At 34.0% G+C, this 57,671-nt stretch carries 52 protein-coding genes (2 of these 52 cut by a window edge); 26 read left to right on the top strand and 26 right to left on the bottom strand.

The window, feature by feature from the left end; all coding sequences use genetic code 11:
* Nucleotides 1-1,512 carry the final stretch of a M14 family zinc carboxypeptidase gene (locus tag U6A24_RS13570; RefSeq protein WP_324180529.1) on the top strand. 1,737 nt of this gene lie to the left of the window's left edge, so the window shows 1,512 of its 3,249 coding nt (coding positions 1,738-3,249); its start codon lies off the left edge, out of view; the stop codon is at nucleotides 1,510-1,512.
* Between the two features lie 52 nt (nucleotides 1,513-1,564).
* Here U6A24_RS13570 and U6A24_RS13565 read toward each other — a convergent pair whose 3' ends face one another.
* Together U6A24_RS13565 and U6A24_RS13560 are read right to left on the bottom strand one after the other, a co-directional pair.
* On the bottom strand, nucleotides 1,565-2,545 hold the full coding sequence (locus U6A24_RS13565; RefSeq protein ID WP_324180528.1) for an Ig-like domain-containing protein: 981 nt from the start codon (nucleotides 2,543-2,545) through the stop codon (nucleotides 1,565-1,567).
* Nucleotides 2,546-2,650: 105 nt separating this feature from the next.
* Entirely contained in the window at nucleotides 2,651-3,757 is a 1,107-nt protein-coding gene (locus U6A24_RS13560; RefSeq protein WP_324180527.1) for a hypothetical protein, read from the bottom strand.
* A 182-nt stretch (nucleotides 3,758-3,939) separates the two neighbouring features.
* Here U6A24_RS13560 and U6A24_RS13555 point away from each other — a divergent pair, with 182 nt between their 5' ends.
* Entirely contained in the window at nucleotides 3,940-4,728 is a 789-nt protein-coding gene (locus U6A24_RS13555) for a helix-turn-helix transcriptional regulator (protein WP_324180526.1), read from the top strand.
* A 102-nt stretch (nucleotides 4,729-4,830) separates the two neighbouring features.
* The gene (locus U6A24_RS13550) at nucleotides 4,831-6,153 is read left to right on the top strand and encodes a S41 family peptidase (RefSeq protein WP_324180525.1); all 1,323 of its coding nucleotides are present in this window, start codon (nucleotides 4,831-4,833) and stop codon (nucleotides 6,151-6,153) included.
* A 118-nt stretch (nucleotides 6,154-6,271) separates the two neighbouring features.
* Here the strand turns inward: U6A24_RS13550 and U6A24_RS13545 are convergent, their stop codons facing one another.
* Nucleotides 6,272-6,484 (bottom strand): helix-turn-helix domain-containing protein, encoded by a 213-nt coding sequence (locus U6A24_RS13545; protein ID WP_324180524.1) that lies wholly within the window; start codon nucleotides 6,482-6,484, stop codon nucleotides 6,272-6,274.
* A gap of 113 nt (nucleotides 6,485-6,597) precedes the next feature.
* Here U6A24_RS13545 and U6A24_RS13540 point away from each other — a divergent pair, with 113 nt between their 5' ends.
* Nucleotides 6,598-6,948, top strand: coding sequence for a hypothetical protein (locus U6A24_RS13540; protein ID WP_324180523.1), 351 nt, complete (start codon nucleotides 6,598-6,600; stop codon nucleotides 6,946-6,948).
* A gap of 159 nt (nucleotides 6,949-7,107) precedes the next feature.
* Here U6A24_RS13540 and U6A24_RS13535 read toward each other — a convergent pair whose 3' ends face one another.
* A complete protein-coding gene (locus tag U6A24_RS13535; protein WP_324180522.1) occupies nucleotides 7,108-8,667 on the bottom strand; it encodes a leucine-rich repeat domain-containing protein in 1,560 nt (519 codons plus the stop codon).
* Nucleotides 8,668-9,264: 597 nt separating this feature from the next.
* Between U6A24_RS13535 and U6A24_RS13530 the strand changes: the two genes are divergently transcribed.
* Together U6A24_RS13530 and U6A24_RS13525 are read left to right on the top strand one after the other, a co-directional pair.
* Complete coding sequence (locus U6A24_RS13530; protein WP_324180521.1) at nucleotides 9,265-9,648, top strand: hypothetical protein; 384 nt, start codon at nucleotides 9,265-9,267, stop codon at nucleotides 9,646-9,648.
* A 6-nt stretch (nucleotides 9,649-9,654) separates the two neighbouring features.
* Nucleotides 9,655-11,259 (top strand): FAD-binding protein, encoded by a 1,605-nt coding sequence (locus U6A24_RS13525; protein ID WP_324180520.1) that lies wholly within the window; start codon nucleotides 9,655-9,657, stop codon nucleotides 11,257-11,259.
* A 68-nt stretch (nucleotides 11,260-11,327) separates the two neighbouring features.
* Here the strand turns inward: U6A24_RS13525 and U6A24_RS13520 are convergent, their stop codons facing one another.
* Together U6A24_RS13520 and U6A24_RS13515 are read right to left on the bottom strand one after the other, a co-directional pair.
* Nucleotides 11,328-12,107, bottom strand: a complete 780-nt coding sequence (locus U6A24_RS13520) for an N-acetylmuramoyl-L-alanine amidase (protein ID WP_324180519.1) — start codon at nucleotides 12,105-12,107, stop codon at nucleotides 11,328-11,330.
* A 193-nt stretch (nucleotides 12,108-12,300) separates the two neighbouring features.
* The gene (locus U6A24_RS13515) at nucleotides 12,301-12,726 is read right to left on the bottom strand and encodes a DUF4231 domain-containing protein (RefSeq protein ID WP_324180518.1); all 426 of its coding nucleotides are present in this window, start codon (nucleotides 12,724-12,726) and stop codon (nucleotides 12,301-12,303) included.
* Nucleotides 12,727-12,947: 221 nt separating this feature from the next.
* On the opposite strand from U6A24_RS13515, the gene U6A24_RS13510 reads away from it, so the two are divergent.
* Entirely contained in the window at nucleotides 12,948-13,682 is a 735-nt protein-coding gene (locus U6A24_RS13510) for a toll/interleukin-1 receptor domain-containing protein (RefSeq protein WP_324180517.1), read from the top strand.
* A gap of 29 nt (nucleotides 13,683-13,711) precedes the next feature.
* Here the strand turns inward: U6A24_RS13510 and U6A24_RS13505 are convergent, their stop codons facing one another.
* Nucleotides 13,712-13,957, bottom strand: coding sequence for a hypothetical protein (locus tag U6A24_RS13505; RefSeq protein ID WP_324180516.1), 246 nt, complete (start codon nucleotides 13,955-13,957; stop codon nucleotides 13,712-13,714).
* A gap of 423 nt (nucleotides 13,958-14,380) precedes the next feature.
* Nucleotides 14,381-15,655, bottom strand: coding sequence for a hypothetical protein (locus U6A24_RS13500; RefSeq protein WP_324180515.1), 1,275 nt, complete (start codon nucleotides 15,653-15,655; stop codon nucleotides 14,381-14,383).
* Nucleotides 15,656-15,776: 121 nt separating this feature from the next.
* Here U6A24_RS13500 and U6A24_RS13495 point away from each other — a divergent pair, with 121 nt between their 5' ends.
* The 4 genes from U6A24_RS13495 to U6A24_RS13480 all read left to right on the top strand — a co-directional run bounded on the left by U6A24_RS13495 (nucleotide 15,777) and on the right by U6A24_RS13480 (nucleotide 21,107).
* Nucleotides 15,777-16,892, top strand: coding sequence for a hypothetical protein (locus U6A24_RS13495; protein WP_324180514.1), 1,116 nt, complete (start codon nucleotides 15,777-15,779; stop codon nucleotides 16,890-16,892).
* A gap of 235 nt (nucleotides 16,893-17,127) precedes the next feature.
* The gene (locus tag U6A24_RS13490; RefSeq protein ID WP_324180513.1) at nucleotides 17,128-19,311 is read left to right on the top strand and encodes a chymotrypsin family serine protease; all 2,184 of its coding nucleotides are present in this window, start codon (nucleotides 17,128-17,130) and stop codon (nucleotides 19,309-19,311) included.
* 106 nt (nucleotides 19,312-19,417) lie between these two features.
* Nucleotides 19,418-20,140 carry a hypothetical protein gene (locus U6A24_RS13485; RefSeq protein WP_324180512.1) on the top strand — a complete coding sequence of 241 codons (723 nt, stop codon included), beginning with the start codon at nucleotides 19,418-19,420 and terminating at the stop codon, nucleotides 20,138-20,140.
* Between the two features lie 52 nt (nucleotides 20,141-20,192).
* On the top strand, nucleotides 20,193-21,107 hold the full coding sequence (locus U6A24_RS13480; RefSeq protein ID WP_324180511.1) for an ATP-grasp domain-containing protein: 915 nt from the start codon (nucleotides 20,193-20,195) through the stop codon (nucleotides 21,105-21,107).
* A gap of 111 nt (nucleotides 21,108-21,218) precedes the next feature.
* On the opposite strand, the gene U6A24_RS13475 is transcribed toward U6A24_RS13480, so the two are convergent.
* From U6A24_RS13475 to U6A24_RS13445, 7 genes are all read right to left on the bottom strand, one after another.
* Nucleotides 21,219-21,635, bottom strand: a complete 417-nt coding sequence (locus U6A24_RS13475; protein WP_324180510.1) for a hypothetical protein — start codon at nucleotides 21,633-21,635, stop codon at nucleotides 21,219-21,221.
* 35 nt (nucleotides 21,636-21,670) lie between these two features.
* Nucleotides 21,671-22,591 (bottom strand): DUF5777 family beta-barrel protein, encoded by a 921-nt coding sequence (locus U6A24_RS13470; RefSeq protein ID WP_324180509.1) that lies wholly within the window; start codon nucleotides 22,589-22,591, stop codon nucleotides 21,671-21,673.
* Between the two features lies 1 nt (nucleotide 22,592).
* Nucleotides 22,593-23,138, bottom strand: coding sequence for a YceI family protein (locus U6A24_RS13465; RefSeq protein ID WP_324180508.1), 546 nt, complete (start codon nucleotides 23,136-23,138; stop codon nucleotides 22,593-22,595).
* 40 nt (nucleotides 23,139-23,178) lie between these two features.
* A complete protein-coding gene (locus U6A24_RS13460; RefSeq protein ID WP_324180507.1) occupies nucleotides 23,179-23,604 on the bottom strand; it encodes an OB-fold protein in 426 nt (141 codons plus the stop codon).
* A 9-nt stretch (nucleotides 23,605-23,613) separates the two neighbouring features.
* Entirely contained in the window at nucleotides 23,614-23,979 is a 366-nt protein-coding gene (locus U6A24_RS13455; RefSeq protein ID WP_324180506.1) for a cytochrome c family protein, read from the bottom strand.
* A gap of 83 nt (nucleotides 23,980-24,062) precedes the next feature.
* On the bottom strand, nucleotides 24,063-24,920 hold the full coding sequence (locus U6A24_RS13450; RefSeq protein ID WP_324180505.1) for a hypothetical protein: 858 nt from the start codon (nucleotides 24,918-24,920) through the stop codon (nucleotides 24,063-24,065).
* 270 nt (nucleotides 24,921-25,190) lie between these two features.
* The gene (locus tag U6A24_RS13445) at nucleotides 25,191-26,303 is read right to left on the bottom strand and encodes a LytR/AlgR family response regulator transcription factor (protein ID WP_324180504.1); all 1,113 of its coding nucleotides are present in this window, start codon (nucleotides 26,301-26,303) and stop codon (nucleotides 25,191-25,193) included.
* Nucleotides 26,304-26,758: 455 nt separating this feature from the next.
* Between U6A24_RS13445 and U6A24_RS13440 the strand changes: the two genes are divergently transcribed.
* The 9 genes from U6A24_RS13440 (at nucleotide 26,759) to U6A24_RS13400 (ending at nucleotide 33,754) form a co-directional block, all read left to right on the top strand.
* Nucleotides 26,759-27,196, top strand: a complete 438-nt coding sequence (locus tag U6A24_RS13440; protein WP_324180503.1) for an OB-fold protein — start codon at nucleotides 26,759-26,761, stop codon at nucleotides 27,194-27,196.
* Nucleotides 27,189-27,734, top strand: coding sequence for a YceI family protein (locus U6A24_RS13435; protein WP_324180502.1), 546 nt, complete (start codon nucleotides 27,189-27,191; stop codon nucleotides 27,732-27,734). The genes U6A24_RS13440 and U6A24_RS13435 overlap by 8 nt, the downstream gene beginning before the upstream one ends.
* Entirely contained in the window at nucleotides 27,724-28,632 is a 909-nt protein-coding gene (locus tag U6A24_RS13430; protein ID WP_324180501.1) for a DUF5777 family beta-barrel protein, read from the top strand. The genes U6A24_RS13435 and U6A24_RS13430 overlap by 11 nt, the downstream gene beginning before the upstream one ends.
* 15 nt (nucleotides 28,633-28,647) lie before the next feature.
* Nucleotides 28,648-29,274 (top strand): hypothetical protein, encoded by a 627-nt coding sequence (locus tag U6A24_RS13425; protein ID WP_324180500.1) that lies wholly within the window; start codon nucleotides 28,648-28,650, stop codon nucleotides 29,272-29,274.
* Nucleotides 29,275-29,356: 82 nt separating this feature from the next.
* Nucleotides 29,357-29,854 (top strand): GTP-binding protein, encoded by a 498-nt coding sequence (locus tag U6A24_RS13420; protein ID WP_324180499.1) that lies wholly within the window; start codon nucleotides 29,357-29,359, stop codon nucleotides 29,852-29,854.
* A 138-nt stretch (nucleotides 29,855-29,992) separates the two neighbouring features.
* Complete coding sequence (locus U6A24_RS13415) at nucleotides 29,993-31,006, top strand: hypothetical protein (protein ID WP_324180498.1); 1,014 nt, start codon at nucleotides 29,993-29,995, stop codon at nucleotides 31,004-31,006.
* 91 nt (nucleotides 31,007-31,097) lie between these two features.
* Complete coding sequence (locus tag U6A24_RS13410) at nucleotides 31,098-31,793, top strand: protein-L-isoaspartate(D-aspartate) O-methyltransferase (protein ID WP_324180497.1); 696 nt, start codon at nucleotides 31,098-31,100, stop codon at nucleotides 31,791-31,793.
* Between the two features lie 308 nt (nucleotides 31,794-32,101).
* Nucleotides 32,102-32,680, top strand: coding sequence for a TetR/AcrR family transcriptional regulator (locus U6A24_RS13405; RefSeq protein ID WP_324180496.1), 579 nt, complete (start codon nucleotides 32,102-32,104; stop codon nucleotides 32,678-32,680).
* A 24-nt stretch (nucleotides 32,681-32,704) separates the two neighbouring features.
* Nucleotides 32,705-33,754 (top strand): alkane 1-monooxygenase, encoded by a 1,050-nt coding sequence (locus U6A24_RS13400; RefSeq protein WP_324180495.1) that lies wholly within the window; start codon nucleotides 32,705-32,707, stop codon nucleotides 33,752-33,754.
* 42 nt (nucleotides 33,755-33,796) lie between these two features.
* On the opposite strand, the gene U6A24_RS13395 is transcribed toward U6A24_RS13400, so the two are convergent.
* From U6A24_RS13395 to U6A24_RS13345, 11 genes are all read right to left on the bottom strand, one after another.
* Nucleotides 33,797-35,098: an APC family permease gene (locus U6A24_RS13395; RefSeq protein WP_324180494.1), complete on the bottom strand. Its 1,302-nt coding sequence runs from the start codon at nucleotides 35,096-35,098 to the stop codon at nucleotides 33,797-33,799.
* Between the two features lie 141 nt (nucleotides 35,099-35,239).
* Complete coding sequence (locus U6A24_RS13390; RefSeq protein WP_324180493.1) at nucleotides 35,240-36,922, bottom strand: ABC transporter ATP-binding protein; 1,683 nt, start codon at nucleotides 36,920-36,922, stop codon at nucleotides 35,240-35,242.
* Between the two features lie 114 nt (nucleotides 36,923-37,036).
* Nucleotides 37,037-38,368 (bottom strand): DCC1-like thiol-disulfide oxidoreductase family protein, encoded by a 1,332-nt coding sequence (locus tag U6A24_RS13385; RefSeq protein WP_324180492.1) that lies wholly within the window; start codon nucleotides 38,366-38,368, stop codon nucleotides 37,037-37,039.
* Complete coding sequence (locus U6A24_RS13380; RefSeq protein WP_324180491.1) at nucleotides 38,365-38,826, bottom strand: hypothetical protein; 462 nt, start codon at nucleotides 38,824-38,826, stop codon at nucleotides 38,365-38,367. The genes U6A24_RS13385 and U6A24_RS13380 overlap by 4 nt, the downstream gene beginning before the upstream one ends.
* 12 nt (nucleotides 38,827-38,838) lie before the next feature.
* Nucleotides 38,839-39,882, bottom strand: a complete 1,044-nt coding sequence (locus tag U6A24_RS13375) for a P-loop NTPase family protein (RefSeq protein WP_324180490.1) — start codon at nucleotides 39,880-39,882, stop codon at nucleotides 38,839-38,841.
* Nucleotides 39,883-39,957: 75 nt separating this feature from the next.
* Entirely contained in the window at nucleotides 39,958-40,749 is a 792-nt protein-coding gene (locus U6A24_RS13370) for a DUF2490 domain-containing protein (protein WP_324180489.1), read from the bottom strand.
* 177 nt (nucleotides 40,750-40,926) lie between these two features.
* Nucleotides 40,927-43,776, bottom strand: coding sequence for a CHAT domain-containing protein (locus tag U6A24_RS13365; RefSeq protein WP_324180488.1), 2,850 nt, complete (start codon nucleotides 43,774-43,776; stop codon nucleotides 40,927-40,929).
* Nucleotides 43,777-45,135: 1,359 nt separating this feature from the next.
* Nucleotides 45,136-46,776 (bottom strand): S8 family peptidase, encoded by a 1,641-nt coding sequence (locus tag U6A24_RS13360; protein WP_324180487.1) that lies wholly within the window; start codon nucleotides 46,774-46,776, stop codon nucleotides 45,136-45,138.
* Between the two features lie 71 nt (nucleotides 46,777-46,847).
* A complete protein-coding gene (locus U6A24_RS13355) occupies nucleotides 46,848-47,522 on the bottom strand; it encodes a tetratricopeptide repeat protein (RefSeq protein ID WP_324180486.1) in 675 nt (224 codons plus the stop codon).
* Nucleotides 47,519-48,082: an RNA polymerase sigma factor gene (locus U6A24_RS13350; RefSeq protein ID WP_324180485.1), complete on the bottom strand. Its 564-nt coding sequence runs from the start codon at nucleotides 48,080-48,082 to the stop codon at nucleotides 47,519-47,521. The genes U6A24_RS13355 and U6A24_RS13350 overlap by 4 nt, the downstream gene beginning before the upstream one ends.
* 639 nt (nucleotides 48,083-48,721) lie before the next feature.
* Nucleotides 48,722-49,156 carry a hypothetical protein gene (locus tag U6A24_RS13345; protein WP_324180484.1) on the bottom strand — a complete coding sequence of 145 codons (435 nt, stop codon included), beginning with the start codon at nucleotides 49,154-49,156 and terminating at the stop codon, nucleotides 48,722-48,724.
* A gap of 264 nt (nucleotides 49,157-49,420) precedes the next feature.
* On the opposite strand from U6A24_RS13345, the gene U6A24_RS13340 reads away from it, so the two are divergent.
* From U6A24_RS13340 to U6A24_RS13315, 6 genes are all read left to right on the top strand, one after another.
* Entirely contained in the window at nucleotides 49,421-51,598 is a 2,178-nt protein-coding gene (locus U6A24_RS13340; protein ID WP_324180483.1) for a S9 family peptidase, read from the top strand.
* A gap of 244 nt (nucleotides 51,599-51,842) precedes the next feature.
* Complete coding sequence (locus U6A24_RS13335) at nucleotides 51,843-53,540, top strand: hypothetical protein (protein WP_324180482.1); 1,698 nt, start codon at nucleotides 51,843-51,845, stop codon at nucleotides 53,538-53,540.
* A gap of 58 nt (nucleotides 53,541-53,598) precedes the next feature.
* The gene (locus tag U6A24_RS13330) at nucleotides 53,599-54,372 is read left to right on the top strand and encodes a hypothetical protein (protein ID WP_324180481.1); all 774 of its coding nucleotides are present in this window, start codon (nucleotides 53,599-53,601) and stop codon (nucleotides 54,370-54,372) included.
* 512 nt (nucleotides 54,373-54,884) lie between these two features.
* Entirely contained in the window at nucleotides 54,885-56,798 is a 1,914-nt protein-coding gene (locus U6A24_RS13325) for a hypothetical protein (protein WP_324180480.1), read from the top strand.
* A gap of 3 nt (nucleotides 56,799-56,801) precedes the next feature.
* Nucleotides 56,802-57,620: a DUF2490 domain-containing protein gene (locus U6A24_RS13320; protein ID WP_324180479.1), complete on the top strand. Its 819-nt coding sequence runs from the start codon at nucleotides 56,802-56,804 to the stop codon at nucleotides 57,618-57,620.
* Between the two features lie 33 nt (nucleotides 57,621-57,653).
* Nucleotides 57,654-57,671, top strand: the beginning of a protein-coding gene (locus U6A24_RS13315; protein WP_324180478.1) for an MORN repeat-containing protein. The gene runs 849 nt beyond the window's last position; 18 of the gene's 867 nt are visible here — the first part of the coding sequence; it begins with the start codon at nucleotides 57,654-57,656; its stop codon lies off the right edge, out of view.

Genomic DNA, 57,671 nt, shown 5'->3' with positions numbered 1-57,671 from the left:
GAAGTTCCTGCGTGTGCAGGAGTTAATAGCTTTCCTTATTCTGAAAGCTTCGAATCTGGTTTGGGCGTATGGATCAATGGCTCTGGAGATGATATCGATTGGACACGAGACTCTGGCGGAACACCATCAAATTCTACAGGCCCATCTACAGGTCTGGACGGATCATTTTATTTGTATACTGAGGCTTCAAGAAATCCGGCGCCACCCGGAAGCCCTAATAAAGTAGCGCTTCTTAATAGTCCATGTATAGATTTGTCTTCACTTTCTGGTGCTTCATTAGAATTTGGCTATCATATGTATGGAGCAACAATGGGAACCATGGAATTATTGATAAGCACCGATGACGGGGTAACCTATTCTTCAATTTGGACAGAAAGTGGAGATCTTGGAAATACCTGGAATCAAGCTTCTTTGGATATTTCAGGTTATGTAGGATCGGTGGTTAGATTACAATTCAAAGGTGCCACAGGTAGCAACTGGCGCAGCGATATGGCAATCGACAACATTAAAATATTCTCTTCTATGCCAGACAATGAGGCGCCTACGGCACCCGCAAACTTGGTTACATCCAACGTATCTGCTACCAGTATTACACTTTCCTGGGAATCATCAACAGATGATGTAGGAGTAACTGGATATGAAGTATACCAGGGATCGACACTCATAGATACAACGGTCGATGGCTTGATTAGTGTAGTTTCGGGTTTAACTCCAAATACTTCATATACATTTACAGTTGTTGCAAAAGATGCAGCAGGAAATAGTTCTTTGCCAAGTAACGTGGCTAGTGTAACAACTTTAGAAGGAGATATCAGCTATTGTACTTCTCAGGGTAATAATATAAACTTTGAATATATCGATTTGGTAAGTTTAAATGATTTAAATAACCCCAGCACGGCATCATCGGGATATACAGATTATACGGGCTTGCCAGCCGCAATCGTTCCTTATGGATCAAATTCGATAACGTTAAGTGTAGGTTTTACAAACTCTTCATATACCGAATACTGGGGCGTTTGGATTGATTATGACAAAAATGGAACTTTTGAAGCCTCAGAGCAAATAGTATCGGCTTCTACCACGAGTAGTGCAAATCAATCATATAATTTTACTGTACCTGGCACGGCTCTAGATGGAGAAACTAGAATGCGAGTATCTATGAAATATAATGCAGCTCCAGATCCTTGTGAAACTTTTACTTATGGCGAGGTCGAAGACTACACAGTAAATATTGGAGGTGTGGTCTTTAAACAAAATGCTCAAACATCCAGTTTGATTAGTGAATTAAAACTTTATCCGAACCCTGTTGAACAAGGAGTACTGTTTTTGAGAGGGTTAAATAACCAAAATGCTCATTTCAGAATAATGAACTATTTGGGACAATCTATTCTTAGGGATGAGTTGAAAGAAAATAAAATTGATGTATCTATTTTAAATAGAGGAATGTATATTCTCGAAGTCAATACAGACGATCAGGTTGTTATCAAGAGATTTGTAATAGATACTAAGTAAACTATGTAAGTCAAGCATATAAAACCCCTTGAAGTAAAAAACAAGGGGTTTATTATTTTATTGAAAAAAATAAAGAATAAAAAGCCTTATCGATATCTTTAGATGTTTCGTCTACTATTTTCGTGTCAAATAATCGATTAAGATTGTTACCGGCTAAATCTTCAATACGTGAATCTATTACTATTTCATATTCTCCTTTGATCCATGGTTTATGTGGTTTTAAAACTAAAGTTGATTCGTTTTTAATTAGCTTTAAATCACCAGTAACTTTCTTTTTATCAGGATTTAGTAGTGTAATTCTATTTAACATACTACCATAATCCATTTGTTCTTTAAAGTCAATTTTTAATTCTGAAATGGTACCTACTTCAGGAGAGCGAATTTTCCAGGAGTTAACATTTGGTTGTTTTCTATCCGATGTTGTAATAATAAACTGATGAATTTGGTTTTGTTTCAACGGGATTCCTTCTTTATCCTTAAACTCTTGTGTAATTACCAAAGAATATTCTTTTCCTTCTTCAAAAACAGCTCCTAATTGTTGGTTCGGGATTAACCCTCGTTTTTGTCGTCCAGGATCAATCCAAACGGTTAGGAGTTTACGATCTTCAGAAATAAGTGCATTTTCCAGGTTTAATATAGCCTTTCTTATGGTATCACCAGAAGCCGTTAAAAAATGTATATGATCGTACGGATTTGTTTGGTCAATAGATTTAGAAAATCGAATGTACCATTTCAATACATTGGATGGTAGTTTTCTTGAAGAAGGGTAGATAGCTTCTATAGAAAGTCTTTCGTAATCCTTGGGTGGATTGATCTCAAAATAATCGACAACACCATTATAAACGACGGTGTATTTTTGATTGAAAGTAAAGGGAATCAACGGAGTAAATCTCGAGGATTCCTTTTTGGATATAATGCTCCCTAAAATAGGAGTGGCAGTATGTACATTCTTTTCTGATAACTCACCCTTGTAAACTTTAAAACTCGCAGAAGAATCTACTGTTTCCGTAAGGGCAATATAATCTTTTGTCACTTCAAATGTTGATAAATCTTGTGACCAGCAACATAGAGTGAAAAGAATAAATGCTAAAGAACTTAAATTGTTTTTCACTAGAAATAGAACTTATGAAAACGCCTATTATTTAAACCACCAGCTGCTTCCCGTTCTTAATAATAAGTTCCCCGTGGATTCTCTTTTAATCATTAGAAATCCATCTCCCAATTTATCCAACTGCAATACATTTACATACGGAAGGTTTACATATTCAACCCCCGCTGCGGCCCCTTTTTTGGTTACTGGTGTAGTCAAAGCATTTTGATAAGCTTCAAGATCAGCAAAATCCATTTTCATTAATGGTCTATTGGTATTAGAGATCACCAGATATCGTTTATCACCATTTTTCATTTCTATCATATCCAACGGGCTATTTCCGCTACCGAGTTCTGCCACAGTTCTACCTTTGTGATGTTCTCCTGCTTTTATTTTGTCCATAGGTAGAACTACTAGCGGAGTACATGTGTAACCAGCTACAATATGAGGGTTACCTTTTATACTGGTAGCTAAAAATGTTTTGATAGGCGCATGTGTTTCATATTCACCATGAGCAGCATGAAAGATTTCAAGAGAACCATAAATTTGCTGATCTGTAAAAGGAAAATCAACAGATCTAAAAGTTGAGGCAAATTCTTTGTTGCTTAATCCAGATAACAGCACTTTACCCTCATGATATTTTATGTCTGCCACAGCCCATTTTCGCAATTCACGCCCTCTTTTATCTTTAGCATCCTTTGCTACCGGATCGGTTATTGTAGTTTTGCTATGGGAGACATCTTTTAACGGAACTTGTTTCAGTTTATCATCTTCAACACGAAATAATACCGGTATACCCGAACTATGGTGTACAGCAATATAGATATTGCTATTCTCTGGATTAACTGCCATATCTGTAATTTGAATTTGGTCTACTGCAGTACCCAACATATCAGCAATTACTTTATCAAGAAAATCAATTTTTACCTTGCTATTGTCCACTTTTGGATGAGAACTTAGGTCGACTGCTACAATTTGAGCCGAATTACTATCGCCAATAAATAGAATATTTTCTGGTCCAAATGTCATAGAGTTTATAGAAGTAATCCCTGGATCACCAGTTTTAAAATCTACTTTTAACAACGAGTCTGCATGAATGGTGCCTGAAGTAATAGATAGGATCAACAAAATAATGAGTGACGTCAATGTTTTCATGATTGTTTGTTTTATAGAATGATCGATACCTTTAAAAGTAGGGAAAAAGCAAGATGACTTCAGTTAAAAAAATGCCAATAAGATTTACGTTTTCTTAAAGTGCTCTTTTATGGTATCATATTTGTTGCTTTTTATTACTACTTTTAGAAAGTAACATGCTTGTTATACTATAGACTTGAAGTATGATTCAATTAAAGACTAAGGAATTTTTGGGAAAGACAACGAAACAATTCTCTTTTGGGGATTATGATATTTCTATGGTTAATTATCATAAGCCTGTTTCTGAAGATTGGCACTCTCATGAAAAATATCACCTTTCTTTAGTTTTACAAGGAGGAAATTTAGAATCTAGAAAAAAGGAAGATCTCCAAATACTCCCGGGTAGTATTGTTTTGTATGATAAAGAAGAAGTACATCGTAACAGATATACAGCGTTCCCTTCAAAAAATCTGAATATAGAAATTGATGATCCTTTTTTTACTAATAACAGTTTATCTACCACCGATTTTAGAACTTCGGTCCTTAAAAATACTGAAGTACAATTTCAGTTGTTGAAAATTTATAAAGAGTTGCTATTGAATGATGTTTCCTCATCGAGCTCTATTCATACTTCGCTACTTACTTTGTTTTCTGTTTACGATAAAATATCTGATTATACTCCGCAATGGGTTTCAAAAATTAGAGAGGTATTATTAGATCGTTGGGATGAATTCATAACATTAGAAGAGTTATCTCTCGAGTTAAACATACATCCCGTAACTATATCAAGATATTTTTCGAGACACTTTAATTGTACACTTGGGGAATATATGCGAAGAATAAAAGTTGAAAAGGCAGTATTATTTCTTAAGCAAACTAATAAACCTTTGACAGAAATTGCCTTTTTATGTGGCTTTTCTGATCAAAGTCATTTCACCAAAGTATTTAAGCGTAATACAGGATTTAAGCCGAAGGAATTTAAGAGCATCTAAATACTTGTTGGATCTAGGCTAATTTCGTTCTATTTTCTATATTTTTTTCTTCTTTACTTTACTTGATATACATTCTATAAATAATTTATATCATCATCAATCATGAAACAAACAGTATTTAAAAAAGGGCTGGGATTCATAGTATTTTTTCTTGTATTTACTTCGGGTTTTGGGCAATCTACAAATAATGATATTGTAAAACAGGCTCAGCAATTACTGGAAGAAAATTATATTTTCCTTGACAAAGCCAAAGAAACCAACGCACATTTGGATGCCCTTATGAAAAAAGGGTATTTTGATAAAATGCAACCCAGTGCTTTTGCGAAAGCAATGACAGAGGAGATGCAAAAAATCACTAAGGATAAACATTTGCATTTTCGTGCACCTCGTACACAACCGTCATCAAAAGATGTTCGTCCAATTACTAGCCTTATCTCGCGTTATCGAGGAGCTCCAATGCTTAGAGGGTTTCAATTGTTCGATTCCAACATCGGTTATGTAGATTTGGCGTTTTTTGGCGGCTCTGAAGAACACTTGGCAAAAATCGATCAAGTAATGCAGAATATGCTTGTAGCCGATGTGATCATTTTTGACATGAGGCGAAATGGAGGAGGCGACCCAAATACCGTAAATTACTTGAGTAGTTACTTTTTTGATGAAAAATTGCTTTTAAATTCAATTTATTCGCGTGCGCAAAATCACACAGAAGAATTATGGGTAGTCGATGTGAAAGGTGAAAAAAGACCAAAAGTTCCTGTTTATATACTCACTAGTAAGAGAACATTTTCTGGAGCAGAAGATTTTTCGTATACCATGCAAAGCCGAGGAAGAGCAGTAGTTGTTGGTGAGGTAACCGGAGGAGGAGCTCATCCAACCAGGGGGTTTCCTCTAGACAATGGGTTTGGCATTGGGATACCATTTGCCAGAACAATAAATACCGTAACCAAGACAAATTGGGAGGGAACAGGAGTACAACCAGATATTGAAATGCCAGCAGATGATGCTCTCGAAAAGGTAAAAAGTTTGGCAGTCAACAAGGCCAAAGATTATAAAAACCTGTTATTTCAACCTTTGGAAGAAAGTTTTAAATCTGTAGCAGGTAAGATGGCTTCAGATACCGATAAAAAAAAGATTCTAGAATCCTTTAAAGAATTAGTAGCGTCAAATATTTTGGGTGAAGGGAGTATCAATAATATAGGGTATTCTTATCTGCAAATTGAAAAACCCGAAGTTGCTATGGTTATATTCGAATGCAATACACGTTTGTTTCCGGATTCGGCGAATACATGGGATAGCTTGGCAGAAAGTTATCTTGATCTGGGTAATAAAAAGAAAGCAAAAGAGTATTATGAGAAGGCGATTAAAATGGATCCAGACGGTGGGGTTGGTGAAAATGCCCGTGCTATGCTAAAAAAGATCGAGTAATTAAATAGTACTTTAAGTATATATACTCTTTGAGTAGAGGAGGTTGGATTAATTCTTTCGGAATAGTCCAACCTTTTTTATTGCGTTAAATTGGACGTACACCATAAATGAATAAAGGTTAGGACTTCTCTTTATAATCAAGTATATCCTTTATTTCTACCCCCATATAATCCGCTATTTTTTTAAGCCTCTCAAAATCTTTTACAAGATCTTTTCTCTTCACAATATAATCTCCAGCCTGCGGACTAACCCCAAGTGCTTTTGAAATTCCATACACCGTTTTTGACCCTTTACTTCTTTTTAAGAGTCGTTTTAGTTTTTTGTTAACCATAATAAAATAAGCTAAAAGGAATCAAATATACAAATAAATTTTTATTAAAAAAATATTTGATTATTAAAAAAATGTTTGTATATTCGTTTCAAACAAATTCAAATCATTCAACTATGAAACTCTTATTAGCAACTGCAGTATTTTGCGTCTCTTTTGGACATGCTAACTCTTTGGATTTTTCAAATGCATCAAAAGAGAAAAATGATAAAACAGAGAATAAAAAAGAAGAGGAGGGAGTCGCTAAAAACAAAAATGTTCACTCTCTAAAAAAGTGGAAAATATCTATAAAATATACTAATGGTAGTGTAATATCAAAGACTATTGTTGTAGATGAAAACTCAGAATTGAGTGCGTTGGATACGGCTTTTTCAGAAGCAGAAAAACATCTTAGAAATTTCAAAAATGTAAAAGATTATAGTATTACACCTGTTACAGAGTCTTATGTTTTGTTAGCAGGAGATTAAGATTTTATTTCAATCCCTTGAACTTACCTATGTTTAAAGAAAGGCCTATTTTGGGCCTTTCTTTTTTGTATATATGTAGTTTACATTATTGAAGAAACAGAAACAGCCTAGTTGATATCAACTAGGCTGTTTTTTTGTTATGAATAATCTTAACTACTGTTAGTTACATGTAGTTGTAGCGTCTTTTTGCACGTTGGTTCCAGTGTTTGCCATATCACATACTGCTTGTGGTATAGATGTTAAAGTTGGGTTGGCAGTTATGTTTAAATCCTCTAGGTTTGTTAACTCCGATATTTCTTCTGGAAGAGATGTCAAAGAGTTGCTGTCCAAAAATAGGTCTTTAAGATTCGAAAGACTGTTTATTTGTGTCGGGACAGTGGTAATTTGATTTCCAGATAAAAACAAGCCTTCTAATACCGTCAAACTTAAAACTTGATTAGGAAAGGTGCTTAAATCACATTCATTAAGGTTTAATGTGACTAAGTTTGTTAAGTTTCCAAGTTGTGTAGGTATTGTATAGTTGGCACCAGCAAGACTTAACCATGTAAGATTTGTTAGGTTACCTATTTGAGTAGGAATAGAAGACAAATCAAAATTACGACCTAAGTTTAAACTTACAAGACTATTTAGATTTCCGATTTCGGTAGGCAAAGAGTTTAGCCCGGTATTAAATAAATCAAGAAACTCTAAGTTAACTAGACTTCCTATTTCAGTTGGGAGGGTGCCCAAGTCATTATTGGATAATAATAACTGTGTCAGCGTGCCTTGTAAATTCGAAATTTCTGAGGGTATTTCGTTTATATCATTGTCCTGGAGGTATAATTGACTTAACATTGGTAAGTTTCCTATCTCTGCAGGTAATACCGTTAATCCCTTATTTGAAAGGCTTAGTGTAACAACTCTGTCGTTTTCGGCGGTTACGCCTTCCCATGTATTGATATCAAGATTTGAAAAATCCCAATTTAATGTATTACTGGAATTAGCATTAAATAAAATCTGTAAAGTAGCGTAATCTGATTCGTTTTTGGTGACAGTAACAGTATAGTTGGAAGTACTCCCATCCTCGGCTGTTATTGTAAAATCAACAGCAGAAGAAAAATCAACTGTTGCACCAACAGAAGGGTTGGAAGTTGCTCTGTCTGATAAAACAAGAGTGGGTACTAGTGCATCTATTGCTGTACTAAAAGGAACAGTAACAGCTATAGTGTTATCGTTGGTATTGATAACGCCTGTAATATTTTCTGAAATTGACGAATTATTATCTGCATTAAAAGCAAATGATATAATGTCACTTTCTGTATTGTTAGAATTTGTAATAGTTATTGTATACTCTACGTCTGTTTCATCTTCGGCAGTTACCGTATACACTACCGGACTAGAGAAATCTACAGCGGCCTGATTTTGTGGGTTGACTGTAGCTTTATCTGATATTGTTACCGTTGGAGTCAACGAAGTAAGATCAATACCAAATGGAACAGCTACATTAACGGTTTTTGAAGTTTCATCAATAGATCCAGTTATGTCTGCATCTAGACTGGTGTTGTTAGAGGCTCTTAAAGAAAAACTAGTGATCTGTTTTTCACTACTTTTAACTTCTCCTGGGTCTACAGGACCATCGTCTCCGCCACTGCTACATGAAAATAACAGCAAAGAAATGCATAGTAGGTAATAAATGGTCCTAGGAAACAAATTCCTAAATTCGGGCTTGGGACTATTCATAATAAAAATTCTGTTAAAAAAAACCAAAAATAGTTATTTTTTATTAAATATCCCTTTTTTATTGAGTTTTTGATAAAAATAAATTTGAAAACCCCTATAATTTCAAATAATTCTTACATTTTGATTAAGTTAATTCTTACATTCTTATTTCAACTAATTAACATGTTGTTAATAAAAAAATGTTACGAAAAGTAAAAATTACCATCAGATTTTTGACTAGTTTTTACCTACACATTTCCTTTTCTGTATTACCAAACATTGATACATTGATATCGATTAAAAATCAAGGGCGATACACCCCGGAATACCTAAGGGGTAAACCCCTATTTTTAAGATTGTTTTTTTTGGTCAATAAGATCAGAGTTTAATTTTTGAATATATAATTTCTCTTCTGGAGCCTTAATTATCCTGATGTTCAGTAAATTATTATGACTATAAGGATATTGATGAAAGAATTATTGGGGAATTTTTAGTCTTCTTAAAGAAAAATATTACTAAATTTAAGTACCTCAATTGTCATAGCAAATACCCCCACATTTTTTAAAGACAACATAGAATTTATGTGTTAATATTTAATCAATTATATGATATAGTATTATGACAATTTTTAATAGAAATTGGTTTCGAATAGCCTTTTTGTTTGTAGGGCTAACAACATTATTTACTTCCTGTTATTCTGTGCGCCTTGTAAGTACACATGGTGCTTATATGCCATGCCAAACAGGTATCGAACCTGAGTGTATAGAGGACCATGGCAATTTTTATCGAGATAAAAGGGTAGTGGTAATAGATACAGTCGTTAAATCCAGTGCGTTTATAGATAAAATTGGTCTTAAAGTGCAGCAGTCGGGTTGCGAAACGGGGAAATTATTCTCTGTAGAATATAAAAATACATTTGGAGGCTCGCTTTTATACCTTGTTAGTTTTGGAAGTAAACGTAAGGTGCGGATAAAATATGTCTGTATGAAACCAGAAAACTAATCTACTATGGCAAATACAATTTCACATCAAACATCACAATGGGATACTTTGCATAATAATGGCCCATTCAAGTTAAAACTATTACAAAAAACAAGACTAGAAGGTAAAACTAATATGCCTTCAGATGTAGATAGGTATAATGACGCTGCTAATGAAATTCGTAGGTTGTTACAAGAAGCATTAGATACCAATGAAGGTTTCAGGGCCTATGGTGCTCGTTGGTCAATGTCGAGCATAGCACATCAAAAAGACAGGATGCACTATAATGTTTTTATGAATTTGGACCTTCAAATATCTTCTGGTGATGTCCATACCTCTTCTCTATATAAAGGGGAAAACCTTTTCTTTTTTCAATGTGGAAATACAATCAAAGAAATATCTCAATCCCTTGCTACGCATGGTAAATCATTAAAAACAAGTGGAGCTAGTAACGGGCAAACCATTGCGGGCTGTATCTCTACGGGAGTCCATGGATCTGCCCTTGATGTTGGATCTATACAAGATTATGTTGTTGGACTTAATCTTATTACTGGTCCCAATCCTGAAGATGTCGTTTACCTTGAACGACTGTCAAAACCAGCACTCAATGATTCGTTTGGATTAAAAATTAAATCAAAAGTAATTCGGGATGATGATTTGTTTAATGCGGCATTAGTGAGTTTAGGGTCTTTTGGTTTTATACATGGAGTGGTGATTGAAGCGGAAGATCAGTTTTTGTTGAAACGCTATGTGAAAAAAATTGATAAACGTATCGCTCTGGAATTATCTAAAACTATGGATTTTGAAAATTCTTCGTTTACCATCCCTGGTGAAACTGACGCAAACGGAAAAGGGTTAAGACCATATCATTATAAAGTATTCATAAATCCGTATACTGATGATAATCAATATGTAGTCGAGGTGATGTACAAAAAACCTTTTACAAACAATTATCCAGATCCATTTACAACTATTGAAAATTCAATCTATCGAGATTTAATTCATGTATTGATAAAGATTAGTGAAAAGTTTCCGAAGAAAATACCATTTTTTATTAAGCGATTAGAAAAACAAATACTTCCAGATGTAAATGAAGAAACCATAGGTACTTTGTATGAAACTTTTTGGGATGCTCCATACCAGGGTCCGGCATTTGCCTGTTCTTTTGGGGTCGATAGTAAAGATTCTGAAAGTGCATTAAATGCCTTGATTGATCTTACCAAAAAAGAGGGCCCTATACCCGGTATCTATGCTATGCGATTTGTTAAAAAATCTGATGCAACATTGGCATTTACTAAGTTCCCGGTTACCTGTATGATTGAGATTGATGGAGTTTTATGGAAGAAATCAAGAAAATTGATAGGGTTAAAGGAATTCTCGAGAAGGATGATCGAGGTTTTACAACAAAACAATATTCCATTTACAATTCACTGGGGTAAAAATGCAGATTGGGCATTTCCAGATTTGGTAAAGCATATGTTCGGAAACAATGCAGAAGTGTGGAAAAAACAACGTAATAGATTGCTTTCTACAGAAATGGCAAAAGTGTTTTCGAATAAATTCTTGGATACTATTGGTTTGTCCAATATAGAGGATACAAAAGATATAGAAGATTTAATTGCTTCAATATGAGAAAGTAAAAAGGTAGGGGAGTTGTGATGAATTTTACTTTTTCACAACGCTTACTTAAAAAACGGTATTTAAGTAATAGAACCGTTTACGCTTTGTATAACTTGATCCCATTCAAAAGCTTCTCCGATATCCCATTTGCCAGATGTTCTGAAGTTGACATGTGATAATATCCCATTAAAACTTTGCACTTCACCAGAACTTAAGGTGGTATATCTTTTATTTGTAGGCAAAAAGTTTCTGGGGATATTATAAGCGTTGGTTAAATACTTTAGTAAAAGTATAAGGCTAGAATATTGTTTTTGAGTATGTGTGGCAAAGTAAGTTTCTCCTCTAAATGGGGAGTTAAGTTTTGTATAAAAACTAGTCTCATCCATTCCGCAGTAAACATCAGAATTTGAATAGGCCGATACCAGATTGGACCCAATTTTTCTTAAATATCCAATATTGGAAAGCTCGATACCAATCGTTTTTCTGCTCATTGTAGTATTTCCACCTACCGCACCTCTTCCAAGATGGAAAGACCAATATTTTGAAGACCATAATTTAAGTATTGTTCCATCTCGGGCAATTACAAATGGTACAGAGACATGATTTGAGGGTTGTGTAAGCTGCGCTATATCACCTTTTAAATACCCTGCTGTAAAATGTACTACAATATTTGTCTTTCGTTCTTCTTCTTTGTAGTAGAAAGAATCATCATTGTTTTCGCGTACACAGTCAATATAATGCATCGTTTCCCCATCACCAGTAGCTATAGAATTGGGTGAAATAATAAATTTTTTTCCATGTGAATCCAAACCTGTTCTATAAAAAGATCTTTCATGAGAAGGTATTCCTGATGCTTTCATAAGTTTTATTTTTTAATTGTTAGGGTCATACCCAAAATAAAATTCATCTTATTCCTGTCTTTTAAAATAAAATGTACTCGATTGCAAAAAATATTCAGTGGGATATGTGTTTTTTTGTATAAAACACCTGGATAAGTTGATTGTTTAAATATAATAAAAAACACGATAATTAGATGCACTCAAAAAAGGTAAATTATTCTTCTTGACTAATGATTTTACTCCATTCAGAATTCTCTGTACTTATGTACGTTTCAATTCTACTAACAAATTGATTGAACTGTGCTTTTTCGGCATGATAATGTCCAGATTTGGTCATATACAAAAACTTTTCATGTTTCAAAGTTTCAGCAGTTGTTCTATATTTTGCCCATTTTTCCTGAAATTTCATTAATTCTGAAATACCAGTTAGAATGGCAACCACCATACCCAAAGCCCCAACAACATAGTTCAAGTATTCTGGCCCCGATTTTAAGAAACCTGAGATAAGTGGTATGAATGCAGAAAAACTTATAATAAGCCCTTTGGTCCATAAATGCATTCTTTTGTTGGCAGCACTTTTTGTACCATACCATTTTATTTGATCTTCAACCCTGTCTTTTATGTATTGTTCTTCATTCATTGGTTTACTGTTTTTTTAGTTAGATGGTCAAAAAACCTAAGTGCATTTTAGGAACATTATTTTATTTCTGTATTACAGAAATTCAAGTTAAATTTAACAATCTTAATCGTCAAATTGTAAATCCCCGATATTTTTTTTAGAAAAGTAAAAATATGCCTATGCTTTTTTTATTTATCTTATAAATTTAGACCTTGAAAAAGGTTTTGATGCTAAAAACTAACATGAAAAGACACGGAGTTTTTATAAGTTATAGTAAAAAAGATACCAAATGGTTAGACTATTTAAGAGTTCACCTAAGTTTTTTAGAGCGTGAATATAAATTTACGATCTGGGAAGACTCAAAAATAGAAGTCGGTGCCGATTGGCGAACCGAAATAAATAACGCGATTAACTCTACCAAGGTTGCTATTCTAATGGTAAGCGCTAATTTTCTGTCTTCAGAATTTATTAATAATGAAGAGCTACCAGCACTACTTACTGCAGCAAAAGAAGAAGGCGCACATATTTTTCCTATAATTATTAGTCATTGCATGTTTTCTGATGTAGACGCAATTTCAAGATTTCAAACTATTAATCCTCCTTCAGAACCATTAATTATAATGAATGAAGGACAGCGAGACGCACTTTTTTTAAAAGTGACTCGTGAAATAAAACGTGTTTTATCTACAGGTATTGCTATACCCAATAGTACTACAAATCTATCCTCAATAGAAGATTTGAAATATTCTTTTAATCGTGTGAACATCATGAGTATCTTTTTTGAAAACCATAATACTACTGGGCTTTCAATCAAAGAAATCTATAAATTATCAAAATTAAGAAAACGAAAAGAGGTAATACGTGTAATCCATGAGCTCGAAGCTCTTGCGTTATTGAATAAAACCAAGGTAGAAAATTTATCGTACTACAAATTAACTGATATCGGTTATGATTTTGTAGACGAACATATCGTATAAGTAAAAGATACTTGGTTGGTTTATCCTTATTACTCCAGTTTTACGTCCTGAGCGAGACGGCATAAAGCAAACCAACGCAAATACGAACTCATTTGGCTACCAATACTTTTCAAACTTTCTCTTTTAACAATTAATGATGTTGTTTCTCCGTCATACAACATGGTATCCCCATGGGTACAATAGACGGTTTTTAGAAAAAGTCCAATCAAAGATGGATTTACCGCCAATTGACCTATCGAGGTACTAAGTCGTAAATGTAAATTTGGCTTGAACATGATTTAAATAATTAATACATTCATTTATAAAATAAAACTTAAAATTTTACATCAAAACTTATGCCACAAACCTTGATTTGGTAAAGTAATGTTAAAATTCAGTAAATAAATCTTAATATCAACATTAGATTATCCAACCAAACGAAAATCATTTCATAATCAACATTAAAAACATTACAAGAAATTGTAACATAAATTAAGGTCCAAAAACATCTTTTTGATCGTACCCTATTCGGGCACCAATTTCATGCCCTGGAGTAAGAGTAGAACAAAATAGAATGTAGAAATGAAAGTGTCATAATTCTATATTTTATTTCCATGCAAATATACGGTTAATATTTCATTGTCGCAATGTGGTAAAACCGTAATATTTAAGGGAAATTTCCCTAGTGTTTAGTTTAATCGGAACTAAATAAATAGATGTTAAAAGGAATCGATATCGAAATCTTCATATAGAATGGTTTGACCTTTAGGTTCTTGATTAATTTTTAAAAAATCAACTTCTCCGGCACCTAAAAACTTATAACGTATACCAACAAAATTGCCAATAGGTTCATTATATTCTTGGGTATAAATCTCTAAATTATCGATATAGACCGATACTTTTTTTTCTTTGATCATAATATCAATAATTCTGAATGTAGAAAAATCTGCTCCAAAGGCCGAAAGATCATGTTCTTTCCCTTTAAGGTAAATATCGTTTAACATTAAATTAATATTGGATACACAACCTGGTATCGAAAATGGAATCACCATAGCTCCCGAGGTTCCTAAAACAACGATTCGGAAAGATTGGCAAACAGCCCATTTATCTCTGTACAAATTACGTACAGAAGTACGTATAGAAATATTGTCACCCGAAATGTTCTTAAAATCATCAACCAAATGAAAACTTGAGATGATTGGGTTTTCATTTGACTTTATCTCTTCGATTATAGAAGACGGCATCGATAAATGCTTACCAAATAAATCCTTTTGATTAATGTATTTTGGGATAGGTTTATATTCAACAGTACCCACCCAACCGTTAGATCTAATAAATAGATCATGTTCCCTAATGATTTCTCCATCAACTAAAAGTTTGGCTCCAAAATATCCTGGAAAATAATAGATTCCCGTCGCTTGATTTTGTGACGGTTTGATTTTAATCGTTTTGGTTTTATCCCAATATTGTTGGATATATATACTATTCGATTTTAGATCGTTTAGATCGAAATCGAAAACTACAGAATTTGGAAGTCCTTGTGTAATAGGTTTACTGCTAAAAACGATTTTAGATAAATTAGCGGGACTAATAGTATCCTTTTTTGAACCTATCATAGAATAAAAGGAAATGAAAACTATTGTCATAATAGAAGCTGTAATAACAATAATACCCATATTTTGAGCAATTTTTTTTGCTATCCAAGAAGGTTTTTTGATATCGTTTTTATTCTTGAAATCTCTCCAGTTTTCGTATTCGGCAAATTGAGCAAGTGTATTTAGGGTACTAATACTTGGGGCGCTTTTGTAGGTAATTCTACCCCAAACACGTTTTAGAGTAGTAGGACTCAGAAGAATTTGAGTGTTTTCTCGAATAACATCACTTAACTCAATAAATACATCATTATGCCATTGGTTTGAGTTGCCCCAACCTAATTTATCTTCGATTTCTTGCAAACATTTTTGCACCAATGTATGTTCTTGATATGATTTCATGATATAAAACAAAAGTCACTAAAAATTGTGACTTGAACAACATTGAATCGTTTTGCACGAATTTGTTTTCGAGGTATTAGTAGCACTTCAGAACTTTGATTAAATCAAAAACAAATCGCTAATGACAAGGTTTCTTTTATTTATAATATTTAGTATTGCTTTACAACAAAAAGCGTATCTGCAAAATTACGTTCCTTTGGACACATTACATTGGGAAATAAATGCTCAATCTTACATTTTGGAGAATTATAAAGGCAAAGATGCTATTTATATTCAACGTGGGTTGGCATTTTTGAAGGATGAGAAATTTTTAAATGGCACCATAGAGTTTGATGTATATCTTACCAAGAGACAGGGTTTTCCTGGAGTTCGATTTAGAACTTCTTCAGATAGGCTTAATATGGAGTCTTTTTATTTAAGAGCTCATCTTCCTAACAAACCTGATAGTAATCAGGCGATCCCAGTAATTAATGGCATGAGTCCGTGGCAATTGTATTTTGGTCCCAGTTACTCTGTACCTTTTGATTATGATTATAATGATTGGACCCATGTTAAATTGGTAATTAATGGTAAAAAAGCACAGGCATATTTGGATTATTCAGAAAAACCAAATTTGTCCTGGAATTTGGTACACGAACCAAAAGAAGGTGGAATAGCTATTGGCGGAGGCGGTGCTGGACCTATGCATTATGCCAATTTTAAACTGAATAAAGAAGAATACGAGATTGTTGATTTTAACCCGGCCAAAAGAAAACCAATCCAAGGTTTGATTCAAGCATGGGAAGTTTCTGATAAATTTGAAGAAAAACAACTTGACAATCTAAATACCTTGAAACCTCTTATTGCCAAAAGGAAATGGGGTAAAAAAATTAGAGTAGAAGAGGGTACCGCAGCCAATATTGCCCGACAAGTGGTGCTAAATGATGGCACATCTAACAATACAGTATTTGCTAAAATCAGGATCATATCTGATAAGGACCAGACCAAACTATTCGAGTTTGGTTATAGTGACAGGGTCGTTGCGATTTTAAATGATACTCCTTTATATAAAGGTAGTAATCAATATCGATCAAGAGATTATAGGTATTTGGGAACTATAGGATTATTTGATGCAATCTATTTAGATCTGAAAAAAGGGGAGAACATTTTGTTAATGGCAGTTTCAGAAACCTTTGGAGGCTGGTTAATTACTGGAAAATTTAAGGATTTACAAGGAATTACAATTAAATATGATTAAAGATTACGGCTAGAAGTAGCTAAGAAGTTATTTTCCCCTATGAAATAAGGGGGAATGATGGTTTTATCATGAATTTTTTAACCCTGAAATATCAGTTATTTAACTGTTTTTCAGGGTTTTGTATTTAGATACATTTGCTTTGGTAATGATGCGGAAGATTGAAGTGGATTCCATGAAATTAAAAGCTCATACTCAAGTAATATTTAAAGTAAAATCTTAAAACCATGCAAATCAAATGAAAAATTTAGAGAAGATTAGAGCTGCAAAGCAAGAGGTAGAGAAATCTCTATTAGAAATTCCAGGGGTAACAGGAGTCGATATTGGTAAGAAAATCACCAAGGGTAAAACTACCGAAGAGATTTCAATTAGAGTGTATGTTGCAGAGAAGAAAGATTTGAAAGACATTCCTCAAAAGGAAAGAATTCCTAAAAAAATAAAGGAATTCAAAACAGATGTTATTCAATTAAAGTTCAAGCTTAACCAAAGAAAAATAAAAGAGCCAAAAATAGGACTTTCAGCCGATCGTAATACCTACAATCCATTGGTTGGGGGAATAAGTATTGGCCCTTGTAGATCTATTGGAGGTTATATTTTTACCGGAACTCTGGGGATGATAGTAAAGGACAACGCGACCAACAAGAAAATGATGTTGAGTAACTACCATGTAATGAGTGTAGATACAAGTTGGTCTGTTGGCGACGATATGACGCAACCAAGTAGAGTAGATGGAGGTAGTTGTCCATCTGGTACAGTTGGAGAACTAAAACGCGTATCTATTGGAGGTACCGTAGATTGTGCTGTAGCCGATATCAATTCCAGTAGATCTGTTGATTGTTCCATACACGAGATTGGTGATGTAAAAGGAATTAATACGGCTTCTGTAAATCAAAAAGTTCGTAAAAGAGGAAGAACTACAGGATTAACACACGGTACAGTAGATAGTACAGATTTAACTGTAAAAATTGCCTATGATGGCTTAGGAGAAGTAACATTAACCAACCAAATTGGTATTAATGTAGATGCTTCATTAAGTAATGAATTTGGATTAGGTGGAGATTCCGGATCTGTGGTTGTAAATCCTGATAACGAAGTGGTTGGACTTTATTTTGCAGGAAACGAAGAAGTCCTTGATTCTAATGGTAACGTGATTCTTGAAGAAGGTGTTTTTGGAGTAGCAAACCCAATTCAAGATGTGCTAACAGCCTTGGATGTTAGCGTTTGTTTAGGAAAACCATTAATAGAGAAGAAAATAGAGATCAAAGAATTTAAGGAGATCAAAGAGTTCAAGGAAAAAGATTTCAAGGAGTTTAAAGAATTCAAGGAATTCAAAGAGTTTAAAGAAAAAGAGAAGGAATTCAAAGAGTTCAAAGAATTTAAAGAAAAGGATATTATTGAAAACCCAGGAGACATCTTTGATAATCCAATTAGACAAAGATCTGAAGCTTCCAAAGCTGGATCTGGACAGTTTAAACCTATTAAGGAGAAGGAAATTAAGGAGTTCAAGGAGTTTAAAGAATTCAAGGAATTCAAAGAGTTTAAAGAGAAAGATAAGGATATCAAAGAGTTTAAAGAAATCAAAGAAAAAGATAAAGACATTAAAGAGTTCAAGGAAAAAGACAAGGATATTATTGAAAATCCTATCGGCGGTAACCCAGGTCGCCCTTTAACTTCGCATGCCGCTGGAATTCAGGGTCCTGGAGAACGATTTAAGCCTATTAAAGAAAAAGAAATCAAAGAAATCAAAGAATTCAAAGAGTTTAAAGAGATCAAAGAAAAAGATAAAGAAAAGGAACTTAAAGAGTTTAAGGAGAAAGATAAAGACTTTAAAGAATTCAAAGAACTCAAGGAAAAGGACAAGGACATCAAAGAGTTCAAAGAAATCAAGGAAAAAGAAAAAGATATTATCGAAAATCCTATTGGTGGTAATCCAGGTCGTCTATTTACTGCAAATGCTGCTGGAGTTCAAGGCCCTGGAGATCGATTTAAACCTATAAAAGAAAAAGAAGTCAAAGAATTCAAAGAGTTTAAGGAGATCAAAGAAAAAGATAAAGAAAAGGAGCTTAAAGAGTTTAAGGAGAAAGATAAAGACTTTAAAGAAATCAAGGAAAAGGATAAAGATATCAAGGAGTTCAAAGAAATCAAGGAAAAAGATAAAGATATCATTGAAAATCCTATCGATTTTCCTGGGAATCCTTTGGGAAGAACTCCTGGAGGAGTATCAAATGGCCCTATGCAAAGTCGCATTAATTCATTAGAAAATACTGTAAATCAATTATCACATTTCATAAACACGAACTTAAGACCGGATTTACAAAAAAGTTCGCTGAAAAATGAAAGTGACTATTCTAACAAACTGCAAAATGATTCTATGCAGGCCAAGCAGTATAAAGATGTTAAAGACTCTGAAATTTCTGGTTGAGACTATGATATAAGGTTATAGAAACCTTATGTATTTAGTATAGTGCTACAAATTTGTAGCACTATACTAAAAATTAAATCCTTATTCATTTAAACTTAAAACAATTATGAACTATATATTTTGTTCAAAACATGATCAATCTGCTATCTGGTTGTATCAAGTTTTGAAAGATCAATTTGATGCTCTGGAAATAGTTACCGAAGATATGCTTTGGTATAATAAATCACTAAGGCTAAAAATATCATCAAACGCATCTCATTTTGATATACGCTTACATAATGGAATTCAGATTAATAGTGACACTACTAATATGGTAATTAATCGTTTTACGCGATTACCAGCAGATCATTTCATGTATGTCGAAAATAACGATAAAGAGTATGCACAATCAGAGTCCAATGCGGTTTTAGTTTCACTGCTTAATACAATAAAAGGTGAAGTTTACAATCCAGCTACAGCAAATTGCCTCTATGGAACATTAAAACATCCGCAACAATGGTTAAAAATGGTTGCGCAGCAGGGAGGTAACACCATCACATATCCATTTGAAAAAGCACTGTCTTATCAATATGTATCGGAAATCAAAGTGTTGGTTATGTTTGGTCAAATGGTGTTTTGTAATGTAAACATACCTGAAGATGTTAAGTCATTGTGCCTAAAGCTTTCTCAAAAGAGTAACAATCCTATTATTGAGTTTACTTTTTTACAAGATAAAATTGGAGCTATGCATTTTTCTACAGCAAATCTTTTACCAAATTTTAAAGAATACATTTCTAGAGAAAATGCTACAAATATTGCAACTTTTATTCATCAGCTAGTGGCTGCTTAATACCAAAGAGTTTTATCCATTTTTAAACATTTTAATAATAAATACTACAATTATGATACTAATTTGCGGTATACCAACAGAGACACCAGTGGCACTACTTATACAACAACTCGAAAATAACAAGTTGCCCTACCTATTGTTTAACCAAAGAGACTTTATTTCTACAAATATGGTTTATAAAATAGTTAATGGAAAAATCCAGGGCACTATAAGATTAAATGATAGTACCGTAGATCTTAATAAAATTACTGGAGTGTACAATCGTTTGATCAATTTTATGAGTATTCCAGAATATGAAGATACTAAGGATGAAGCCGTAAGACATCATTGCGCAAAACTTCATGATACCATAAATCAATGGCTCGAAGTCACTGATGCAAAGGTAGTCAATAAAAACTCTTCTATGATTTCTAATATGTCAAAACCGTTTCAAACTCAATTAATTTCTGATTTTGATCTTGATATCCCAGAGACTATTATCACCAATCAACCTGAAGAGGTAGTTTCATTCTTGAAAGAAAAGGAACGGGTAATATATAAATCGGCAAGTGGTGTAAGATCTATTGTGCAAGAACTTACCGAAGAGGACATCCCAAAACTCAAGAAAATTTGTTGGTGTCCAACTCAATTTCAGGAGTATGTCGAGGGTAACAATATAAGAGTTCATGTCCTGGGTGATCAAGTATTTTCTACTTTGATCAAATCAAGTGCCACAGATTACAGGTATGATTCGGATACTGAATATATACCTGTAAACTTACCTGATACGATTAACAGAGCTTGTATAGCATTAACCAAAAGTTTGGATATGTGCTTTTCTGGAGTTGATTTGAAATATGACGAGTCAAAGGACCGATATACTTGTTTTGAAGTGAATCCTAGTCCGGCATATAGTCATTATGAAAAACATTCTGGACAAAAGATATCCCATGCTTTGGCCAATTATCTATTAGGAAATGTGGCATAACCTTTATTAACATGATGCTATTAATCATAAAAAAGCCCCGTAATGGGGCTTTTTCTTGGTGTATTACCATCAAAAATAATGACGTACTTAATCGATGTATACACCGTCGAGTTATGGGGCAACATAGCCGTATCCCAAAAAATTCTGTGCTACTGTTCTGGGGGTAGAAATTATCATTTCATGAGAATTGTTATACCAATACAGTTGCAATGTTGCCATAGCACATAATTCATTTTCAACATTAAAAAAACGGCTTCTGAAACTCATTTTTTGTTTTTCGATGTCTGTGTTTACTAATTCGAGATTCAAAAAAAAGTGTTGTGTAAACATTAAATTTTTCAGTTGAACAGATTTTTCAAACTGTTTTTTCAACCCTATTTTTTGAGTATTTAGCTTATATTTTGAATACCCTTTTTGAAACAAAAAGGCATCCACCATAGAAGAAGTATATGATTGGTATGCATAATCTTGCATAACCATAAAGTCATCAACATCTTCTCCTTTCACTTTGTAAGTTTTTCTTAGCATTTTTTCCCATTTTTTGTAAAAAGAAAATCAAAGTATTATTGATTTGATTCTTTGACTTCTTTAAGTTTTTTCTTTTTGTTTTTTCCAAACTGAAAGGCTCTCGAAATATTAAACCCAAGGTGCACGTCGCCCTCAAAAAAATCATCTGTAGATTCGGTAATAAAACTTTTTTCTATCATGGTAATAGAATTCGATAAAATGATCTGAAAAACGTGACCACCCGTTTCAATGTCTATTCCAAAGGCTAGTGAGTTTGTTGCGTCAATAGATTCCAAGGGGTTTACGGTATAATGATATTCTCCATTTATCGAAACTCTTTTCGTGAGCTTTACTCTGCTGCCTATTCCTACGGCGAAAATATTATGAGGATCGTCTTCAATTTTCACAGAATTTCGATGAATCAAACTGGGAGTTACTTGCAAAGAAAACCCCGGACTAAATTTCCTGGCGATTAATAACTGTGTAGTATAGGACATACGCTCGCTAGAACTTGGTTCATTACCAGGCTCAAAATCATCAATAGATCTATAAACCGCACTTCCGAAAAGGGATATCGCAAAAGGAAAAGAACCTTTTTCGGCACCTTGTTTTAGTAGTTTTAGCTTAAAGAAACCGTCGTACTCTTTGTCAAAACTGCTTCTACCAATACCCAACATTAAATTATCGGTAAGTCCATATTCGAAAGCAAAACGAATATTGGATTGGTCCAGCCCATAAAGCTCTTCTGCACCAAGATTAACTCTTCCAAAACGGTGAGAGATTACAAACTCCAAAGTTCCTTTGTTCCGATTTTCGATAGAATGACCATTAAGAATTCTTGTTCCTTTAAAGGTAGAAGTAACAAAATTCTTTGTTTGCGGAGATTCTTCTTCCAAGATATCAAACAGATCTTCCTGAGCCAAGACATTGGGTCTACTAATTATAAATATTACTATGACTATAAAAAGATTTTTCATGTTATTTGATGTATGGTTTATGATCAAGTTCAAAAGTCACTTCTACAACTTCGGCAATGTTGTTAACAACAACAGCTGGAATTTTGATTCCAAAATCTGCTACTTTAACAGGAAAACTTCCGTTAACAGAAATGGCTTCATCAGTTTTGTTTACTGTGGCTTTGGTTTCGATGGTTTGGGTTACTCCGTGAATTGTTATATTCCCTTTTATGGTGACTTCTTGTTGCCCCGTGTTAAGATCCTGAAGCCCTTGAATTTCACCTTTAAATGTGGCTTTCGGAAATTTATCTGATTCAACATAATTTTCATTAAAATGTTCTTGCATCAATGATTTTTCGAACATGAATGATTTCATTAATATTGAAATGGCAATAGCCCCAGTTGAAGAATCGATAATGCTTAAAACCTGATGGTTGTCTGCTTTTATATCTTCTACTGGCGAACTTGAAAAGAAAGAAGTGTATCCTTGTTTTGTTAAATATTTACTTTGCCCAAAGGTGAAAGTTGTACTTAAAAAAAAGTATAATAATATATGTATTGGTTTCATTGGTTTTCTTTTTTATGATATTCTTTATAGTGTTAGTGCCTTAATCAACAATTACACACTTTACTAATATGACATCCATAAGATACCCTGTACAAATGCCTTTAATAGTAATTTGTTGCCCTTTATTTAAGGTCCAGATTTTCTCATTTTCTTCATGAGATAAATGACACATAATGCTTCCAAATGTATCTGCCGCTCCTATTACTACAACTCCTTTTCCATTTGTAATACTTGTTTCGATTATAGTACCGGTTACTTCGATAATTTGTTCCAGATACTTGACATTTGCCCGATTTTCATCCTCTTCAAAATCATTTACTATTGTGTTGGATGCAATTGATATATTCGGAGAAGATTTTGCTACATCTATATGAGGTTTATTATACAAAGTGTAATAGACGAATGCTCCTACCAGCATAACTATCAATATCGAGATAATCATCACTATTCTTGTTCTTCTGGTCATGAGATTGGTTTAATTATTAAGAGCTCCATTTTCTATCCAGCATCGTATTAATTCTATTTCTTCATTGGTTAAAGAACCATTTAACGGCATTCTTCGGCTCACGACTTGTGATCTTACATTTTGCGCATTATCAAATATTCCTTGATACGTTCTTAAATCTGGAAATTGATTTCCATTGTGACATGCAATACAATTTGCATCTATAATTGGTTTCACACTTGTAGTAAAAGAGATATTGGTATCACAAGGTTCATTTCCATTTGATCCTCCATCTGGTGAAGTAGTATCCTCTTCAACATTGTTCTCACAGGCTATAAAAACTATGCCTATTAGGATTGGTAAAAGGATATTTTTAGTTCTTGAAAGCGTTTCCATTGTTTTTGGTTTTAGGTATAAGAGGAAGAAAGAAGAGCTTTCTTCCCCTTATGATCAACTAACTACTTAAATATAAATTATGGCTAATTTTCTGGAGCAGGCTCTGTATCAACGTTGGCGATGGGCCATACACCTGCTGCCGGGAAATTGATCCCGAAATTATCTCCTCGGTTTACATCTTGACCAAAATAGTATAAAGGCCATCCCTTGTATGTTAACTGTGATCTGCCAAAAACATCTATGGTTCCAAAATCATTGGCATCCAAAATACTTGGAAGCTTATCTATATCAATATGAAACACGGGCCATACGGCATCATTCGAAAAATCATCTGCTGTAAAAGTGTTGGTATCCTTTTTATCATTAATAAAGGTGTATAACGTTCTTCCTGTTGTAGCATTTACCATGTAAAATGTGAGTTCATCACCAGGGGTATAGTCACTTTTGAAGTTGATTTCATTACCATCTCCATCTTTACCAACAAGCTGTGCCTCAACATACATTAAAGAATAATCTGGCTTGGCGATATACCAATTGTTTCCTACTTTGTCTCCGTTGGTATCTCCGGCAGCATTGTCACCTGCAAAGTAATACAATGGCCAACCTTTGTATGTCGTTTGTTTTGTACCATCTGTTCTTGTGATTTCTCCAAAATCACTTGCATTTAAACCGGCATCAAGAGTTACATCGCTAGTATAAAATATTGGCCAACTTGAAACACATTGATCACTGTTACATGCAGATTCTCCTTTAGAATCTCTTGAAAAGAAATAAAGAGACATGCCATCTTTGTCGGTAAGAATACTACCAAAAGTAGCGTCATTTGCCAACTGAATATTATTTTCTTGGGTTCCAGGATCTGGTGCAGGATCAGAGTCGTCACTACTACAACTATAGAAAATTGATACTGTTGCGAATACTAATAAAATTGATTTTTTCATTTTTTGAGTCTTTAATGATTTATAGTGCAAAGTACCGTCAACAGGGGTCTTAGAATCAAATAAATGTAGGTGAGAGGGAAAAAATGACGTTGAAAAGGAAAAAAAACGGGTTAAAAAATGTGCAACTTTTAATGAAAGATCATTTTTAGTACCAGAAAAGGAATTTTCTTAAGTGAATTTGAAAAAACATTTTAAGAAAAGCGTGTTTTTTGATTTCAAAAAATGGGAAGATGGATGTAGGCACATGAAAGATATTCCATCGAAGTACGATTAAATATTAAGCCATTGTCTAAATTCTGCCGCTTTGTTTTTACTAATTATTATTTCGGCATCAGAATCTTTAACTACTATTTTGAGTTGACTATTACCATACTTAATAATTTTTTCAATGGCAGAAATACTAATAATGAATTGTCGATTGGCTCTGAAAAATAAGGAAGGGTCCAAATTGGTAAACATATCATCTAGACTTATGTTGCTAGTTGATTTTTTCCCATCAAAGCTTAGTACATATGTTATGGTATTTTCTGTATAGATATAGGCAATTTCATCAATAGCGATAGGAATAAGTTCATTTCTAATATAGGTAAGGATACGTTTTTTTCCTGATTCAGACAGTGATTCTGTAGGTTCATCGGTTGCATGTTCAACAACTTTTTGTTGATATGCCACCAGGTCGGTGTTTAATTTTGAAAGACTGATTAATTCGCTTTCCAGGTTTATGTTTTTAAGCTCTAATTGTTTTTCATAATAACTCCCAATGATACGAACAGCAAAAAAGGAAGATAGGATGATCAAACCACCCATCAATGCGAAGATGGTATAAAAGCTGGTTTTCAGTTTTCTTGTCTGTGTAGAAACTTCGTCTAGATTAATATGGGCTGCAATAATCAAGTCAGAGTCCTTCACAGGAGAAATGTATACGATTTCAGAATTTATGACATTGTTATCAGTGCTTATATTGTCATTGGATTTTCTTTGGTTCATTAATAAATCATACAATTTGTCCGAGCTTTTTTCCTCTTTCAATGAATTCAGTAACGATTGATTAGAGTTAACTTTTTGACCTATTCTTGTCTTGTCTGGATGGCACACTTCTTTACCCGACCAATCAAATGCGCAAATAAATGAGGCTTCAGTGTGTGTATTCTCTATAGCGACTTGAATATTTTGGATAACAGTTTGGCGATCTATTCCACCTGCAAGTTGATGATGAGTAAGTCTTGAAATTTCATTGGCTTCCCTTTTACTAGATTCTAATTGTATTTCAATTAACTGATTAGCACTAACCTCAATAAAATATTTGACACCCAGCGATGCAATTATTAAAAAAATAACCGAAATAGAAATAAAAGTTAAGAAGTACAGTTTGTCTTTTCTCATTGGTTAGTAAGTACAAATGTTAGACAACAATCAAACGAAAGATTGATGGTATACGTATGATAACAAGAGCTAAAATAGCATATTTTTTTTCAGCAAATAAGGACTTGTTGAATAATTAGGATTTCATTTCAAGGGCTTTTTTTCCCTTTTAGAACTACTTTTTCTGTCTAACCAACATTTTTTCTGTTTAAAGTGTAAAGCCTTGTTTATTTGTAGCCGAACAAAATCAAAAGCGTAGAAAATGAAACCGTTTAAAAGCAAAACCATAATCTCTTTACTTTCAATAATTACAGTAGTCTTGGTATTACAGATTACATTTTTGGTATTAACATATTAATAGGCTTCTGTTTACTATCCTAAATAATTGAGTACAATAAAAAATATTAAATTGTTTCATAGTATAGAATAAATTACCTAAGATTACATTGCCAAAGTATTTAATTTTCAGATTAAATATGAATTACAAAAACAAAATAAAACCTTTAGTCCTGATTCTAGTTTTAATTACGACGGTTTCTATATATTTTAAATATTCTGAACCTGCGTTTTCTGACATTAGCAAAGTTGCTACAGATATTGAGGTTAATTCTAAAGAATTGGTGTCTTCTTATATTTTGAATGAAAAAACTGCTAATACTGCATATCGAGGGAAGATCGTTGAAGTAGATGGAATTGTGAAGGAGGTTACCTTTTTAAATGACCGAAATACTATAATACTGTATGGAAGTAGTAAACACTCTAATGTTATATGTGATATGCAGTTAAGTCAAGCTGAAGAAGTGCGTAAGCTGGTAAAGGGTCAAAAAATTAGAATAAAAGGAGTTTGTAAAGGGTTTTTGAAAGATGCTATACTATTACATTGTATATTGACTAACACACAAATCGATGAATAAACTTATTATTTTGATCTTTTTAGTGATGAGTTTCTCCGAAGATACATCTAGATCGGATCAATTTATTACGCGCCAGGGTCAGGTTTCTTTTTTCTCGTACACTTCGGTAGAAAATATAGAGGCAAAAAATAATCAGGTCCTAAGTATTATAGATCTTTCTAAAGGAGAAATAGCTGTTAGCATGCTTATGAATGCTTTCGTTTTTAAAAAAGCTCTAATGCACGAGCATTTTAACGAAAGTTATATAGAGTCCGACTTATATCCCAAAGCTACTTTTGAAGGTAGAATTGTTGATTTTGATCCTTTGGCAGATATACAAACCAGAATGATTAAAGGAAACCTTACTATTCATGGTATTGCCAATGAGGTTGAAATCAAGACTACTATCCAAAATAATAACGGTTCGTATTTGTTTACCGGTGATTTTGAAGCGACCGTTAAGGACTATGACATTAAAATTCCACCGATTTTGGCCCCTAATATTGCAAAAACTATATCAATAACTTTTAGATTCGAATATCAGCCTTATGAGAAATAGCACGCAATTTTTGATATACTTTTTTATGATGCTGGGGCTAGGTATAACTAGTAATGCCCAGGATTTATTAGAAACATTGGAGAAAGAATATCCAGATACGCCACAATATGAATTGGCAACATTTAAAGCCAGTAGGCTTTCAATAGGGCATTCGATAGAAACAAGAAAAAAAGGAATTTTAGAAATACAGGCATTTAATAGATTTTGGAATATTCCTGATTATGAAAGTCAAAGTTTTGTTGCCGATAAACTTGGTGCCAGAATTGGGTTGGAATATGGTATTTCTGATCGCTTAACGTTTGGTGCCGGAGGAAGTACACTTGAAAGTATATTTGATGGGTTTTTTAAATATAAGCTTATAAAACAACGAAGTGACGGGAAAGGCTCACCATTAAGTATATCATTGTTTCAAAACATGGCCTATAGAAGTGAACGCAACCGTCCTTTTGTCGATGTAAATCGATTTGATGAGTTTGGGGATAAGTTGTCTTATACATCACAAATTTTGATTGCCCGTAAGTTTACACCACAATTTTCGGCTCAGATTTCTCCGACATATATCCATAGAAGTTCTTCGGCATTTTCTGAAGATCCTAATAATCAATTCGCAATAGGAGTAGGGGGGCGATACAAATTAGGGGGGCATGTTTCTATAGTTTCAGAATATTTTTATGTGTTTAATCCTTTAAAATCCATAAATACATATGATGCTTTTTCTTTGGGTGTAAATTGGGAACTTAGTGATGTGATGTTACAGTTTCAGCTTACCAATACAAGAGGCATGACCGAGGAATCTTTTATCACACAAACGCCTAATGTATTTAATTTTAAAGATGGAAATTTTGTTTTTGGTTTTAATGCCATTTTTGTATTGCATCTTAGTCAAAAGAAACCCTAAACGTATTAAGTACATATGGAAAACTTAAACAAAAAACCAGGAGGTTTTCTGGGTTTCCTTAAAGGAACTCAACCATTATCCTATGCCTTTTGGGGGGTTGGAGTAATACCTGCATTGATTATTTTTTTAGTCATGCTTATGGTTTTACAGTCACATAAATATGATTTCAGTACATATATTAGCATATCTTTTTTTGTAGTTGGTGTTCATAGATTTTTTGCCTGGATAAGTATTATTCGCTGCCGGAAAAATACTGATAATGCTATTTGGGGAACCTTGGGTATAGTGATTGTAGTTGTTGATATTTTATATAAGCTATTGTTCGGTGCAATGTATACGTATAAAATGTTTGGATCTGAGAACAACAAACAAAAAGCAATAGAAACCATAGATTCATGTAAGCAAAAGATAAGTCAATTATACAATATCCCAGTTGAAGAGTTAGAAGGAAATGATTTTTTAAGTTATTCTGGTTCAGAAAGATACTACGGGATTAAATATGGTGATAAAAGATTTAAATGTTTTGTATATCCAGACTCAATAGTTATAAATAAGAACGATTATCAAAAAAATAAAGATAAGACGTTAGAAGAACTGATTAAGGATAGAATAAAAGAAAAAAAAGATTCGCTAAATAAATAGAATAAGTCAAACAACTAAAACTGATAAAAATCATTAATAAAGGGTAAAAAAGAAATTAAATTTGATTTTCAAGATACCCAGGATGGAAATTTCAAATGAAATCGTTTTACGGCCCAGGTTTTTTCGAGATCTTAAGATACCTTCAGAAAAAGCCCTCGAATCTTTTGAGAAGAAAAGCAAAACATGTAAAGATTTTAAGATAAGCCGTATAGATCATCATGTCTTTATAAGGATTCCAAAAAAAGAACAACATTTCTGGTCACCGCAGTTGCATCTCGAGATTTATGATGTCGATGAAAATCAACCAAAACTCAAAGGGCTTTTTGGACCAAGTCCTACAGTTTGGACACTTTTTATGTTTCTTCATTTTATTGTAGCCACACTCTTCATCATGGCAGCAATATGGTTATATGTAAATATAAGCCTGGATAAGGCCATTGTGTTTCCTATAGTTTCTATGGTTTCTTTATTTATTACCTGGTTTGTCTTATATTTTGCCGGTCGCTTGGGAAGAGAGGCGGGTAAGAAGGAAATGCAATCTCTATATCAATTTATGGAGAATACCATTGATTCTATTTGAGTCTACCTTGTTTAAAACATCCTTCGTAGTACGTACTATCCTTATATATGTTGACGGTTTTCCATAATATTTAGATTGCAATAATCTCTATATTTGAAACTGTAATTCTTAAAGATTTCTATTCAATTTGATTTTTTAATGAGAAATGAAGCTATAATTGTTATACCCGGTTTGGACGCAAGAGAAATTGGGTATGCATTAGAACGGGTAGTAAAAAAAATATCAGAGCGTCAACAGATTTCTGATGTGAATATTTTAGGAGAAGGAAATGGACAAAAAAAGAGTGTAGAGCTTACTTTTAAACATACTTCAGAAAAGAAGACAATAGATGTTTTTGAAGTATTTTGGGGCGATATTGTAAATGAAAACTATTCTGAGGAGCTACCGCTTTGGAAAAAAGTAATTTTTGGGTTGGAGCTCATAACATTTTGGGTTTTTTCCTCAGTATGGAAAGGAGCGTTAAAAAACAAGTTTCTTTTTAGCGCCATTACTTTTTCGGGTTTGATAATTACCGGCTGGTATCTCTCGGTTTTGGGGATCTTGGCCACGGCGATTTATAATACCAAATTTCTTGTTGAGCACCTCGCTTTAAGTGAGCTTCCTGCATGGTTTCCAGAGGTGTCTCTAGGATTGGGGATCTTTCTTGGCGCGTTCCCAACAGCATTGCTAATAAGAGCATCTGGATTTAGTATGAAATTCATTAAAAGTGCTTTGGTACGAGACGCTATAAAAGGCCGTATAGGTAGTCAAATGAATTATATTACCACCAGTAATAAATACGATAGAGTGACTTTGTTTTCTCATAGTATGGGTGCAATTCCTACAATAGATTATCTTTCTAATTATCAAAAAAATAGCGATATTAAAGTAAGAAGTATTACCGTTGGGGCGGCGATCTCCTTTTTTGCATATAAATCTTCTTTGATAAGGACCGACTTAATAGAATGTTCAAATAACAGCCATATTGATGAATGGCTAGACTTCTTTTCAAAAGAAGATTATCTATGTGCTTACGAAACTATAGACGAATTGGGAGAAAATTTTTATTCTCAAGAATTAAAAATGGATAGTAGCTGGCTTTCGCGTTTAAGCAACAAAGTGCATGTTCAATACTTTGATGATTCTCGGGTAATAGAAAAATTGATTTCATAACGACACCTGATAAATATCAATTTTCTTTAAAAATTTATGTAGTATCTTTATATGACTGACTTTATTTAGCTTTCAAAACACTACAATTATCATGTACAGGGTACTGCTCATATTTGTATTCCTTTGTTGGACGGCAGGATGTGCTCAATACGACCAGGATAAGAAACGAAAGGCCATGGTGACAAATCAACTTATCGCACGAGGTATCAATGATCCGGCTACGTTAAGAGCAATGCGAAAAGTACCCAGAGAAGCATTTGTTCCTAAAAGTATAAGGGAACACGCGTATCAGGATAATCCATTGCCCATTGGTCAGGGACAAACTATTTCTCAGCCATATATTGTAGCTTTCATGACCCAAATTCTTCAATTAAAACCCAATTATAAAGTATTAGAAATAGGTACAGGCTCGGGTTATCAGGCGGCAGTTTTGGCAGAAATTGTAAGATCGGTGTATACCATAGAAATTGTTGAAGAGCTTGGTGTTTCTGCAAAAAAGGTGTTTCAAAAGTTAGGGTATACTAATGTAATTACAAGAATTGGAGATGGCTATAATGGTTGGGAAGAACATGCTCCTTTTGATGCAATTATCGTAACTGCTGGAATTGAAGAGATTCCACAACCCTTGTTAGATCAATTGGCAGAGGGTGGCCGTATGATAATACCGGTTGGCCCTTCGAATCAAAGAAATTTGGTGTTGGTAACCAAGAAAAAGGGAAAAATAAAAACAAAGAAAGTACTACCGGTACGTTTTGTTCCCTTTGTGAGAGAAAAGGGGGAGAATTAATAGTATTTATTTCATTCACTTTGCTAAGAATAAGGTATTGGAGCTTTCCTCAAATCCAAAGTATTATTGTTTTCTTTTTTTATTCTGTTTTCGAATTATATAAATAAGCATCCCGATTGGAGTTGCAATTACAAAGAAGAAAAAGATAAGAAGTAAGAGAATCTGCCAGGGGCCTATCATAGCGAGCATAGCTTTTATTTTTGATTTATAGGACGCAAAACTATTAATAATGATACTAATAGACTTGTTAAATGTTTAAATTATTTTCTTATATTTGACTAATAAACGAAAATAGTCAAAAATTATAAATGAGTCCTACAAAACAAAAATTGCTTACCACGGCCAGTAAAACTTTCGGTAAATATGGATTTTACAAAACTTCTATGGACGAGATCGCCAAATCTGCCCGCAAGGCTAAGGGGTCTTTGTATTATCATTTTAATAGTAAGGAACTATTATTTAGAGAGGTGGTGACTTCTGAACTGGATTTTCTGAAACAGGAGTTAACTTCAATTTTTGATGACCATAATGCTGATAGTAGAGATATTATAAGAGCCTACATGATTAAAAGAATGATGGTTATGAATATTTCTATTAATTATCAGGAGACTTTGAGACCTGAGTTTTATGAATTTTATGAGTTTCTTAATGATGTGATTTTAGAAATGGACGAATGGGAAAAGAAACAGATTACCAAAATTTTGAATCAAGGAGTAGAAAAAGGAGAGTTAGAACTGCCAGGTGAGGTAGCTATTTATGCCGAGATGTTGTTGATATTTCTAAAAGGCCTTGAAACTCCGTTGTTCTTAAAGGGCCAGTACGAAAGATTGATTTCTAATTTTGATAACCTTATTGGAATACTCACGAAAGGGATTTCCAAAATTTGATTGTAGAACAATAAAACCTAAAAAATGAAACGATTAAAATATCTTTTGGTGTATACTTTACCGATTACTGTGTATATATCATTTAATACTGAGGGAGCCATGACGTTTATTCCTTTTATTGTATTCTTTGGTTTTGTTCCTCTTTTGGAGCTGTTTTTAAAACCGGATGCCTCAAATTTTGATAAGGAAACTGCAACTGCCGAAAAGAATAATCCTATTTATGATTGGGTAATGTACCTGGCATTGCCTGTGCAGTTAGGAATGCTTGTTTATTTTCTTTTTATTATTCAAGATACAACCTTTGGAACTATAGAATTCTTTGGCCGGGTTTCGGCAATGGGTTTAATGTGTGGAGTACTTGGTATTAATGTAGGTCATGAATTGGGACATAGGTTAAATAGGAAAGAACAACTTATTGGAGAAATACTATTGTTGACCTCTTTGGATACTCATTTTCTCCCTTATCATAATGGAGGGCATCATAGAGATGTAGCTACACCCAACGATGCTGCAACCGCCAAAAAGAACCAAATTTTATTTACTTTTTGGTTTACTTCGCATTTTGGCAGCTACTTCAAAGCATGGCAATTGGAAAATGCTCGATTACGACAACAAGGCAAGTCTCCATTTTCTCTTCAAAACAGAATGATAATATACTCTTTTGCTAATATTGCACTATTGTCCCTTATTTTTTACTTTTTCGGAACGCACGTTTTGTTGGCTTTTATAGGAGCTTCAATTCTTGGGATTATGTTACTCGAGACGGTTAATTACATAGAACATTATGGGCTTATGCGCAAGAAAACTGAAGCGGGGACATATGAACGTGTAAAACATCACCATTCCTGGAATTCTGATCATCCTATTGGTAGATTGTTATTGTTTAATCTATCAAGACATTCTGATCATCACTATAACGGAAGTAAAAAGTACGCCGTATTGAAATCTGTACCTCAGAGTCCCCAAATGCCAACAGGCTATCCCGGTATGATGGTTTTGGCTCTTTTTCAGCCGTTCTGGTTTGTTCTTATGAATCGCAAATTGAAAAAACTTCAACAGTTACAGGCTGTTTAATATCATCAATGCAAATTTTTATTCTTGTAAAATAAGGGTAAATCATTTTGGATCAGGATTATTGGTGTTTATAGTTTCGGTATCAAAATAATAGGTAAATATTCCTATAAGTAGAATTAAAATACCTATAAGGGATTCTTTAGGTTGTTCTATGATTAAAAAAGCCAATATCCAAAGGCTAATTACCGAAAATACAATTTGTGGTATAGGGAACAAAGGACTCTTAAATCCTTTGATATGTTGTTTTTTACGAATAAAAAAAAGCCCAAAAACAGTTAATGCCACAAAAAGTTGAAGTATAAACCCACTATAGGTAAGAATTTGATCAAAGGTACCTGTAGATACCATGATTACTGCAATTATTGCTTGCAAACCAATTGCACTACTAGGTATATTGTTTTTGTTCGTTTTTTTTAAGAAAGACCATAACCTGTAGTCATCTGCCATAGCCTTTGTCACTCTTGGACCAACCCACGTCATGGCACTAATACTTGAAACCAACATTATGGAAATTAAAAGGCTTATAATTTTCCCTCCAACATCTCCGAATATTTGTGTTGCAACTATTTGTCCGATTTCTATTTTACCGCTAAGTAGCTCTAAGGGGGCCTGTTTTAAAAATACCACCTGTAGCAACACATATAGCAAACCAACCAAAATCGAACCGCCTAGTAGGGCAATAGGGAGATTTCTATTAACATCTTTGATATCATCGATGATATAAGCCGCAGCATTCCAACCAGAATAGGAGTAGGTTACATAAATTAACGATACTGCAAATGAAGGTAATAAAATCTCTTGTTTCCATCCTGAACTCCAATCAAGAGCGGTAGTTATCGATCCAGGTTCCCAAAAACCGACCAGAATAAAAAACAATATCACCAATAACTTAAAACTCGTAGTTATGTTTTGAAAAATACTACTTCGACGCAGATCATGTGTATGCACAAAAGAAACGAGTAGTATAAGGACAACTGCTATTGCCTTAGAATCTATTCCTAAATATCTTTCTGTATAAGATCCTGCTGCTATAGCCGCAAGAGCTATAGGGGCTGCAAAGCCAATAGTTAGTGATGCCCAACCCGAAAGATAACCTAACAACGGACTATAGGTTTGCGTTAAAAAGTGATACTCGCCACCAGAACGTTTAAGTTTGGTTCCCAATTCTGCATAGGTTAGCGCACCACATACGGCCATAACAGCTCCCAATATCCAAAGTAACAGAATGCTCCAAGTATTTTTTATATCTACAAGTTGGAAACCCAAGCTAGTAAATACTCCTGTGCCGATCATATTGGCAATAACGATCGCAGATGCAGTTTTCCAGGATATTTTATGTTTCAAACGTATTTGATTGTGACCCAAGTCTGTTTACGTTCTTGAAAGTATCAAAAAATCACTGTTTAGCGTCTAATTTTTTCTTAAATGTTTGATTTTAAGAAAAATATATGATGAAAATACAATTTGATCGAAGATGAAGCAGGATTATAAATAATGCACCTTATCTATATCAAAGCCTTTTACCTTATGATCATCTAGTAGAATTAAAGTTTTTTGATCTTGGATGCTTTTTAACATTTGCAATAAAAGCTTTTGTGTTTGAGTATTAAGTTCTTTTAAAGGTTCTTCCAGAATTAAAATTGGTTTTTTGGTAAGTAACGCTCTACAATACATTAATATCTTTTGCTGTCCAGAGGTTAAATTATTTCCGAGGTCTCCAATTTTACTATCCAGTTGAAGTTGATTCTTTTCGTCTTCAAATTGTTGTAAATGTTCTAATAAAAATTTTGCTTTTTCTTTATTGCTCTCTTTTCTATTATAAACTAAGGCTTCGTAGACATCTTTTCCATACAATGGAAAATCCTTGGATACAATAGCTACATTTTTTCGAATAGTTTTTTCTGAAAGTTCGCTACAACAATGATTACCAAAGGATATATGCCCATTTGTGGGGGACATTAATTTCAATAATAAGCGTACAAATGTAGATTTACCAGCACCCGACTTTCCTTGGAATAAAGTTGTGCTCTTTGGAGAGATGGATAGCCCCAAATCTTTAAATACAGGTTTGGACGTATTAGGATACTCAAAATCAACATCTTTAAATATAATCTCTTCATCTTTAAAAGATAGTTGCTTAAAAGACAGTTCATTTTCTTTGGGCAGGGTAAGTATATCAATAAGCTTAATAAACGAAATGCTACCTAATTTCCATACAATACTAACTCTAAGACTACGTCTAAGCACAGGTAGAATGGAAATAATTAATAAAATAAGAACTAATAGTGAAGAAACACCTAGCGTATTAGTCGCTTTTTGGGTCGAAGAAAATACATAAAACATAATTACACCCAACATACCATAGGTTATGGCGGGAATCATAGCTTGCAATAAAGATACAATCTGGGTGTAACGTTTTCCAATATCATAAAGATTATCAGATCTTTTTTTATACCTTTTTGTTTCTGGTTGATACTTGTTAAAGGCTTTTAAAGTAATAATCCCTCTTAGTCTTGTGTTTACAAAACTAAGCATACCCGAACGACTATTTCTTCGTTCTAATGAAGCTTTGTATAATGCTTTATTAAGTATCCATAGTAGCACAGAAGAAGCCAAAAGGCAACCTGTGATTAGTAAAGCCAATAAAGGGTCAAAATAACCTATGGCAATAATTACGATACATAAAAGGACAATGTCTTGTATAAATCTTATGAGTCCGTTTTTCATGTAATTCTGAATGCTTTTTAGGTCACCGCTATATCTTAATAAATATTTTCCTATACCTTTACTGTCATATATCCCCATGTGTATCTGCAATTGGTTGTTGAATAACCTTTCACGCAAACTTTTACTAAAGCGTTCACCTGTTAATCCAATTCCGTAACGATTTAAGTACTCGAAAAACAACCTTAATAATACCAAGATTGTAAAAAATAATATAAAGGATTTAAAATCTTTGGCGTCCATGTATGGAATAAACTTAAAAGCGGCCAATCGATGAGAAGAAAAGTCAAAACTGAGTTCATAAAACTTACCAATGCTGATAGGAATTAGAATTGTTAATACATTATAAAAAAGGCCGGTTAAAAACGTAATTGTAATTAAAGATGCATTCTTGATTGCAAAACGGGTAATTATATTCCACTTATTTATTAACGTTGTTTTCATTTTAAATATATTTTTACAATGTTAGGAGGGAAGGTCAACTCTTAAAAAAACACTCTAAATAACCATTTCAACATAATCGTTGACCCGCCCACTTAACATAACAAACATGATCATCTACAGCTCCAGAAATCTTATACGTTGCTCTGGCAGCATCAATTCGCATTGTTGTTGTTTACCAAACCAGCGATATCGATGTTTTGCAACAAAATCATAAATACTATTCCTGATAATTCTGGGTATCGTAATTAATATACTAGCCCAATTCCAGGGAGTTCTAAGGTTTCTGCAAATGCGTAGCACCGCATCGCTTTTTTGGTAAACGATATTATCTTCAATAAGAATTATTGAAGAAAGGTTTTGGGGTATGGTGTCGCCAATTAATTCTTGTGCAGTCTTGGATTGTAATGATGCAAATTGAAACAATTCATTTTTCTCTCTTTTAATAATAAATTTTACCCAGCTATTGCATAAATTACATACACCATCAAACAACACTATAGAATTAGGGGAAGTCTTTTGAATTTGTGTATCAATAGACTTATTTGAAATTACCTCTTTTGAAGACATCCAAAGTTTTTCAACATCAAAGAATGCCAAAAATATCAACCCGGTCATTTGATATCGGAAACTAATTCCCATAATGAAAAAGATTCCCCAATGCATCATCCAGGTAAGTACTGCCCAAATCATTCCCCATTTTCTTTTGAATAGGGCTATTGGAGCTCCCAGTTCAAGGACAAAGGTGAGAATACCCATACCAAGGAATAACCATGTGTGCTCAAATAAAATCTCAAATAATGGGGCAGCTTCCGAACCTAACATTTCTTTACGGATAGCATCTACGGCCACCTGTGATCGCATTGCAGTACCGGTTACCCATTCCCAGGCCAATTCACCTGCAAGTTTAGCAACTCCTGACAAAAAATAGGCTCCAACGGTAGCCGCACATATCAACTGAATTGGCCATCCATATTGCCAGTGTGTTTTTGGATTCGAGATTCCTTTCTTAGATTTTCTCCATGCATCCCAGGACCATGCATCGGCAGATGCCACAAATCCAATAATCAGAACATGAAGAATGAGTGCATTTCGATTATGATAGATCATCGACCATGAATTTCGATATGTGAAGAATACAAGAGCGGCAATTGCAAATGCAGGCCCCGTAAACTTAAATTTCCAACCTATTATGTATAATACATTAAGCACTATTACGCCTATGGTGATCCACCAAAATATTTCTGGAGATATAGGGTAATTCATCCAACTCAAAACACCTATGGGTTCAAAGGCATCCTTGTTGTTAACGATTTTTTGAAGCATATCAAATCTTGAAAGCAAATACCAAAGACTAAATAAACCTGTAGCGATTCGTAGTACAGCTAGTCTTTGTGGGGGTACTTGCATAAACCAATTGCTTCTTATTTTTTCGAGATAATTCTTCATCTTCTTTCAATTTTATAGAAAGCTATTTTTCTTTCATGGACGGGGAGGGTGTCTTTTTTTGAAAAATATTTTTCTAAGTGATAATACCCTTTTACCAATTCGATTCGCTCTAATTGAGAATAAGGGTAGTTATTCTTTAAGGCAATTCGTTCTGCTACCTTTTGGGTATACTCACTTGCTTTATTAGACCTTGCAGCCTTTTTAATTTGCCTGCGCACCTGATTAAAACCACCAGTACCTGCAAACTTGTATGGGATAATATGTCTGTTTTGATTGGTATCATAACCAACAAAATAGTACACACCATAGGTTGCTTTTCGTTTCTTGGAAAACATAGGATAGTAAGAAAAAGGAAAGTTATCCTTTGGCTTACTAGCCCAGTTTTCGACAATTGGAGACAAGACCAGTGCCAGTATGGTAAAACTTATGAGCATGGCTTGTTTTTGTGAATATTTCATTTTTTCTTTCTTTTATACGGCAACGTCTACATCTTCAGAAAGCAAATCGATAACCAATCCTGGCTGCAATAGTTTAGATAGTGTAAGGATTGGAATGGAAAATATATGCTCTACTTCATCAATTAAAAGAGGGCTCCCGGTAAATAGACCAGCTAGTGCAAATAGCCTGGTTCCAAAAATTGGGGATAATAACTGCACACCACTATTTACAGCAAGACTATCACAGCAAGATAAAATAACATGATCTATAGTTTCAGTAAATAGGGGGTGATTTAACAAAGCTCTTGTTTCCCTTTGATAAAGGCCATCTGCTATTTCAATAACAACATAATCTGGGTCTGCTTTGGCAACATCAGATAACAACCCTTCATAAAGATCCATGATTGTGTTTGTAGTGCACATGTAAGTAGAGGGAAAACCAAATTCTGAAAAATCGCTCACAAAATCGGCCCCACAATCATAAGCCAGCATTCTGTCTTTGTTAAAAACAGTCCCTGTAAGTTTAATATAAGCAACATTATATCCTGAAGCTTTTAGGCCTCTACATAAGTAGGCTGCCGTAGTCGTTTTTCCGCTATCCATACTAGAACCGATGGATAGAATCGTTTTAAAATTTCTTATTTTTTGAGAGTTAAACTTGATTGGCTTTCTGTGATGATATATGGTATTAATTACTTCTCCACTTTTATTTGTAGCATAACCCAGCATTTTTAGTTTTGTGGGACCCTTTAATTCTAATTTGTAGAACATAGATGCTACGGTACCGGCTACGCCACCTTTACCGATTAGATCATATTGTTCTTGATACTCTTTGGGAACATAACCTTCAAATTGATTACTGGCATAACGGTTGCCAAATGCCAACATGATTTTGTCTCCTTCAAAAATGTAGCAATTTCTTCCTTCAAAATCTTGAATAGCATTTAGGGATCCTATACTTACCACTTCAAAAATTGCTACATCACCAGCCTTGGGGAGATAACTTTTTGAGAGGGTTTGATTTACATTATAATGAACTACGTTTTTACAGATATTAGATTTTTTAATAGTTTTCATGAGTAAATATTTAAATTGGTTCTTAATAGATTTAATATTTCATTTTTAGTGGTTTAGGTATTCTTTCCTAAATTTTTAGTTTAAGGCTATGATTTTAGAATGATCTGTTTTTTTTGTGGTGACTCCTATAGAAGTGTTTCTAGTTTTTTTTCTTAAATCCAGTTGATAAGAAAAACGAAACATGACTACAGAAAAATTATTAAAGGCTCTTCTTACTCTTCCGTTTCTTGGGTCTACTACATTTATTTCTCTATACTTACTACCGATGTTAAACTCGGTTTGCCTCATATAGCTTAGACTAGCATTTGCTCTTTTGAAGGGTCTGAAACGTATACCAAGAGTGATTCTATGTGCATGTAATCCATCTGGCGATTGTTTTACAACTTTTTCTCCTAATTCATCACGATATTGCAAGGGCCTCCCAGAGAGGTAGTAATGAAATTCATTGGTAATAAAGGGAGTGGTTCTAAGAGGTAATCCAAAATTACCTCTATGAATACGAAACCCATAGCGCAATCTGTATTCGAATTTGCTTCTTTCGGGGAAATGCCATTCGGCTCGAAGACTATTTGCCACTCTAAGCTTACCCAATCTGAAATCCATTCTAAAACGCCCGGTAAGTCGGTTTCTAGCCTCTTGATCTGGATCTGATGGATCTGATGACCTTATGAATCCAAGGCCAATTCTTTTCCTTTTGGCAAATCTATACGATACATTGAGGCTATTTTGCATTGAGGACAACTCAAAGGGTTGTTGGTTGAATAATAGAAGTTGTCCAGCATTTATGCGCCATTCTTTTGTGATTTTGGCTTGTGCACTATGACCGGTCCAAAGTTTTAAATCTTCTTGTGCATTTAATTGGTTCACAAAAAGACACGTTAGTAATAAGAGTATGGTTTTAAATTTTATCACAGTAATACTATCTTATTTGGTTAATAATACTTTTACTTGTAGTACTTTACCTTATAAGGGAGAAAAGAGAATAGTGTGACAGACTTTAATATTTTTTTTAAAAAAACGTAGAAAACTTGAAAAACAAAGGGTTTACAGGCTTGATTTCTTTTTTGAAGAGACAATAATAAGGGCTATAAATAGAATTAGTATACCTATTAAGGCCACCCAAACAAAAACAGGTAAAGAACTATTGGATGATTCGATTTCGCCTAATAAAATAAAGTTAGCCCAATAGTACGGATGCCTTTTATTGGGTTCTGATTTTGATAGATAATCTAGTTTGGATTGATAAAGTGCAAGGTCTATGGGTTGTCCTTCATGTATATATTCTAAAAATGTGGTTGTAATTGCCATCGAACTGGCTTCAGAGGCGTTCCATAAGCTGGAAAGAATGTTATGCGCACCTCCCAGTAGAAATGATTTGCTCATACCTTGTACACCCTCTCCATTGTATATTTTTCCGCTCGCAGAATGGCAGGCGCTTAGTAGTACTAAATCTGCTTGTAACCGGTTGCTATATAAATCTTGTGGAGAAAGAATAAACTCCTCTTTGCGATCATCGAAAATTATACATGATTTATTTGGATTATCAATATCTACAAGGCCATGTAGCGAAAGATGTATAATATCTGCTTGGGTGCCATAAGCTAGAAAGTTTTCCAGGGTGGCTTCATGATCAATGAATGTATTTCCATCAAAAATAGCGGCCCCTCTTTTTATTTCTTCTTGTGATAAAGTGAGTTGCGATAAGTTCTCGTTGCCAAAAAAACGCTTGCGGGCTTTTAATTTTTGATTGAGATCAGTACTGTATTTAGATCCAAAACCGATATAATTTGATAACTCTTTTTTATGGTGGTTTCTAAATAGTAATGCCAAAGCATACGAATACGAAATGGCATAGTTTTCGATTAGGTATTTTTGCGGCGCATTTTGATTAGAGGTTAGTGCTTCAAAAGACAATTTGTGAAGGGCTCCGTCAGGGATAATGCATATTCGTTTTATGCTAGTACCTATTCTACCAAGCCCTTCTTGAAGCAACGCATTGTAAATGTCATTAGAAAGCTTTTTGGATACTTCTGTCTTTGGATTGTGGCATTGTGCTATAAACTGGTCAAAGGACTTTTTCAGATCTTCGGTATATGGAATTGTAATCGGAATAAATTCCGTATTAGTAAGCCAAAAACTATACATCGTGTTTTCAGTCAGAAAATACTCAATGACTACCATATCTTTTGGCAGATCCTTTTGCACTTTTTTAAGTTCAGGAGGACGAATAAAGGCGTATTTTTCTTTGATGTAAGCGGGTTCTTTTTTTTCTACTTCTTTTAAATAACTATCTAATGCATATTGCGCTTTGGTAAAGGTATTAAGCAATGAATCTTTGTTGCTGCTATTGGCTTCGGTTAGCAAAGCTCCTTGTTTGTGCATCTCTTCTCGCAGTTCTTTTTCTTTTTTCAGAACTTCTGAAGAAACATTAGACTGAAGCGCATTTACCTGGTTGAGCTCATATTGTAGCACAATAGCTTTGGTTTTTGAGGAAAAATGATATGCCTCTTGCAGATAAAATTGATTATCGGTAATACGATACAGTTCGAGTGCATCTTCAACCGCTTTTCCGTAATGATCAAACTTTAATTCTAAAAAATTCAGTTTTGACTGCTCAAATTGAAAATTAAACAGGCTTCTATTGATAACAGAATCAATTTTATGCTGGGCCAATAGAACTTTTTTGAGAAATTTTAAGTTTTTAGAATCCTTGTATTGGGCTTCAAATATTTTTGTTTTTAGTTCTATTAATCGTATCAGATGGCGGTCATCAAGTATTTTTGACTTTTTAATAATAGGTAAATTGTTTCTGTCAAACTCTTCATCTGGAAGCAGAAACTCAAAAGCTTTGTGTAATGATATATTTGCTTGATCTATATCTCCTTTTCGAATTAATACATCGCATAAGTTTTCATATCCTCTTGCAATTGCATCTTGATAGTCACCATCCACTCCTAACTGTTTTCTGATTTCAAGTACATCATTCATATATTGTTCAGAACTATCAAAATTTTCCAAGTCTGCATTAATTATAGCAAGTAATTCTAAACCTATGGAGTAATAAAAAGGCTCTTTATTTTTATCTAATAGCTCTAATGCGTTTTGAGCCATTTGTTTGGCAATTTTGTATTCTTTAAGCCCTAGATAAGTTGTACCCGCATTTAGGTATATTAATGCCAAATCAATTTTAGGAATTTGGTAATGAAATTGGTTGTAAATCATTAGGGCTTGATTGATGTAGTTTTTAGCTTTTTCATAATCTTTAAATTCCATATTCATAGTAATCAGGTTATTGATTACTTCGAATTGGTTTATTGTTTTTTCATCTTCCTTATATAGATTTAAAGCATTTAAAAGATATAATTCTGCTCTAAAAATATCATTTAATTCTTTGTGGAATTTTCCTATTCCGTGATACTTTTTAGCTAATTCGTACTTAGGATATTCTGCGTCAGTTTCAAAAAAAATTAGAGCCCTGTCCAGAAAGTCTTTTGCGTTTTCTAGTTCACCCAAGTATTGATATGAAACACCAATGTTATAAATAGTTTTGGCTCTTTCTGATTGTGGAACGCCTTCACAATTCCCCCAAACCTTAAGAGCTTTATTTTTATAGTAGTCTATTGCTTCTTTTTCTCTATCTAACTTATAAAGAGAAACCCCTATTTTATGAAAGATTCTTCCTTTCAGGTAACAGTCTAATTCGATAAACTCTTGCTGTTGTACTATTCGGTCAATTAATTCTATGTTTTTCTCATAGTTACCATGCTTAAGATTTTGATTAATTTCCTGATAATAACGGTCAAAAAAGGAAGCGTTTTTTTGCACTGTAGCCCACGATAAGGATACAAAGAGTAAAAAACATACGGTAATGACCGATGGTGGGGTGATAGTCATACTTGTTTTAATATGAGTAGTCTATAGATGTTCTGTGATCAACAACTAAGATACTAAAATGTTAAAAAATTACGGTTATCCGCAAATAAAACTTGAGAAAAATTAATGGTAAAGGTTAAACTTTTGTTAGTAATAATCCTTTAAGATAAGGGCCCTTTATCTAAATTTAGATGATTGCGATGCTAATTCCGTGATGTTGTGATGATACCCAAAAGATCATCTGGCTATTTTTTGCTGCAGAATAATCCCATAACATTTCCTCGACCAACAGTGCACCAAACCTGTCCCGCGCATGTCGGTAATCTTCCCGCACATGTTTTTATAGACCAGCGGTACCCGGCAGCTGCTCCGCACAGGTAGGTGACCTTCCCGCGCGCTACTTTTATCGATCAGCGGTACTTGGCAGGAGCTCCGCACAGGGTGGTGACCTCTCCGCGCACTGGTTTTATCGACCAACGGCACTCGGCAGTTGCTCCGCACAGGGTGGTGATCTTCCCGCGCACACAGGCGAGGTGTCCCCGCGGTGCGGAGACCCCAACCCAGTGCGCGGGCCAGTAATAATGCGGGTTTTGTTAAACTAACATGAGTTTGAAATAAGAAAAATGCCTGAAACAAACTAAATGTTTGATACTTAGTTCTTTTCAATTTTCTCTCTCTTTAGGTTACGATGTGTACATATCTCTTGAATTGAACCTTTCCTATAAAAAACATCCATTTCTGATCCTTCCTGCAAAGGAAGGGAGTTAAGAAGTCTCCCTTTGAAGGGAGATTTAGAGGGATGTTTCAGGCTCTGTTCGATAGCAACAATATCTGTGTACATATCTCTTGAATTGAACCTTTCCTATAAAAAACATCCATTTCTGATCCTTCCTGCAAAGGAAGGGAGTTAAGAAGTCTCCCTTTGAAGGGAGATTTAGAGGGATGTTTCAGGCTCTGTTCGATCGCAACAATATCTGTGTACATATCTCTTGAATTGAACCTTTCCTATAAAAAACATCCATCCCTGATCCTTCCTGCAAAGGAAGGGAGTTAAGAAGTCTCCCTTTTGAAGGTAGATTTAGAGGGATGTTTTTACATAAATTTATTTAATCTACAATTATATACACACTGTAACCCACTGGGAAACCAGCAGGCAGGAGTTCAAAATGACGCAAAGTAGTGTCATTATTACGCAAAATACACGATCATTTAATGATTTTAAAGAGTATCATTATAGGTCATAATGTTATGGTGGTGGCAAGTTACATCTGCACAGCGAAAAACTAATGTAGACTAGGCGCTAGGAGTCTAGTGCTATTAAATAATAATTGCGTTTATTTTTACAATAAACGCAATTTATTTTTAGGTACTTATTATTGACTACATCTTGATTACTGCCTCAGTTGTAGTGATCCCTGATTTTGTTGAGATTTTTATTACATACATTCCCGGTTTTAACAGACTAGTTTCTTCCAGAGTTACCGTTTTTTTATCTTTTAATTGAACATTTTTTTGTACTACCAGTTGCCCTTGTTGTGTATAGATAGAAACATTAATTTCTTCACTGTCCTTACTATTTGATGTTAAACGTAAGCGCTCCTTAAATGGATTGGGAAACATATTGTATTGATTTGCTTTAGTATTGGTTATGGTTGTTTTATTTAAACTTGTGGAGTTGCATCCATTACCAAGTTGATCAAATGCAGCTGGAAAATTAATACTCCCGTTTGCCACTACTTTTTGAAATAGGCTTGGTGATGCCGTTGATGTGTTTATTAAACTACATTTAATACTATTATAATCAAAAGCGTTTTGATGTGTTGCCAATATTGCAGCCATTGCGGTTACATTTGCCGTAGCAAAAGAGGTGCCGGATCGATAACCAACTGTGCCAGTTAGGTTAGGTCCGGGAATATTATCCCCTAATAAAGCTACATCGACCGACAATTGCCCGTAGCTGCTAAATGCACTTAACTGGTTTAGACAACTTGTAGAAGCTACAGAAAGAATATTTTCATTAGGATAAGAGGCCGGAAAAGATATGATTGCATTAGCATCATTATTTCTGTTGGTATTACCTGCTGCTGCTATGACCATGGCACCCATTTGTTCGGCATAGTCTATAGCTAGTTTTAGGGGTCTTCCGATTGGATTTGTATTTCTGTTTTGATAGCTAAAACTTAGATTAAGGATATCGGCACCTTCGTTTACTGCATCTAGTATGGCTGGAATAAGATTAGACACGAATCCTTGACCTAAGGCATCATGGGTTTTTCTGATATCAAAAGAAATCGAAGATGGGGCACCGGCTTGACTAAGCAAATGGTAAATAACTCCTGCCACATGGGTGCCGTGGCCATTACGATCATCTGGAGTCTCATCATCATCAACATAATCGTATCCTGTGTACTGAGGTATGGTAAAAGAATAGCCTGGAAAACTTCCTGTCACTTGAGTAATACCCGTATCAAAGATTGATATTTTTATCGGATTATTACCAATATTGGTTTGCGGGACAATATCCTCAAAACAAAATCCGGTTGCACCTGTGGGTTGATTGGGGACAATATGCCCAATATTAAAATCTACACCATCCACATCTGTCTTCTTTTCAGCGCTGGTAACTTGAGCATCAATATTGGTAACGGGTTGCCCCATAGCATCGATGTAGGGGAATACACGCGTGTTCCATAAGCGTAGATTAATTTCTGGTCTATACCAGATTTCATCAGAATTTAGTTCATTTAATAACTGATCTACTTCTGCTTCAGAGATTTGAGGACTTAATTTTACAAAATATAGGGATGGATGCTTGATAATACAATTATCATCATCATCATCGTCGTCATCGTCACAATCATCATCATCGTCACAATCATCATCATCGTCATCGTCGTCGTCACTATCTTTGTTTTGCTGATTTATTTGATTGTTGTTACTACTGTCGACATATTGTGCGAATACAGGAAAAACAGCTAGCAGAAATAATGCTATAAGTAACCAATGCTTGAATGTTTTCATAATTTAAGTGAGTTAAATTGATTTTTAATGGTTGAGTATGGCCAAATAAGAGGATAAGCCTGAACTAGTTTTTATTTAATTATTTCTAATAGTTCTTGCGACAAAGTATAGTTCCAATCACTTGTGTTTATTTGTTTCAAAAGATGTTGTGCTTTTTCATTTTGTTCATTAAGTAAATACGCCAAGGATTGGTACCAGTTTATTTCTTGTCTGAAGCGGTCTTTATTTGTTTCTTCAAATTTTTGAATGGCTTCTTGATAGTTGTTGTTTAATAAAAGTGCCATGGCATGATAATATTGATCTTCTTCGGTTACCTCGCTCAAAGTTTCAAAATGAATGATTGATTGCCGATACTCTTTATTATTGAAGGCTTGAATAGCTAAGATTCTACTTTGGTTTTCTTCTGCAATACCTTTTGAAGCTCCAGGGTGTAATATTTCCTGAGTTGATAGATATGATTGGGCGATTTTGGTCGTATTCTTATCAAGAGAATTATTTGTTAGTTGTATTGTAAGAATTAATGCAATACATGCTGCTGCAGCCAAAAAGATCTTAAAGTATTTAGAAGAATTATTCTTTTTTATACTGGAAATGTTTTTGTTTATTCCGTATTCTTGACTTAGTGTTTCTTGCCATTTGTTTCTAAGATCACTATCGTGTTTTCTTTTTAAGATTTCTTCAAAGATTTGATCTTCTTCTTTTGAAGAAATATTTGGGTCGAGGAGTTTATTTATTTTTTCTTTCATGACTTGACTGTTGTTTTAAGTCCAAAATGATCTTTAAGTTTTTTTAGACATCGTTCCTTTTGTTTTCTAATTGTTGCAGGGCTCTTTTGAAATTCATCAGCTATTTCTGATAATTTCATCTTTCCATAAAAATGCTGGGTTAGTAATTCTTTACATGAGTCCCCGAGCTTTTTCCAGGCATTATTAAGCAAGTCCATTTCATAAGAATCTTCCAGTGGGGTATCTGTTTCATGACTTAAGAAAGCAATTCCGTCAACATCTACGGTATTTTTTTTCTTATTTCTAAATAGCATTTGGGAAGCCATTTTGGTAAATAGGAAGCGCAAATTTCCGTATTGTAATTTACCATCAACAAATCGAGTTCTAAATTCGATAAGAGCATCCATCGTGGCATCGTATGCATCCTCATGACTGGCTTTGTATTCTCTAGTTAGATAATTCATTGTTTCCTGAAATTGCTTAAGAAATACCTGCTCAAAGAAGCAGGTGTTGTTTCTTTTTAAATCGGCTATGAGTTTTTCAAAAGAAGCCTCTGTTAATCCAAAATTTTTGTGTTTCATTCTTATTGTGTTTTAGTCAGTAAGGATCGGATCAATGGTTATGACTAAATTCGCTAAAGAAAAAACAGTTTTCATTGATTTATTTATCTATATAAGGCCTTAAAATCGAAAACGTGACATAGTGTGTTAGAAAAAAATCTAACATTTCTATTTTTCTTAGTTTTTCAGTAGAAAAAGTCATAAGATAACCGATTTACCAATGAACAGGTAAAACGGAAATTACCCTACCAATACCGCAAAATATTATCATTGCGATAACATTATTTTGTACAAGTTTAACATTGTCGGTAATAATCACCCTTTTGGAAATGTTATAATTTTATTAACCAAAAGTTAAACTATTATTTGTTAATAGTAATTGTATTATTTGGAAAACAAAAACTCGATGTGATACGTTTTTTTATAAATAGAATCACCAAATTTTTGCTAAAAAAGAGCAATCCAATATTTTAATTGCCGATGATGATCATAAAACTACATTCATACACCAATATCTGTTGGAGCGTATACGGACAAACTCTATATAATGGAGGCATTTACATCATTAACGATTGAAAAAAAATAGTAGTGCTAACAAAATGGTCGATACACTTAAAGTATCAGAATTAAGCATTCGTTGATCAATCATTATTAGATTTTTTAGGCCGCACTTTCTTCTTTAGAGTTGTTTAGTTTTTTGGCCCAGCTAATGGCTTCAGAAAGATTGTCGAAACTTCTAAATTTACTGCGCATGAATAACTTTTCAAACATGGTATTTAGTTTTCCCTTTTGATCATAACTTATGATGCCATATCCTTTCAAGGAGTAGCTGTACTTAAAAAAGTGAATCCAGTCACTTGGTACTACAGAATAGGGATGTATCCTATTGGAAATATAGACCAAATCCTTTCCATTTTGGTCATACAGGCTTGTTATTTCTTCTACAACACTTTTTGCATGGTCTTTCCATGTGAATACAATATCTTTATTGACTTCGCCAATTATAAAATTCTCGAAAAGATAATAATCTCCAAACGAGTAAGAAAGTACCTGTATAGCATCGTTGTAAAAAGAAGTATCCTTAATACTTTTCATATTACGAAAATATACAGATAAAAAGACTTGGTTTAATCTAACGTTGAAAATTGAATAGATAAATCGATAAATAGAATGTTTTAACGATAAAAAGACGCTATTAAGGTTAATATGCATTTTTGAAATGTATATTTTTTAAAAACTATAACTTTAGAAGCTAATTAGATTTCAATAATACTCTTATTTTTATTTGCAAAAACGATTAAATACATAAATTACATTTCAAATTAAAGAGAAGAAATACAATTAAATCAAATATTTTTTATGAAAACAAAAATCATCAATCTATTTATGGCTTCTGGCTTACTTTTTATTTCGTGTAATAACGAGAATAAAACTACAACCAAACCATATCAATCTCTTGAAACACCTGCGGCAAAAAAAATAGCAGAAGAACTTACTGCCCATGGCGACACCCGCATTGATAATTATTTCTGGATGCGTCTAACAGATGATCAAAAGAATGCTGAAACACCTGATGCTCAAACGCAAGATGTTTTGGATTATCTGAATGCGGAAAATGATTATAAAGAATCGGCTATGAAGCATACAGAAGGTATTCAGAAAAAACTATATGATGAGATTGTGGGGCGAATTAAGAAAGATGATTCTTCTGTTCCTTATAATGATAATGGATATTCATACTATACTCGTTTCGAAAAAGGGATGGATTATGCGTTGTATTGTCGTAAGAAATTAAAAGAAAATTCAAAAGAGGAAATAATGCTTAATGGTCCCGAAATGGCCAAAGGGTATTCTTATTATGGGTTCGGAGGAAGATCTATAAGTCCAGACAATAAACTTCTGGCATTTGGAATTGATACTGTTTCCAGACGTCGATATACTATATATTTCAAAAACCTGGAAACAGGGGAATTAATAAAAGATAAGATTGAAAATGCAAGTGGATCGGGTGCCGTTTGGGCCAATGATAATAAAACTGTTTTCTATGCTTCAAAAGATCCGGTTACGCTTAGGCAAGATAAGATATTTAAGCATGTTTTGGGCACGGATCAATCTGAGGATGAACTTGTTTTTGAAGAAAAAGATGAAACCTTTAGTTGTTATGTTTATAAGTCGAGATCTGATAAATATATCATGATAGGTAGTGATCAAACTTTATCTACAGAACATAGATATCTTGCTGCAGATACTCCCAATGGTGAGTGGAAAGTTATTCAGCCTAGAGAAAGAAATCTAGAATATGATGTTGCACATTTTGGAGACCATTTTTATATCAGAACCAACGATAATGCAACTAATTTTAAACTAGCAAAAACTCCTATCGCAGCTACTACAAAAGAAAACTGGGCAGATGTAATTCCTCATAGAGATGATATTCTATTGCAAAGTTTTGTTGTTTTTAAGGATCATTTAGTGTTACAAGAGCGTGTTAATGGCCTTAGAACCATTCGAGTTATGAAATGGAATGGTGACAATGATCATTATATAGAATTTAAGGACCCTGCTTATGTATCATATCCAACTACAAATTTGGATTTTGATACTAATATTTTACGTTATGGCTATACTTCTTTAACTACTCCAAATAGCACCATTGATTACAATATGGATACCAAGGAGCAACAAATCCTAAAGGAGCAAGAGGTTGTTGATCCCAATTTTTCCAAAGACAATTATGTGTCAGAAAGATTATATGCAACGGCTAGAGATGGGGTAAAAATCCCAATATCACTGGTATATAGAAAGGGAACCGAAAAGAGTGCAGACACGCCATTACAGCTATATTCTTATGGGTCATATGGTAGCAGTACAGAGCCATTTTTTAATTCTACGAGGCTTAGTTTACTTGATAGAGGATTTGTTTTCGCTATGGCACATATAAGAGGTGGTCAGGAAATGGGAAGACACTGGTACGAGGATGGAAAACTTTTAAAGAAAAAGAACACATTTACAGATTTTATAGATAGTGCTCAATATTTGGTTGATGAAGGGTATACCAGCCCAAAACATATGTATGCTTATGGCGGAAGTGCAGGAGGACTTTTAATGGGAGCTGTTCTTAATATGAAACCCGAGTTATGGAACGGAGTTGTAGCCGCCGTACCTTTTGTAGATGTAGTATCGACTATGATGGATGAGACCATTCCTTTAACTACTTTTGAATTTGACGAATGGGGAAATCCAAAGGATAAAGAGTATTATGAATACATGAAATCGTATTCGCCTTATGATAATGTTGCGGCAAAGGATTATCCAAATATATTGATAACAACCGGTTATTGGGATAGTCAGGTACAATATTGGGAACCAGCAAAATGGATTGCCAAACTCAGAGAGTTAAAAACCGATGATAATCTGTTGATTATGGATTGTGATATGGAAACCGGACATGGAGGAGCCTCGGGAAGGTTTGCTCGTTACAAACGTACTGCATTATATTATGCTTTTATGTTGGATCTTGAAGGTATGACAGAATAATAAGTAAAGACTATAGGAAACAAAAAATCTCCAAGAGCATTCTTGGAGTTTTTTTTTAATTCTTTTTCAAAAGAAATGTATTGAGCCCAATTTAGGTTTTCGACCCTCCATGAAGGGGTGATTTACCTCTTTACTATCCAAACAAGAGATTCTAATTTTGATTACGAATTGACTCCCTCTTTTAGAATTAGTAAGTATACCCCCATTATTCTTGTATTGATATTAACATTATAAATTCGACACTATGGAAATTAGGTATACGCATGCAAAGGTTAAGTTTCTACGATTAATTCTCTTTTTAGTTGTTTTTTTGTCTTTTTTTGATTTGATAGCTCAGGCAAGTGTCATTAAGGACAGAACAGAGTTTCTCAAATATGCTGGAACAGTTACTACCGAAAGTTTTGAAGGAATGACTCCGGTTACAGGTGCCACAGTTCTTACTCAAATTCCGGCGTCAGATATCAATGATAATTTTCAGATGGATAGAGGGGGTTCAGGTTTAATGCAAGTATGGAATACAACCACCGACCCTTCGTTAGATGCTGCAGATGGGGATCAAGCAATTTTCTTTTCTGCAGGAGCGCTAAGTACAGAAGAGAATCCATCATCGTTTAGATTTTCTAATTTTCAAGGCTCATCGGCACAAATAAACACTTTTGGTTTCTATCTTGTAGACTGGAATAACTCTGTAACCCAGGGAGCACTATCTTTTAAAACCGATACCGGAGTAACAGGAATCTTAGAAGAAGTTGTTCAAAGTTTGCCAAACAACGTGGTTCGGTATTTTGGAATAATAACAACCGAGCCGTTTTCAGAAATTACCATCTATACTACAATTCCCGGAGATTGGACGCTTATCGACGCGGTATCCTATGGAATTGAAGGGTTACACCCTCCAAAGGCTTCAGATGATATGGCTATAAAAGTCCCGTCAACGTTTATTTGTGAAGGAAACAAGAAAGGGTTTCCTGTTGATCTTGATGGAGTTAATAATGGAACATCGAATGACCCGAATGAAACATTATTTGTAATAGAAACTTTAAATGGAAAGATTGGTGGTGATAAAGTTGTACAAGATAAGGTCTTGTTCTATAGTTTTTTAAATAACAATTGCTCGAATCCAACATGTACCAATTGCCCTAGTGGAAAGTTTTTATTTCGATTTGTAGATATGACTGCTTTTGGTTTTGATATTAACAATTCGGATACTTGGGTGTATAAAACAATACCCAAAATTAGCCTTAGAGCAAGAAATAATCAAGACCCAAGGCCTAACACCACAAAGCCCTATAGTGTTGTTAAAGCATACAAAGAAACTAACAATGCAACCCCAGGTAATTTAATCGACATAAATCCGTCGATTGAGGTAACTGGAAATGGGGGGTATACACAATGTGCTTTTGAAGATCTTGATGATGGAATAGGAGAGGTATACATACAAACAGATTTTGCAGAAAACATAATGAATGATATTATCCTATATAGCAATCCAGTTAATACTCCTCTTGGTGCTAGTGTTGAAGTTAGCAGTAATAACGGTACTCTAAAATTTGATCAGATAAATGGTACGGGAACCACAACAGTAACCAAGCAAAAAAATGGACCAGGGTTCGGTGGGAATTTTTCAATATGTGATCCTAACGAATTTTATAATATTACAACAACCGCCAATTTTTCTGGTAATATTGAAGTATGTCTCGAATATAATGAATCGTGTGAAAGCTCTGATCTGCAACTTTTACATTTTGAAAATGGACAATGGATCGACGTTACTACCTCTATCGATACAGATAATAATATCATTTGCGGTGTTGTAAACAGTTTGTCGCCTTTTGCAATTGTAACTAGTAGTAAACCATTCAATTTTTGGTATGCATTTCTTTTAGGGCTAATTCTATTGGTTATAATTTTACTTATACTTAAAAACAGAAATAAAGATTAGTTATATTTATCAGGAGTTACATTAGAATCCAATTATTCATACAAATTATTGCTCTTTAATGGAGAATTATCGGCATTTACAGATTTTGGTTTTAGCTATAATCACTTTATTATTGTCTGCGGTTTATGGGCAGGAAACTGAATTTACAGGAACTTTTAAAGCACACAACGCAGCGTTTACATTACGGTTTAAGCCTATGACAGATTCTTTTCACGGGACTTTGCAAACATCAAATGGAGTTTTTCCATTAAAAGGTGAGGTTCATCAACAGGAAATGAAAGGTATTGTTTATACCGAAATTGGAAATTACGATTTTAGCGCTACTTCAGGCAAGAATAAATTAATAGTTCTCTTTCAGGGAGTTACCTATCAATATCTTCGTTTGTCCCAAGATCATGAATTAGACAACGTAGACCTAACACCATATTTTAAAGATACACCTAATAATAAGATGGGTAATTTAGAATTATATGCGCAGCAGATTGCAGGTAGCCAGTTGGTATACTACCAACGCACGTCTCTTTTTAATGATAGTATGGCGAGTTCTATGACGTATGTGAATTTTTGCAAAGATGGTCGGTTTGGTGTCAATTATGAAGGGTCTTTTAGTGTAGAAGGGGATTATGGAGGTAATGCCCACGGTGCTAATTATGGCTCTAATTTTGGTACCTGGAAAGTGATACCTGGCCAAAACGGACCTGCATTACAATTGAATTTTGCCAATGGAGGAGAAGGAATATATCCTATTAATCCTCAACAGTTGTATACAGGGCGTTGGCGTATCGGCAATACTCAATATGCGCTTCAGAAAGGAAAAGTGATTTGCAGATGATAGTTACCCGAAAAATTAATTAGAATATGATTTTGCCTTGTATATGCTAATGTATTCTAAAATTCCGTTTAGAAAAAGTACGAATGGATGTATTTACTCTTTTACTAGGTCATCATGCTTTGTTTGGATGATAACAAACTAAAAGGAAAAATACCTGGTAAACCTATATTTACTTTGCATCCAACAGCCTAAAGATCATTTTGTTAGTGATGAACTATTACGTTTTAAGTTTCTTGAAACAGCAGGTAAAAAAAGCAATGAACTGCATATTTATAATTTTGGTATTGATTCCTATGTGGAAAAAAAGATAGATTAATTAGCAATTCTTTTAAGTATACTCATAATAAGGCAATGAAGTATACGACCTTCAAACTAATTCGCTTATCATAGAAATAAGCTTATACAAGTAAAATGCAAATACTTAGTTATGTTTCATAGGGTTTAGCAATATTTTTTGTAATATTTTTCCTGTAAATTCAAGTCGTATCAAATAATTTTAGTTCTTTTGAATTATGATAATTTTAAGACTTGAGTATTTGTCATATCGTATACTCTTTGGAGTTTTGCTTGCTCTTCCAATAGTTTTAAGTGGACAAGAAAAAAAGCTTTATGAAGGACCATCCCAAATCGGAACTTATAAAGGAGAAGCCTCGTATCATTATGTAATCGCAAATAATGATACCCTTCTTAATGGATCATTCTTATTAAAGAGTTCTAATCTAGAAGCTTTATTGAAAAAGGGCGATATTTCTTTTTCAATAAAAGGAAATTTTAAGGATAATACCCCATCCGGATTCTGGAAATTTCAATTCAACGAATTTAAGACAGATAAAGCGAGTACTGTCGAAGATAATCAATATCTAGTAAATGTAAGTGGCACACAGCAAATTGCGTCCGGGACATTCCAAAACGGAAGACCCGATGGTCAATGGGTGTATGTTGTCCAGCAAATCAAAAATTCACAGGTTGATAAATTCACTTTCAAAAGTGTAGTAGATTTTAATAATGGGGTTCCTCAACTTAGTTTTACTATTGAAGATGAAAAGGAGGAACTAGTAGGTATGTTTTTAAGGAATGGAATAGCTCATGATAAATGGACGCTTTATTCTGATGAGAATATTGATGAAATAGAATCTTGGAATTTCAACGAGGGTATATTGGAAAGTGTAGAGATTCGGTCTGGTAATGGAAGAATAGAGAAGATTAAAATATTTGATAATGTACCTAAGGCCAATACTAAAACTATTACCCTGGATAAAAAATATCTCGATGTTTTAAAAATAAAGCTACAGAAAAAGGATTCTAAAAAACTTGTAGATGGTGGAATTATGCGATTATTAAGTCAAAATGATCGTTATTACAAGAATATTGATTCTATTTTATCGAAAAAAACTTCATTCACGTTTTTATCAAAATTCAATGTAAAGATTCCATATTTCCCTCTAGAGACTATAGAAAAAGTTCGCCTAGATTCCATTTCAAAGAACTATGAGTCATCTAGAGGCATTAGTAATTCTTTATTAAGTAATACGCAACTTACTATTCTTAGGTTATCCGATGAAAATGTACGTTCCCTAGAAGAATCGCTTGAGGTAATCTCTAAAAAAATTCTTGACCCATTAGAAGAACTTGTTTCTTTTTATAAAGAAGAAAAAATTTCTTTTGTTTCAAGAAAGGAACTTCTTTCCAAAATTTGGCCTGATGGAGTTCCAGATGTACATAAAATTGAAAAAGGAGTGAATGGAAATTCCTTAATTTCAGTGAAGAATCTATCACATAAAACATTGTATCGTTTGGATTCTATTCAACAGATACTAGCCAAAAAAATAACCAAACAAGAGCGAGAACAGGAAGCCATAGCCTTGGAAAAAAAGATGATTGCTCAACGTAATTATTTGGATCAATTAAGTGATTCTTTGAGAGCCGATACCATACCACCGGTATTTTTTAATACGCTTCAAAATATTAAGAAAGATACCGAAGATAAGCTAAGTAAATACTCAAGTATCAATGATGTGAAAGCAAAGCTTGATTATGCTCGCGAATTGGTACAGTGTTTTGAGAAATTGGACAAGGTGGGAGAAACAATTTCCAAATTACCCGCGCAACAATATGATATAAGATCAAAGTACCAAGATGCTGTATGGAATCCATTCACGGCAACAATCATGAATGAAACCATTAAAAAACGTCTTATTATGGCATACGAAGATGTTTTGATTCCATATTATTTAAAAAGAATAGAAGATGGCTTGCCGTGTGAAGAAACCGAACAATGGATAAATCTTGTAGAAGCCACTTATGATAGAATGCTAGAATTAAGGGATGAAGACACCCGAAAACTTGAGCGTAAACTAAGAAAAGAAGATGATCCTTTGGTTATTTTGGAACGTCTTTCTATAAATTCCCAAATTGAAAAGAACTAACACATGATAAAAAACTGTGTTCGATATAGTGTTGTATGTGTTCTTTGTGTTTGTTATGCATTTTCTGTACAGGCACAAGAAGTCTTGCCCTTAGAATCAGAATTTAAAGAACCTACTACCAAGCTTTGGCTAAATACTTACGGAAATATTAGGGTTTCTAAACGATTATTTTGGGTGGCTCAAACTCATTTCAGGTTTGAAGAAACAGAGAGTACTCCTTTTGTAGGACAAGTAGCGCAAGTGTATAACCGGCATGCAATAGGTTATATCTACTCAAAAAAGTTTAATTTTAGTCTTGGAGGAGTATTAAGACTGAACTTTAATACTGATGCGTCTTCTGTTGATAGGAATTTGGTTCCCGAATGGAGAATTTGGCATCAATACATGTTTGCGATGCCCATTTCTACGATGATGTTCTATCATCGAATTCGTATAGAGCATCGATGGACGCAGGATTTTGCTGACGATAGTGAGTATGAATTCAGAAACAGGTGGCGATATATGTTCAAAGTGAAAATTCCAGTAAATTCTCATAAATTACAACCCAAAACCTTCTATATTTCTCCAGAAGCCGAATTGATTATGCAAAGTGGTAAGCCTGTGGTAGGAAGTCCTTTTGAAGATCTTCGTTTACATGCTTCATTTGGTTATATTCTTACTCCGCGAATAACGTTGGCGGCCGGAATTATGTATTCGCAAGGGCAAACTTTGGCAAATCCAGGTATTTATAAACAAAGTTGGACCGCCAGGTTTCATGTGTATTTTTCACCTGATTTCAGAAAAGTTAAGAATAAACTACCAGCAATTCATCTGGATGACTAATGTGTATTAACCGTTAACCAATAGTTAAGAACAATGAGAACCAAAAAAATG

Source organism: Aquimarina gracilis, from assembly GCF_035285365.1.
In the GTDB taxonomy this organism is placed as follows: Bacteria; Bacteroidota; Bacteroidia; order Flavobacteriales; family Flavobacteriaceae; genus Aquimarina; species Aquimarina gracilis.
This window is presented reverse-complemented; position numbering and strand designations above follow the sequence as displayed.

Bases quoted from the DNA above. Each gene is read 5' to 3' on its own strand.
- U6A24_RS13525 (WP_324180520.1), top strand. From the start codon at position 9,655: ATGGCAAATACAATTTCACATCAAACATCACAATGGGATACTTTGCAT.
- U6A24_RS13550 (WP_324180525.1), top strand. From the start codon at position 4,831: ATGAAACAAACAGTATTTAAAAAAGGGCTGGGATTCATAGTATTTTTT.
- U6A24_RS13515 (WP_324180518.1), bottom strand. From the start codon at position 12,726: ATGAATGAAGAACAATACATAAAAGACAGGGTTGAAGATCAAATAAAA.
- U6A24_RS13545 (WP_324180524.1), bottom strand. From the start codon at position 6,484: ATGGTTAACAAAAAACTAAAACGACTCTTAAAAAGAAGTAAAGGGTCA.
- U6A24_RS13465 (WP_324180508.1), bottom strand. From the start codon at position 23,138: ATGAAACCAATACATATATTATTATACTTTTTTTTAAGTACAACTTTC.
- U6A24_RS13320 (WP_324180479.1), top strand. From the start codon at position 56,802: ATGATAAAAAACTGTGTTCGATATAGTGTTGTATGTGTTCTTTGTGTT.
- U6A24_RS13555 (WP_324180526.1), top strand. From the start codon at position 3,940: ATGATTCAATTAAAGACTAAGGAATTTTTGGGAAAGACAACGAAACAA.
- U6A24_RS13325 (WP_324180480.1), top strand. From the start codon at position 54,885: ATGATAATTTTAAGACTTGAGTATTTGTCATATCGTATACTCTTTGGA.
- U6A24_RS13385 (WP_324180492.1), bottom strand. From the start codon at position 38,368: ATGAAGAATTATCTCGAAAAAATAAGAAGCAATTGGTTTATGCAAGTA.
- U6A24_RS13345 (WP_324180484.1), bottom strand. From the start codon at position 49,156: ATGAAAAGTATTAAGGATACTTCTTTTTACAACGATGCTATACAGGTA.
- U6A24_RS13375 (WP_324180490.1), bottom strand. From the start codon at position 39,882: ATGAAAACTATTAAAAAATCTAATATCTGTAAAAACGTAGTTCATTAT.
- U6A24_RS13410 (WP_324180497.1), top strand. From the start codon at position 31,098: ATGTACAGGGTACTGCTCATATTTGTATTCCTTTGTTGGACGGCAGGA.
- U6A24_RS13355 (WP_324180486.1), bottom strand. From the start codon at position 47,522: ATGAAAGAAAAAATAAATAAACTCCTCGACCCAAATATTTCTTCAAAA.
- U6A24_RS13430 (WP_324180501.1), top strand. From the start codon at position 27,724: ATGAGAAATAGCACGCAATTTTTGATATACTTTTTTATGATGCTGGGG.
- U6A24_RS13445 (WP_324180504.1), bottom strand. From the start codon at position 26,303: ATGAGAAAAGACAAACTGTACTTCTTAACTTTTATTTCTATTTCGGTT.
- U6A24_RS13440 (WP_324180503.1), top strand. From the start codon at position 26,759: ATGAATTACAAAAACAAAATAAAACCTTTAGTCCTGATTCTAGTTTTA.
- U6A24_RS13390 (WP_324180493.1), bottom strand. From the start codon at position 36,922: ATGAAAACAACGTTAATAAATAAGTGGAATATAATTACCCGTTTTGCA.
- U6A24_RS13400 (WP_324180495.1), top strand. From the start codon at position 32,705: ATGAAACGATTAAAATATCTTTTGGTGTATACTTTACCGATTACTGTG.
- U6A24_RS13420 (WP_324180499.1), top strand. From the start codon at position 29,357: ATGGAAATTTCAAATGAAATCGTTTTACGGCCCAGGTTTTTTCGAGAT.
- U6A24_RS13480 (WP_324180511.1), top strand. From the start codon at position 20,193: ATGATACTAATTTGCGGTATACCAACAGAGACACCAGTGGCACTACTT.
- U6A24_RS13330 (WP_324180481.1), top strand. From the start codon at position 53,599: ATGGAGAATTATCGGCATTTACAGATTTTGGTTTTAGCTATAATCACT.
- U6A24_RS13455 (WP_324180506.1), bottom strand. From the start codon at position 23,979: ATGGAAACGCTTTCAAGAACTAAAAATATCCTTTTACCAATCCTAATA.
- U6A24_RS13560 (WP_324180527.1), bottom strand. From the start codon at position 3,757: ATGAAAACATTGACGTCACTCATTATTTTGTTGATCCTATCTATTACT.
- U6A24_RS13405 (WP_324180496.1), top strand. From the start codon at position 32,102: ATGAGTCCTACAAAACAAAAATTGCTTACCACGGCCAGTAAAACTTTC.
- U6A24_RS13520 (WP_324180519.1), bottom strand. From the start codon at position 12,107: ATGAAAGCATCAGGAATACCTTCTCATGAAAGATCTTTTTATAGAACA.
- U6A24_RS13380 (WP_324180491.1), bottom strand. From the start codon at position 38,826: ATGAAATATTCACAAAAACAAGCCATGCTCATAAGTTTTACCATACTG.
- U6A24_RS13350 (WP_324180485.1), bottom strand. From the start codon at position 48,082: ATGAAACACAAAAATTTTGGATTAACAGAGGCTTCTTTTGAAAAACTC.
- U6A24_RS13450 (WP_324180505.1), bottom strand. From the start codon at position 24,920: ATGAAAAAATCAATTTTATTAGTATTCGCAACAGTATCAATTTTCTAT.
- U6A24_RS13335 (WP_324180482.1), top strand. From the start codon at position 51,843: ATGGAAATTAGGTATACGCATGCAAAGGTTAAGTTTCTACGATTAATT.
- U6A24_RS13360 (WP_324180487.1), bottom strand. From the start codon at position 46,776: ATGAAAACATTCAAGCATTGGTTACTTATAGCATTATTTCTGCTAGCT.
- U6A24_RS13530 (WP_324180521.1), top strand. From the start codon at position 9,265: ATGACAATTTTTAATAGAAATTGGTTTCGAATAGCCTTTTTGTTTGTA.
- U6A24_RS13495 (WP_324180514.1), top strand. From the start codon at position 15,777: ATGACAAGGTTTCTTTTATTTATAATATTTAGTATTGCTTTACAACAA.
- U6A24_RS13340 (WP_324180483.1), top strand. From the start codon at position 49,421: ATGAAAACAAAAATCATCAATCTATTTATGGCTTCTGGCTTACTTTTT.
- U6A24_RS13535 (WP_324180522.1), bottom strand. From the start codon at position 8,667: ATGAATAGTCCCAAGCCCGAATTTAGGAATTTGTTTCCTAGGACCATT.
- U6A24_RS13435 (WP_324180502.1), top strand. From the start codon at position 27,189: ATGAATAAACTTATTATTTTGATCTTTTTAGTGATGAGTTTCTCCGAA.
- U6A24_RS13365 (WP_324180488.1), bottom strand. From the start codon at position 43,776: ATGACTATCACCCCACCATCGGTCATTACCGTATGTTTTTTACTCTTT.
- U6A24_RS13505 (WP_324180516.1), bottom strand. From the start codon at position 13,957: ATGTTCAAGCCAAATTTACATTTACGACTTAGTACCTCGATAGGTCAA.
- U6A24_RS13415 (WP_324180498.1), top strand. From the start codon at position 29,993: ATGAGAAATGAAGCTATAATTGTTATACCCGGTTTGGACGCAAGAGAA.
- U6A24_RS13425 (WP_324180500.1), top strand. From the start codon at position 28,648: ATGGAAAACTTAAACAAAAAACCAGGAGGTTTTCTGGGTTTCCTTAAA.
- U6A24_RS13490 (WP_324180513.1), top strand. From the start codon at position 17,128: ATGAAAAATTTAGAGAAGATTAGAGCTGCAAAGCAAGAGGTAGAGAAA.
- U6A24_RS13540 (WP_324180523.1), top strand. From the start codon at position 6,598: ATGAAACTCTTATTAGCAACTGCAGTATTTTGCGTCTCTTTTGGACAT.
- U6A24_RS13510 (WP_324180517.1), top strand. From the start codon at position 12,948: ATGAAAAGACACGGAGTTTTTATAAGTTATAGTAAAAAAGATACCAAA.
- U6A24_RS13475 (WP_324180510.1), bottom strand. From the start codon at position 21,635: ATGCTAAGAAAAACTTACAAAGTGAAAGGAGAAGATGTTGATGACTTT.
- U6A24_RS13470 (WP_324180509.1), bottom strand. From the start codon at position 22,591: ATGAAAAATCTTTTTATAGTCATAGTAATATTTATAATTAGTAGACCC.
- U6A24_RS13460 (WP_324180507.1), bottom strand. From the start codon at position 23,604: ATGACCAGAAGAACAAGAATAGTGATGATTATCTCGATATTGATAGTT.
- U6A24_RS13500 (WP_324180515.1), bottom strand. From the start codon at position 15,655: ATGAAATCATATCAAGAACATACATTGGTGCAAAAATGTTTGCAAGAA.
- U6A24_RS13485 (WP_324180512.1), top strand. From the start codon at position 19,418: ATGAACTATATATTTTGTTCAAAACATGATCAATCTGCTATCTGGTTG.